The sequence below is a fragment of the Helicobacter pylori SA213A genome, from assembly GCF_000476275.1.
Taxonomy (GTDB): domain Bacteria; phylum Campylobacterota; class Campylobacteria; order Campylobacterales; family Helicobacteraceae; genus Helicobacter; species Helicobacter pylori_CL.
Genome location: NZ_CBOM010000006.1, coordinates 1 through 57671 on the forward strand (window position 1 = coordinate 1; position 57671 = coordinate 57671).

At 39.2% G+C, this 57671-nt stretch carries 50 protein-coding genes, 2 tRNA genes and 5 pseudogenes (2 of these 57 only partly in view); 30 read left to right on the forward strand and 27 right to left on the reverse strand.

What is annotated here, in order from left to right:
• Together QT74_RS03270 and QT74_RS03275 are read left to right on the forward strand one after the other, a co-directional pair.
• Positions 1-632 (forward strand): HNH endonuclease (locus QT74_RS03270; RefSeq protein ID WP_033764610.1); only part of this gene is annotated, 632 nt, incomplete at its 5' end.
• Between the two features lie 120 nt (positions 633-752).
• Positions 753-1535: a glycosyltransferase family 2 protein gene (locus QT74_RS03275; protein ID WP_033764613.1), complete on the forward strand. Its 783-nt coding sequence runs from the start codon at positions 753-755 to the stop codon at positions 1533-1535.
• On the opposite strand, the gene QT74_RS03280 is transcribed toward QT74_RS03275, so the two are convergent.
• The 3 genes from QT74_RS03280 to QT74_RS03290 all read right to left on the reverse strand — a co-directional run bounded on the left by QT74_RS03280 (position 1518) and on the right by QT74_RS03290 (position 5619).
• The gene (locus tag QT74_RS03280; RefSeq protein WP_033764615.1) at positions 1518-2279 is read right to left on the reverse strand and encodes an outer membrane beta-barrel protein; all 762 of its coding nucleotides are present in this window, start codon (positions 2277-2279) and stop codon (positions 1518-1520) included. The two genes, QT74_RS03275 and QT74_RS03280, sit on opposite strands and share 18 nt — an antisense overlap.
• Before the next feature lie 206 nt (positions 2280-2485).
• Complete coding sequence (locus tag QT74_RS03285; RefSeq protein ID WP_033764617.1) at positions 2486-3592, reverse strand: epoxyqueuosine reductase QueH; 1107 nt, start codon at positions 3590-3592, stop codon at positions 2486-2488.
• Positions 3592-5619 (reverse strand): methyl-accepting chemotaxis protein, encoded by a 2028-nt coding sequence (locus QT74_RS03290; protein ID WP_033764619.1) that lies wholly within the window; start codon positions 5617-5619, stop codon positions 3592-3594. Before QT74_RS03290 ends, QT74_RS03285 begins: the two co-directional genes overlap by 1 nt.
• 201 nt (positions 5620-5820) lie before the next feature.
• Between QT74_RS03290 and thrC the strand changes: the two genes are divergently transcribed.
• A complete protein-coding gene (gene thrC / locus QT74_RS03295) occupies positions 5821-7275 on the forward strand; it encodes a threonine synthase (RefSeq protein WP_033764620.1) in 1455 nt (484 codons plus the stop codon).
• A gap of 104 nt (positions 7276-7379) precedes the next feature.
• Positions 7380-8093: a hypothetical protein gene (locus tag QT74_RS03300; protein WP_001227144.1), complete on the forward strand. Its 714-nt coding sequence runs from the start codon at positions 7380-7382 to the stop codon at positions 8091-8093.
• A gap of 61 nt (positions 8094-8154) precedes the next feature.
• On the opposite strand, the gene QT74_RS08415 is transcribed toward QT74_RS03300, so the two are convergent.
• The gene (locus QT74_RS08415; RefSeq protein WP_154189617.1) at positions 8155-8319 is read right to left on the reverse strand and encodes a hypothetical protein; all 165 of its coding nucleotides are present in this window, start codon (positions 8317-8319) and stop codon (positions 8155-8157) included.
• Positions 8320-8328: 9 nt separating this feature from the next.
• A complete protein-coding gene (locus QT74_RS03305) occupies positions 8329-9273 on the reverse strand; it encodes a D-2-hydroxyacid dehydrogenase (RefSeq protein ID WP_033764622.1) in 945 nt (314 codons plus the stop codon).
• A 71-nt stretch (positions 9274-9344) separates the two neighbouring features.
• Between QT74_RS03305 and QT74_RS03310 the strand changes: the two genes are divergently transcribed.
• Both QT74_RS03310 and QT74_RS08130 read left to right on the forward strand, forming a co-directional pair.
• Positions 9345-9875, forward strand: a complete 531-nt coding sequence (locus QT74_RS03310) for a hypothetical protein (RefSeq protein WP_021436706.1) — start codon at positions 9345-9347, stop codon at positions 9873-9875.
• 97 nt (positions 9876-9972) lie between these two features.
• A complete protein-coding gene (locus QT74_RS08130; protein ID WP_080247159.1) occupies positions 9973-10884 on the forward strand; it encodes an alpha-1,2-fucosyltransferase in 912 nt (303 codons plus the stop codon).
• Positions 10885-10890: 6 nt separating this feature from the next.
• Here QT74_RS08130 and QT74_RS03325 read toward each other — a convergent pair whose 3' ends face one another.
• The 3 genes from QT74_RS03325 to QT74_RS03335 all read right to left on the reverse strand — a co-directional run bounded on the left by QT74_RS03325 (position 10891) and on the right by QT74_RS03335 (position 13030).
• On the reverse strand, positions 10891-11727 hold the full coding sequence (locus tag QT74_RS03325; protein WP_033764625.1) for a DNA-methyltransferase: 837 nt from the start codon (positions 11725-11727) through the stop codon (positions 10891-10893).
• 17 nt (positions 11728-11744) lie between these two features.
• Positions 11745-12716 carry a membrane protein gene (locus tag QT74_RS03330; RefSeq protein ID WP_033764626.1) on the reverse strand — a complete coding sequence of 324 codons (972 nt, stop codon included), beginning with the start codon at positions 12714-12716 and terminating at the stop codon, positions 11745-11747.
• A gap of 222 nt (positions 12717-12938) precedes the next feature.
• A tRNA-Ser gene (locus tag QT74_RS03335) sits at positions 12939-13030 on the reverse strand.
• A gap of 131 nt (positions 13031-13161) precedes the next feature.
• Between QT74_RS03335 and fabD the strand changes: the two genes are divergently transcribed.
• The 9 genes and pseudogenes from fabD to tlpC all read left to right on the forward strand — a co-directional run bounded on the left by fabD (position 13162) and on the right by tlpC (position 23336).
• Complete coding sequence (gene fabD, locus QT74_RS03340) at positions 13162-14091, forward strand: ACP S-malonyltransferase (RefSeq protein WP_033764629.1); 930 nt, start codon at positions 13162-13164, stop codon at positions 14089-14091.
• Between the two features lie 10 nt (positions 14092-14101).
• Positions 14102-14797, forward strand: coding sequence for a 5'-methylthioadenosine/adenosylhomocysteine nucleosidase (locus tag QT74_RS03345; RefSeq protein ID WP_033764631.1), 696 nt, complete (start codon positions 14102-14104; stop codon positions 14795-14797).
• 164 nt (positions 14798-14961) lie between these two features.
• A complete protein-coding gene (rpoD, locus tag QT74_RS03350; RefSeq protein ID WP_195742336.1) occupies positions 14962-17019 on the forward strand; it encodes an RNA polymerase sigma factor RpoD in 2058 nt (685 codons plus the stop codon).
• A gap of 19 nt (positions 17020-17038) precedes the next feature.
• Positions 17039-18412, forward strand: a complete 1374-nt coding sequence (locus QT74_RS03355; protein ID WP_033764635.1) for an SH3 domain-containing C40 family peptidase — start codon at positions 17039-17041, stop codon at positions 18410-18412.
• Between the two features lie 53 nt (positions 18413-18465).
• On the forward strand, positions 18466-19818 hold the full coding sequence (locus QT74_RS03360; protein WP_033764637.1) for an FAD-dependent oxidoreductase: 1353 nt from the start codon (positions 18466-18468) through the stop codon (positions 19816-19818).
• A 6-nt stretch (positions 19819-19824) separates the two neighbouring features.
• Positions 19825-20014: pseudogene (locus QT74_RS03365) on the forward strand (DUF5408 family protein).
• 351 nt (positions 20015-20365) lie between these two features.
• Positions 20366-20791, forward strand: a complete 426-nt coding sequence (rplM, locus tag QT74_RS03370; protein WP_000167675.1) for a 50S ribosomal protein L13 — start codon at positions 20366-20368, stop codon at positions 20789-20791.
• On the forward strand, positions 20788-21177 hold the full coding sequence (gene rpsI, locus QT74_RS03375; RefSeq protein ID WP_001227274.1) for a 30S ribosomal protein S9: 390 nt from the start codon (positions 20788-20790) through the stop codon (positions 21175-21177). The genes rplM and rpsI overlap by 4 nt, the downstream gene beginning before the upstream one ends.
• Positions 21178-21314: 137 nt before the next feature.
• On the forward strand, positions 21315-23336 hold the full coding sequence (tlpC, locus tag QT74_RS03380) for a methyl-accepting chemotaxis protein TlpC (RefSeq protein ID WP_033764639.1): 2022 nt from the start codon (positions 21315-21317) through the stop codon (positions 23334-23336).
• Between the two features lie 378 nt (positions 23337-23714).
• Here the strand turns inward: tlpC and QT74_RS03385 are convergent, their stop codons facing one another.
• The 5 genes from QT74_RS03385 to rpsT form a co-directional block, all read right to left on the reverse strand.
• A complete protein-coding gene (locus QT74_RS03385; protein WP_033764641.1) occupies positions 23715-25466 on the reverse strand; it encodes a dentin sialophosphopreproprotein in 1752 nt (583 codons plus the stop codon).
• A 244-nt stretch (positions 25467-25710) separates the two neighbouring features.
• On the reverse strand, positions 25711-27510 hold the full coding sequence (locus tag QT74_RS03390; protein ID WP_033764642.1) for an outer membrane protein: 1800 nt from the start codon (positions 27508-27510) through the stop codon (positions 25711-25713).
• A gap of 10 nt (positions 27511-27520) precedes the next feature.
• Positions 27521-27778 carry a hypothetical protein gene (locus tag QT74_RS03395; protein ID WP_033764644.1) on the reverse strand — a complete coding sequence of 86 codons (258 nt, stop codon included), beginning with the start codon at positions 27776-27778 and terminating at the stop codon, positions 27521-27523.
• 399 nt (positions 27779-28177) lie between these two features.
• Positions 28178-29236: a peptide chain release factor 1 gene (gene prfA / locus QT74_RS03400; protein ID WP_000025111.1), complete on the reverse strand. Its 1059-nt coding sequence runs from the start codon at positions 29234-29236 to the stop codon at positions 28178-28180.
• Positions 29237-29359: 123 nt separating this feature from the next.
• Entirely contained in the window at positions 29360-29629 is a 270-nt protein-coding gene (rpsT, locus tag QT74_RS03405; RefSeq protein ID WP_001273627.1) for a 30S ribosomal protein S20, read from the reverse strand.
• A gap of 89 nt (positions 29630-29718) precedes the next feature.
• On the opposite strand from rpsT, the gene glmM reads away from it, so the two are divergent.
• From glmM to QT74_RS03455, 10 genes are all read left to right on the forward strand, one after another.
• On the forward strand, positions 29719-31056 hold the full coding sequence (glmM, locus tag QT74_RS03410; protein WP_033764646.1) for a phosphoglucosamine mutase: 1338 nt from the start codon (positions 29719-29721) through the stop codon (positions 31054-31056).
• Positions 31050-31523 carry a signal peptidase II gene (lspA, locus tag QT74_RS03415; protein ID WP_033764648.1) on the forward strand — a complete coding sequence of 158 codons (474 nt, stop codon included), beginning with the start codon at positions 31050-31052 and terminating at the stop codon, positions 31521-31523. Before glmM ends, lspA begins: the two co-directional genes overlap by 7 nt.
• A 17-nt stretch (positions 31524-31540) precedes the next feature.
• Positions 31541-31616: transfer RNA gene (locus QT74_RS03420), tRNA-Val, on the forward strand.
• Between the two features lie 249 nt (positions 31617-31865).
• Positions 31866-32582: an urease subunit alpha gene (ureA, locus tag QT74_RS03425; protein WP_000779233.1), complete on the forward strand. Its 717-nt coding sequence runs from the start codon at positions 31866-31868 to the stop codon at positions 32580-32582.
• 3 nt (positions 32583-32585) lie between these two features.
• Positions 32586-34295, forward strand: coding sequence for an urease subunit beta (gene ureB / locus QT74_RS03430; RefSeq protein ID WP_000724295.1), 1710 nt, complete (start codon positions 32586-32588; stop codon positions 34293-34295).
• Between the two features lie 206 nt (positions 34296-34501).
• Positions 34502-35089 carry an acid-activated urea channel protein UreI gene (gene ureI / locus QT74_RS03435; protein ID WP_000901267.1) on the forward strand — a complete coding sequence of 196 codons (588 nt, stop codon included), beginning with the start codon at positions 34502-34504 and terminating at the stop codon, positions 35087-35089.
• A 1-nt stretch (position 35090) separates the two neighbouring features.
• The gene (ureE, locus tag QT74_RS03440) at positions 35091-35603 is read left to right on the forward strand and encodes an urease accessory protein UreE (RefSeq protein WP_000583069.1); all 513 of its coding nucleotides are present in this window, start codon (positions 35091-35093) and stop codon (positions 35601-35603) included.
• Between the two features lie 50 nt (positions 35604-35653).
• Positions 35654-36373, forward strand: a complete 720-nt coding sequence (locus QT74_RS03445; protein ID WP_080247164.1) for an urease accessory protein UreF — start codon at positions 35654-35656, stop codon at positions 36371-36373.
• Between the two features lie 28 nt (positions 36374-36401).
• Positions 36402-37001, forward strand: coding sequence for an urease accessory protein UreG (ureG, locus tag QT74_RS03450; protein ID WP_000238762.1), 600 nt, complete (start codon positions 36402-36404; stop codon positions 36999-37001).
• Complete coding sequence (locus tag QT74_RS03455; protein WP_033764652.1) at positions 37001-37798, forward strand: urease accessory protein UreD; 798 nt, start codon at positions 37001-37003, stop codon at positions 37796-37798. The genes ureG and QT74_RS03455 overlap by 1 nt, the downstream gene beginning before the upstream one ends.
• A 157-nt stretch (positions 37799-37955) precedes the next feature.
• On the opposite strand, the gene QT74_RS03460 is transcribed toward QT74_RS03455, so the two are convergent.
• The 10 genes from QT74_RS03460 to QT74_RS03505 form a co-directional block, all read right to left on the reverse strand.
• Positions 37956-40391, reverse strand: coding sequence for a DNA translocase FtsK (locus QT74_RS03460; protein ID WP_033764654.1), 2436 nt, complete (start codon positions 40389-40391; stop codon positions 37956-37958).
• Positions 40384-40731: a hypothetical protein gene (locus tag QT74_RS03465; protein WP_033764656.1), complete on the reverse strand. Its 348-nt coding sequence runs from the start codon at positions 40729-40731 to the stop codon at positions 40384-40386. The genes QT74_RS03460 and QT74_RS03465 overlap by 8 nt, the downstream gene beginning before the upstream one ends.
• A gap of 1 nt (position 40732) precedes the next feature.
• Complete coding sequence (locus QT74_RS03470) at positions 40733-41152, reverse strand: SMI1/KNR4 family protein (protein ID WP_033764658.1); 420 nt, start codon at positions 41150-41152, stop codon at positions 40733-40735.
• The gene (locus QT74_RS03475) at positions 41122-42612 is read right to left on the reverse strand and encodes an HNH endonuclease (RefSeq protein WP_033764661.1); all 1491 of its coding nucleotides are present in this window, start codon (positions 42610-42612) and stop codon (positions 41122-41124) included. The genes QT74_RS03470 and QT74_RS03475 overlap by 31 nt, the downstream gene beginning before the upstream one ends.
• 9 nt (positions 42613-42621) lie before the next feature.
• Entirely contained in the window at positions 42622-42882 is a 261-nt protein-coding gene (locus tag QT74_RS03480) for a WXG100 family type VII secretion target (RefSeq protein WP_033764662.1), read from the reverse strand.
• Positions 42883-42897: 15 nt separating this feature from the next.
• Entirely contained in the window at positions 42898-43467 is a 570-nt protein-coding gene (locus QT74_RS03485; protein WP_033764663.1) for a hypothetical protein, read from the reverse strand.
• Entirely contained in the window at positions 43464-45905 is a 2442-nt protein-coding gene (locus QT74_RS03490) for a hypothetical protein (RefSeq protein ID WP_033764666.1), read from the reverse strand. The genes QT74_RS03485 and QT74_RS03490 overlap by 4 nt, the downstream gene beginning before the upstream one ends.
• Positions 45906-45940: 35 nt before the next feature.
• Positions 45941-46624, reverse strand: coding sequence for a coiled-coil domain-containing protein (locus tag QT74_RS03495; RefSeq protein WP_033764668.1), 684 nt, complete (start codon positions 46622-46624; stop codon positions 45941-45943).
• Between the two features lies 1 nt (position 46625).
• Entirely contained in the window at positions 46626-47348 is a 723-nt protein-coding gene (locus QT74_RS03500) for a hypothetical protein (protein ID WP_033764670.1), read from the reverse strand.
• A 597-nt stretch (positions 47349-47945) separates the two neighbouring features.
• Complete coding sequence (locus QT74_RS03505; protein ID WP_000849019.1) at positions 47946-48155, reverse strand: hypothetical protein; 210 nt, start codon at positions 48153-48155, stop codon at positions 47946-47948.
• Positions 48156-48482: 327 nt separating this feature from the next.
• Between QT74_RS03505 and QT74_RS03510 the strand changes: the two are divergent.
• From QT74_RS03510 to QT74_RS03535, 5 genes and pseudogenes are all read left to right on the forward strand, one after another.
• Positions 48483-52039: pseudogene (locus QT74_RS03510) on the forward strand (bifunctional proline dehydrogenase/L-glutamate gamma-semialdehyde dehydrogenase).
• Positions 52040-52065: 26 nt separating this feature from the next.
• Positions 52066-53556, forward strand: coding sequence for a sodium/proline symporter PutP (putP, locus tag QT74_RS03515; protein ID WP_033764672.1), 1491 nt, complete (start codon positions 52066-52068; stop codon positions 53554-53556).
• A 40-nt stretch (positions 53557-53596) separates the two neighbouring features.
• Positions 53597-55040 (forward strand): annotated as a pseudogene (locus tag QT74_RS07995) (DNA cytosine methyltransferase).
• A complete protein-coding gene (locus QT74_RS03530; protein ID WP_033764674.1) occupies positions 55037-55735 on the forward strand; it encodes a DNA-methyltransferase in 699 nt (232 codons plus the stop codon). The pseudogene QT74_RS07995 and the gene QT74_RS03530 overlap by 4 nt, the downstream one beginning before the upstream one ends.
• A 51-nt stretch (positions 55736-55786) precedes the next feature.
• A pseudogene (locus tag QT74_RS03535) lies at positions 55787-56251 on the forward strand (agmatine deiminase family protein); the annotation flags it as partial.
• Here QT74_RS03535 and QT74_RS08680 read toward each other — a convergent pair.
• Positions 56241-56474, reverse strand: a pseudogene (locus QT74_RS08680) (DNA methyltransferase); the annotation flags it as partial. The pseudogenes QT74_RS03535 and QT74_RS08680 sit on opposite strands and share 11 nt — an antisense overlap.
• A gap of 119 nt (positions 56475-56593) precedes the next feature.
• The gene (locus QT74_RS08510) at positions 56594-56731 is read right to left on the reverse strand and encodes a DNA methyltransferase (protein ID WP_195742337.1); all 138 of its coding nucleotides are present in this window, start codon (positions 56729-56731) and stop codon (positions 56594-56596) included.
• Positions 56724-57671: the 3' portion of a type ISP restriction/modification enzyme gene (locus QT74_RS08685; protein ID WP_229261581.1), read on the reverse strand. 102 nt of this gene lie beyond the right edge of the window; only the last 948 of its 1050 coding nucleotides appear in the window; its start codon lies beyond the right edge, outside the window; its stop codon occupies positions 56724-56726. Before QT74_RS08685 ends, QT74_RS08510 begins: the two co-directional genes overlap by 8 nt.
• A protein-coding gene (locus tag QT74_RS03545) for a type ISP restriction/modification enzyme (protein ID WP_050579212.1) crosses the window boundary here: on the reverse strand, positions 57659-57671 show its 3' portion. It continues 2534 nt past the right edge of the window; 13 of the gene's 2547 nt are visible here — the last part of the coding sequence; its start codon lies off the right edge, out of view — the gene reads right to left on this strand; it ends in the stop codon at positions 57659-57661. The genes QT74_RS08685 and QT74_RS03545 overlap by 115 nt, the downstream gene beginning before the upstream one ends.

The following is a 57671-nucleotide window of genomic DNA, read 5'->3' on the forward strand; positions in this document are numbered from 1 at the left end:
TAGCTCATACAAAAGAAGATATTTTGCTTATGCGATACAATCAAGATGCTTTTAGAGATCTTAATTTGGAAACGCAAGAAGAATTAAATAAACCCATTTCATATATCTATAATTTCCTTATAACAGCTTTAGTGCTAGATAGTCATCATAAAGTGATCGTTGATTTCAATTTTGTGGATATATTAAATGCTAGCATGAATAATATTTTATATTATTATCCTGCTAAAAATAGTTTTAGACCAGCAGGGAAGCAACAACTATTTAGAGAAAGTGTCTTAAGAGCTTATGATAATAAATGTGCCATAACCGGCAAATCATTATTTATTAATGGTAGATGTTTGTTAGAAGCAGCACATATTATCCCATATAGAGATGGTGGATCTTTTGCCGTGAATAATGGCATAGCTTTAAGTTATGAGATGCACAAAATGTTTGATAATGGGTTATTTAGTTTTGAATATAAAAATGATAATGAGATAGTTGTTATTACTTCATCATCAAATCTTATAATTGATAGACAATGCATTCTATCTAGTTTTAATCATAAATCTATATTCTTGCCAGAACAATTAGATTTGCGTCCAGACCCTCTAGCTTTGCAGTATAATAAGGATAAATTCTTGTTGCGGTGATGTTTTGGTGAATCACAATCCCACCTTATTTTAATGTCAAAGATTATGTAAAATAACTATCAAGATTCTGTATATTCTTACTCTAAAAATCAGGGGGGAGTCTATCAAAAAAGGGTTGGATTGCTAAAAGTTTCTGTGATCACGGCGTGTTTTAATAGCGAAAAAACCATTGAAGACACCATTCTTTCCGTGCTTAATCAAACTTATAAAAACATTGAATACATCATTATAGACGGATCTAGCGCGGATCGCACTTTAGAAATCATTCAAAAATATAGAGATCAAATCGCTTGCGTGGTGAGTGAAAAAGATGAAGGCATTTATGACGCTATGAATAAGGGCATAAGGCGTTCTAGTGGGGATATTATCGCTTTATTGAATAGCGATGATTTTTACAAAGATGAGTTTGTAATAGAAAAAGTGGTGCATGAGTTTGAAAACAAAAATTGCGATAGCGTGTATGCGGATCTGGTTTTTGTCAAACCGGATTGTTTAGAAAAAGTGGTCCGTTATTATGAAAGCGGGGAGTTTAGCCCTAAAACCTTGCTTTATGGCGTGGTGCCAGCCCACCCCACGCTCTTTGTCAAAAAAGCCATTTATGAACGCTACGGCTTATACAAAACCGATTATAAGATTTCAGCGGATTTTGAGATGATCATCCGCTTGTTTGTGGTGCAAAAAATAAGCTTTTCTTATTTGAAAGAAGTGTTAGTGGTGATGCGCACCGGTGGGGTTAGCACGAATGGGTTTAAAAGCCTTTTATTAAGGAATAAAGAAAACATAAGAGCATACCAAGAAAACGGCATTCAAGCGAATGTTTTTTCCATGCTTTTAAAATACCCTAGAAAGATCATGGGCTTATTTAAAAAGGGATCTAAAGGGGGATTAAAACGAAACGATTAAAGAAAGATTAGCGTTAAATCGTGGTTTGAATCTTTCTTGATGGTTGTTGTAGGTGTAAAAAACATTCCTCACTAAGGGTATTTCAATCCCTAATTGCAGGGACAAATAGCCGATAAAATCCACGATAAAACCAAAACGCAAAGGGGCTTGGAAAAAGGTTTTTTTGGTTCTTGGGATAATCGTTGTGATAGCACCTGGTTTAATCGTATCCACCAATAGCACCCCTTGTTCTAAAGCGATCCCTAAATAACTCCTAAAACGATAAATATTTTTATCTACAAAAATCCAAGAAAAATCTAACGCACCCCCATAATTTTGCACCATTAAGGTTTGAGGCTGAGAGAGGGAAACAGAATGGAAATAGTTATAGACGCTAAAGATTCTAAAACCGACTTTAGGGTGGTTTCTTAAAAAATGCTCTAAACCGGTAGCGGTGTTAAACCCTATGCTATTGGCTACAAAAGTCAAGCTTTGGTTAGAAGTTGAAAAAGTGGCTTGCGAATAGTTGTATCCAAAAATGAAAAAGAATTTAAGGCTTTTTTCTAAAGCCCTTTTTAAGATTTGCTGGTTTTTATCTAGGGTTTTCTGTTTTTCATTGTTTTTCTCAACAATTAGGGGTTTAGGTTTGTCGTCTTCATTCTTGTTTTTAAAATTTTCTAAGAATTTAGACCAAGTGATTTCATTAGCTTCTAAAAAGAGTGGGTTCAACGATAAAAAGAGATAAATACTAAATAGAGTTTTCAAATACAGCCTTAAACTTTTTATGGCTATTGTGCCTAATTATCTTAAATTAACTTTAAATTACTTGCATGTTTTTACTATAACCCCTACTTACACGCAACACTATATTTTAAAATACAATTTGTTGAGGTTTTGTTCCCATCAAGCATGGATAAGCCAACTTTAATCATTTTTCATTACAAGAATTTATCGCCTAATTAAAGTTTAGCTTACAGCAAATAAAACACTTTTTCTTCTTGAAAAACGCTTTTAATTTCTACAAAAAGGGTTTTTTCTGTGCGTTCTTCTAGCACGATAATAGGATTAACGCTCTCGCTCCCGCTCACTAACGCCCTTAAAGACAACTCTTCTTCATAACTTAAGGGGTTAAGGTTGAGATCTTTTAAATTATCATAGTTTTTTGCCATAAGAGTATTAAGGCCTTCTAAAGTTAAAAACAAGGTTTCATCTCTTTGGCTATAACCCACTAGCGTGCTTAAACGCTGAGAAAAAACCCACCTTAAATCGTTGATCCTAACTCTAGCCTTACTTTTAGAGCGCGCCAGAATGCAGCAATTCAAAGGGTTTGAATTTTTAGAAAGCCACACGCCCCCATTCAATAAGCGGTAAGTTGCGATCGTTTTTTGGGCTAAAAAAGGCTTATTGCCATTCTTTTTAGCCGCTTCTAATCCTCTAAAAACTTGCGTTCTTTCTTCAACGCTTGCGGGTAAAATCTGGCGCTTTAAAGGCGAGTAAAGCTCAAAGGGGCTTCTGTTTTGGGATTCTTTTTGGATTTTTAAAGCGAATTGGCATCCGCAATAATTTTGCCGATAAAGCTCGTTTTCTCTCGCTAAAGCTTGCAAATTTAAATCCAACTCGCTTTTGAAATGTTCAAAATTATCATTTCTGAACACAACAAATTCCAAATTGTGCCTTTGCGCGATATTTTGCCCCTTAGCGATGAGCTGGTTAGGGTCTTTTTTAGGGCTTGTGAGTAAGGTGGTGGTGAATTTTTCTTCCCCTAATTCAAAGGCTTTCAACGCGCTCGCTTCTAAGCGTAAGTCAAAGCACTCAAAACAGCGTTCGCTTTTTTCCCCTAACAATTCCTTACCCTTAGCTTTGTCTAAAAATTTTTCTAATTCATAATCGCCCTCAAGCAATTCAATTCCTAGCATCTCGCAAGTGCGTTTCACATCTTCTAAACGCAACAAATATTCGCTATAAGGGTGGATATTGGGGTTATAAAAAAACCCTATAATTTTTTCACCCGCAAAAGCCTCTTTGGCTTTTTTTAAAAAATAAAGGTTATCCACCGAGCAGCAAATATGAATGAGCATTAAAACTGCTTTTTATTCACATCTTCTAAAATATCGTTAGAGACTTTGTCAATTTCTTGACTGATTTCTAAAGAATCGCTAGCGATTTTTAGATTGCCCTCAATAACTGATCTTAAGGCTTCAATAGAAGCGTTGATCTCTTCTACTTCTTTAACCTGGTTTTTAATGCTTTCGCTCGTGTCTGAAATGCTTTGAACTAAAATATTAATGTTGGCTTCAATTTCGCTGAGCGATTTTTGCGTCCTTTCAGCGAGCTTTCTCACCTCATCAGCCACCACCGCAAAGCCTCTGCCATGCTCGCCGGCCCTTGCGGCTTCAATAGCAGCGTTTAGGGCTAAAAGATTGGTTTGATCAGCGATGTCTCTGATGATTTCTACAATGCTTTTAATGTCTTGCCCTTGTTCAATCATGGCTTCACTTTGAGAGCTCACGCCTTGAATGGAAGTGGTGATATTTTCTATCGTTTTGGAAGTTTCCATCAAGCTTTTGTGTTGGGAATTTGAAGCCTTTTCTAAATTCTGCACGCATTCTTTCAAATTCGCGCTGTCGTTCGCTAAATCTTTTGCAAAATTAGACGAAGTTTCTAGCATTTTTTGGATTTCTTGCCCTAAAGCGTTAGTAACCAATTCCACCCTACCCGAAGCATTTTGGATCCGCCCTCTAAAATCCAAACCAGAATAACTTTCAAAGATTTTAAAAATGCTTGGCATGTGAGTGCCTACGCTTTCTTGCAAATAATCCATGATCCCATTTAAAGCGTCCCTTAATTCTTTTAAATCAGGGCTTGCGGGTTCAGCGTTGATGCACACTGCAAAATTCCCTGCTTTCACATCTGAAACCACTTTAATGGTGTCTTGGACGGCTTGCCTGTCTTCTTGCATGATTTTTTGGGTTTGCAAGATATTTTTATTGATTGCTGTTTGCATGCGTCCTAGTTCATCATTAGACTTGGCTTCAACCAATTTAATATCGCTAGAATGGGCTTGATTGTTCAACAATTTAAAGAAATGAGACAAGGTGCTAGAAACGATTTCTAAACGATTGCTCACGATCGCTCGCATTAAGAGGGTGATCGCTACGATTAAAGCTAACACCATGATCGCGCTCGCTACCACCACCACAAAACGCACCGATCCCACTTGCTCATAGACCTTATCTTTTTCAATGATTAAAGCGATCATCCAATTCAAATTATCCCCGGTTGTATTTTTGCCTAGCATTTTAAAGGTTTCAACGGCTAAAAAATTTTCCTTATGGCTGAAGGGATCTAAGTATTCTAAAGTCGCTTTAGAGCCATTTTCTAAAATCGCCATCACTTCATTAGTGGCTTTAGGCACGCTTTTATAAATTTCGGTGATAGACTTGTCTTGCAAACTCTTATTCGCGCTCAAAAGCACTTTACCCTTGATGCCAATTAAAAACAAATCGCTCCTGTTTTTAGTGATTTCATTACTGAAGCTGTCAATGGAAAGGAAAATATTCAAAGCCCCCACCACTTCTTGAGTGTTTTCATTCAATAAAGGTGAAAGAATATCAACCCCATAAACTTCCTTGCCATCAGGCATTTTCCTATAATAAGGCAAGCTTTTAGCGGTTTCTTTAGTTTTCATCACTTTTTGCACTAAAGGGTTATTCCCTAATGTTTGATTTTCCATTAGCTTGATCGCATCATTATCCCTTAAAAGCGTTAACTTCAAATCTTCTCTGTCTTTAAAAAACATGCCCGCCCCAGCGACATGCGAATTAGCCAAAATGAAGTTTTTTAACAAGTGGATTTTGATTTCTTTCTTGGTGTCTTTAGGGAGCATTTTTTTGACAATATCCATGCTCGTATAAGTGTTTTCCAAAACCCCTTGGACTTCCTTAACCTTAAAATACAAGCTATCTTGCATGGAATGCAAAGCGTTTTCTTTTAAAATCTCTTTCACCCTGCTATTCAAGGACACCCCTAAAATGCTCACGCACACGATCACAATCAACGCCACCCACACTATGATTTTATTACCGATACTCAAACCTTTAGACAAAACACAACCCCATTATGATGAAATATCTCTTTGCCAATATCTTTTTGACAAAAATTTAGGCTCAATTATAGTCTTATAATAATAAATTAAAAATTAAACCGATCAAAGAAATCACCAATCATTCCCCTTAAAAAACCATTTTAAGCTTGCATTCGTTCTTTTAGGGTATGCTATGGCTAAAAATTATGGTAAGGAAGAATGATGCCTTTTGTCCCTACGCGCTCTTTGAAAGAAAGAAAGATTGATTTTATTGAAGCGGTACTAAACCCTAACGCTCCCAAAGGCGGGCTTTACACTTTAGAGCGTTTTGAAACATTAGAATGGCAAGATTGTTTGAATCTGAGCTATAACGAGCTAGTAGAATGCGTGTTTGAACGATTGGGTTTAGAAGTTTCTAAAGGTTTATTGGCAGACGCTTTAAAACGCTATGAAAATTTTGATAACCCTAAAAATCCAGCCCCTATTTTTGCACTCAATGAAAGGCTTTTTGTCCAAGAGCTCTACCATGGGCCTAGCCTGGCGTTTAAAGACATGGCATTGCAACCTTTAGCGAGCTTGTTTTCTAACCTAGCGGTAGGAAAAAATGAAAAGTATTTGATGCTCGTTTCTACAAGCGGGGATACCGGTCCTGCGACTTTAGAAAGTTTGGCGAACATGCCTAATGTTTTTGTGGTGTGTTTATACCCCAAAGACGGCACAAGTTTAGTCCAAAAACTCCAAATGGTTACCCAAAACGCTAGCAATTTAAAAGTGTTTGGGATCAGTGGGGATTTTGATGATGCGCAAAACTCGCTCAAAAACCTTTTAAAAGACGATGATTTTAACGAAGCCCTAAAAACGCACCAATTAAAATTGAGCGTGGCTAATTCCGTGAATTTTGGGCGCATCGCTTTTCAAGTTGTCTATCACATTTGGGGCTTTTTAGAATTGTATAAAAAAGGCGCGATCAATTCTAAAGAAAAAATCACCCTAGCCATACCGAGCGGTAATTTTGGGAATGCATTAGGGGCGTTTTATGCTAAAAAAATGGGTTTAAATATCGCTAAAATCAAGGTGGTAACCAATAGCAATGATGTTTTAAGGGAGTTTATAGAAACAGGCCGTTACGATTTAACCAAGCGCTCATTGAAACAAACTTTCTCCCCGGCTATGGATATTTTAAAAAGCTCCAATGTGGAAAGGGTGCTTTTTGATCTTTTTGGGTTTGAACGCACGCTGGAATTGATGCAAGCTTTAGAAGAAGAGAAATTTTATGAATTAAAACCTAAAGAATTAGCCCTTTTACAGGAGCATTTTTCTTGCGCGAGCTGTTTAGATGGAGATTGCTTGAAAACGATTCAAGAAGTTTATGCAGAGCACCAATACTTGATTGACCCCCACACCGCCACCGCCTTAAACGCCAGCTTAAAAACCAACGAAAAAACCCTTGTTTCTTCCACCGCTTCTTATGAAAAATTCCCTAGTACCACCCTTTTAGCCCTAAACGAGCAAAAAAAAGACGATAAAACCGCCCTAGAAGCGCTAAAAAACAACTACAACACTCCGGATAGCAAACGCCTTGATGATTTGTTTGAAAGAGAGATCAAACACCAAGAAGTTTTAAAGCTCAATGAGATCAAATCCTCTATCCTTTTGTGGTTAGAAAGCATTCATTAATCTTTTTTAAGCCCTTATGCCTAATAAAGTGTCAATTTTAAGTCAAACTACACTATAATAAGAAAATTCTAAACGGAGATTAAACTTTAATGAAAGGGATTTTAATGAGAAAAATCGTTTTAGTAGCGGTAGCCTTACTGATGAGCGCTTGCGCGAGCTATAAGATCACGCCTGAACATGTTACATCCTATAATAATGGGATTCAAGTGATGACTTCCACGCAAGCCAAATCTAAAGTCCAACTAGAAATCGCTCAAAGCAAGTTAAAAGGCTTGAGCGAGTCCCCTTTGGTGCTGTATGTAGCGGCGCAAGTTTTAGAGGGAAATCCTGTGGTGTTTAGTCGTAAAGCCATTTCAGTGTCTATCAACCAAACGAATTTACCGGTCTTAAGCCTAAGACAGGTGATGAAATCCAGTTTTGATTTTGAGGGCATTTTGCAAAGCTTCAATATTGCCGTGCCGACCACCCCTATTGATAATGTTAACATGATCACCCCGCCCATGTTTTATTACGGGCAAGGGGGATTTTTAGCGTATAACGGCATGATGTATGGGGGAATGGGCATGTATGGGCCAGGCTTTGGCATGATGATGATGGACGATGTGGAAGAACAAGAAGTCATGCAAGAAAGCCGCCAAGCTTTGAAAATCCTAGCGATCAACTACCTTAAAAACAATACCCTTAATGTTGAAAATAAGGCTAAAGGAGGTTTTGTGGTAGTGGATACCAAGAATCTTAAAACCCCGGGCGTGGTGGTGATTAAAGTCTTTTTAGAAGATGAAATCCACACCTTTAAAATTGATATTTCTAAGGCTTGATCGTTCTTTTTTAAGCGTTTGGGTAGCTTTCCCAAAGGCTTTTTACTAGCATTAACGATATTTAGTAGTTTTTAGACTCGCTTGATTGTTGCATAACCACACCCCCAAAACCCCACCAAAAAAACCCAAAAAAAATCGCTTTATAAAAATTACCGCTCGCTTTTAAAAACACCCAAAAAACATTAAGCACTAATAAAAGAAAATCCCAACGCTCAAACCCCCCCATTTTTTGCGTTTATTTTTGCGAAGTTAAAAAATCCTGGATATTTTCTTTGGTTTTTTCTATCAAGGTTTTCAAACTATCGCTATACGCCCATGCAATATGGGGGGTTAAAAGCAATTTACTTTGGATCTTTGGGTTTAAAAAAACATGATCTTTTTCAAAAGGTTCTTTAACAAACACATCGCTTGCGTAATACAAATCTGTGGTTTCTAGCATCACAGCTAAATCCTTTTCATTCACAATGCCCCCACGCCCCACATTGATTAAAATCGCCCCTTCTTTTAGGCTTTGCAATTCTTTTAGAGCGATCAAATCGCGCGTGCTTTCATTTAAAGGGGCATGAATGCTCACAATATCGCTTGTTTGGAGTAAATTTTCCAAACTCAAGCGTTCATACTCTTCTTTTTTGTCTTTAGGGGAATAATACACCACCTTTGCCCCAAAAGCTTGAGCGAGCTTAGCGACCCTTTTACCGATTGCGCCTAAACCAATAACCCCCCATTGACCCCCCTTAACAAGCCCCATTTTAATATTGCTAATGTGCGTAAAAATATCGCTTTGGCTGTATTCCCCGCTTTTGCAATAACGATCGTAATCATTGATCCTCCCCAATAACGACAGAGCGCACGCTAAAGTGTGCTGGGCTACGGACTCGGTAGAATAAGCGCTCACGTTTTTGACCTCTATGCCTAAAGCTTTCGCGCTTTTCACATCCACATTATCCATGCCTGTGGCGGTGATGCAAATGAGCTTGAGTTTAGGCAATTGGCTTAAAACCTCTTCAGTAATCACGACTTTATTCAATACCATAATTTCAGCTTCAATAGCACGTTCAACGATTTGACTAGGCGAAGTAACCTCATAAAAATCAAAATCCGCCACTTCCTTTAAAACCTCTAACGCTTTTAACCCCACGCTTTTAGCGTCTAAGATTACGCCTTTTTTGAATGTTTTCATCTCTTTACTCCCAGATTTAATTTTAAAATTATATAATTAAACCACAAAATCCTTTTTTAAAGAAACTAAACATGCCAAAACCTAAGAAAAACACCCTCCCCTGTAGCCTTTCTGTCAAAATGTCCTATTTCATGCGGCTCCTCATTAAATGGCGCACGCGCTCTTTAAGCCATAAAATGATGACGCTGGTTCAGATTTTAAGCATTTTAGCTTTAGCGAGTAAGGCCAGTGAAGATTTAGAAGAGCAGCTCAAAAAAATCAAAGATTACATTTATAGAACCCTAAACGCTAAAATCGCATCAGATGTGTATAACCGGGTGCTTATTTTGGTGAATGAATATTGCGCTAATGAAGAATTGTTTGACAAAGAGAGCGTTAAAATTTCAGATTTACTCATTCAAGACATTCAGCTTTACGCTTTAGTCGATGAAATGCTTAAAGAAGATAAATACCAAGTCCAACACACCATTTTAAAAGGCATCATCAAGCGCAAATACGATGAAGCCTATTCGCTCAATAGCGAAGATAAAATCCTTTTAGAATATCAAGAGCGCTTGCTAGAACCTGTGCGCGCATCTTTTTCCAATAAAAAATTCAAATGATTTGGAAGCGTCGCTTACCCTTTTTTAGGCTTTTATTGAAAAGGGCTTTAAAATAAGTTAGAATAAGCGTTTTATTTTGAGAAAACAAAGGGATTGAATGGCTTTTAAGGTGGTGCAAATTTGTGGGGGGCTTGGGAATCAAATGTTCCAATACGCTTTTGCAAAAAGTTTGCAAAAACACCTTAAAATCCCTGTGTTGTTAGATGTTACTTCTTTTGATTCTAGCAACCGCAAACTGCAATTAGAGCTTTTTCCTATTGATTTGCCCTATGCGAGCGCTAAAGAAATCGCTATGGCTAAAATGCAACACCTCCCCAAACTAGTGAGAGATGCACTCAAATGCATGGGGTTTGATAGGGTAAGCCAAGAAATCGTGTTTGAATACGAGCCTAAATTGCTAAAGCCAAACCGCTTGACTTATATCCATGGCTATTTCCAAGATCCACGATATTTTAATGATATATCCTCTTTAATCAAACAAACCTTCACTCTACCCCCCCCCCCCCCAGAAAATGGAAATGATAAAAATGATAAAAAAAAAGAGGAAGAACACCAACGCAAGCTTTCTTTGATTTTAGCCGCTAAAAATAGCGTGTTTGTGCATATAAGGAGAGGGGATTATGTGGGGATTGGCTGTCAGCTTGGTATTGATTATCAAAAAAAGGCTGTTGAGTATATGGCAAAGCGCGTGCCGAACATGGAGCTTTTTGTGTTTTGTGAAGACTTGGAATTTACGCAAAACCTTGATCTTGGCTACCCTTTTATGGACATGACCACTAGAGATAAAGAAGAAGAGGCGTATTGGGATATGGTGCTTATGCAATCATGCAAGCATGGCATCATCGCTAATAGCACTTATAGCTGGTGGGCGGCTTATTTGATAAACAATCCAGAAAAAATCATCATTGGCCCCAAACACTGGCTTTTTGGGCATGAAAATATCCTTTGTGAGGATTGGGTGAAAATAGAATTCCATTTTGAGATAAAATCCGAAAAATATAACGCTTAATCCCACTCAAAAAGAGCCTATTAGATTCAAATCTTTGATTTTAGATCGGATTTCTTTATAGCGAGCGTCTAATTCTAATTTTCTGTTCATGGATATTTTGACAAACTCGCTTTCTTTTTCTATACCGATAAATTTTCTCTTCAAAAGATTAGCCGCAATGCCTGTGGTGGAGCTCCCGCTAAAAGGATCGCCAATAAGGGAATTTCCATCGCTCGCCATTAAAAGCAAGCGCACCAACAGCGCGAGGGGTTTTTGAGTGGGGTGCTTGCCGTTTATTTTTTCCCAAGGCGCGATCGCTGGGAAGCTCCACACATCACACATTTGTTTGCCGTTATTGATCTTTTTTAAAACTTCATAGTTAAAAACATGCTTGTGTTTGTAGCTTTTCCTCGCCCAAATGATTTGCTCGGTTGAATGCGTCAAATAACGGCAGCTAAAATTAGGGGGAGGGTTGGTTTTTTGCCAAGTGATGAGGTTTAAAATCTTAAAATCCAGTTTTTGCAAAATGCACCCCAAAGAAAAAAGATTGTGATAAGTCCCGCTAATCAAAAGGCTTCCTGTATTTTTTAAAGCCTTTTTGGCGTTGTTTATCCATTGGTAATTGAACTCATCCATACCATTAACGCCCTCTTCTTTATCCCAATCGCCTTTATTGACGCTCACAATTTTACCGCTCTGTATGCTCAAGCCATCATTAGAAAGGAAATAAGGCGGATCGGCAAAAATCAAATCAAAAGCGTTTTCAAATAAAGGCAAAACCTCATTGCAATCTTCTTGATAAAGGGTGAAAAGCTCGTCTATGCTTTCAAAAATGGGGCGTGGAGGTTGATTAGAATAAGACAAATGGCTTTTTACTCTTCCTACTCTGTTTTAATGCCTTTGTCTTTAATGTGTTTTTGCATTGCTTCATCATCTAGCACTATATCTAAACAATCTATCTCGATTGGCGTATCAAGTCCTTTTTCAATTTGTTCGTTAATTTTTCTCATAAAAGGCCTAAAATTCTCCGGACTTTGTTCTACAAGCATGTTAAGTGTGGGTATATCAATCTCTCTTTCTTTAGCTGGCAACAAGATTTTGGAGTTTGAAACCTTAGATTCTAGCTTGATAACCCCTATACCAAAGCTTTGGTTGAGCCGCCTTAATTCGCCCAAAACTTTATCTTCAATCTCTTCAAAAACCACCAAATACCCCTCATTAGCCCAACTGGAATTGCTCACCGCTTGGAAATAGCTCTCTTTTAGATTGGAAAAACTAATCTTAGTTTTAAGCTCAAAGGAAAAAAGCTTGTGTCTTTTTTGACCGGTATGGTGTAAAAATTTCAAAGTTTCTTCTTCATATCTATTGTAGGGAAAATATTTATTGTAGGGAAAATACACGCCCACGATGTCAGGATAATTCCACTTGAATTTGCCCCTTTTACCTTTATCTTTTTTGCATTTTTTATCGTAGATGGTTTTGCACAGGAGTTTGAAATCTGGATTTTCAGAGAGGAATTTCACAAGCAATTCGTGCAAATCGCTTTCGTCAAAAGAGGTTTTTTGTTTTTCGGCTGTGTCTGAACACTCGCTCTGTCCATCATCATCTTCTTCTTTAGCATCTGGGGTTTCTTGTGGTGGAAATTCTCTTTCACGAGATTTGAGCCAATAACGAAAGGGTCTTTTTTTATTATTTGTAACATAAAATTGCTTCTTGTCTTCACGAATTGCTATTTCAAAACTACCCTTAGGTATTTTTCCTGCCATTTCACAAGCTCTCTCCCAAATTTCTCTAACGCTCAAAGGCTCCTCTGCTTGTTCTAAAACTTTTTTACCTAATTCTTTGTAAGTCATGTTCTTTCTCTTTTATGATTATAGCTATAAGTAGAAACGATTATACTCAAAATGTTTGAAAATACCGCAGTGGATTATAGGGTTTAGGCTGGGTGTCTCTCTTCACCCAACCTAATTTTGTATTTGTAAAATCTGTAAAAGGAGTGTCGTAAAAGGAATGCTTAGAAACTATAATGTTTCATCAATACATTCTAAACAAAAAGTTTTTAAAGGCAAAAAGGCTGGCGGACAGGGAGGGATTCGAACCCTCGGTAACCTTGACGGCTACGCATCCTTAGCAGGGATGTGGTTTCAGCCAACTCACCCACCTGTCCTTGTAAAAAGTAGAATTATAGTAAAAATAAGTTAAAATAAACCTTAAACTTTAATGGTTTCTAAACAAAACTAAGGGCTTTTATATTACAATCTTAATCTACAAACTAAAATAAACTTTTTAAGGATACGCATGCAATACGCGCTATTATTTCCAGGGCAAGGCTCGCAATGTATAGGAATGGGGAAATCATTCTATGACAGCTACACTCTGGCTAAAGAATTGTTTGAAAGGGCTTCTAATGCGCTTAAAGTGGATATGAAAAAAACGCTTTTTGAAGAAAATAATCTTTTAAAAGAGAGCGCTTACACCCAGCCTGCCATTTATTTAGTGAGCTATATCGCTTATCAATTGCTTAACAAACAAGTAAATGGAGGGTTAAAACCCGTTTTTGCTTTAGGGCATTCGCTCGGTGAAGTGAGCGCGGTGTCTTTAAGCGGGGCGTTAGATTTTGAAAAAGCCCTTAAGCTCACGCACCAAAGAGGCAAAATGATGCAAGAAGCGTGCGCGAACAAAGATGCATCCATGATGGTCGTTTTAGGCGTTTCTGAAGAAAGCCTTTTGAGTCTGTGCCAAAAAACTAAAAATGTGTGGTGCGCGAATTTCAATGGCGGCATGCAAGTGGTTTTAGCCGGGATTAAAGACGATTTGAAGGCCCTAGAGCCGACTTTAAAGGAAATGGGGGCTAAAAGAGTGGTCTTTTTAGAAATGAGCGTGGCGAGCCATTGCCCCTTTTTAGAGCCTATGGTTTTTAAATTCCAGGAATTGCTAGAAAAAAGCTTGAAAGATAAATTTAATTTTGAAATCATCTCCAATGCGATTAACGAAGCGTATTATAATAAAGCAAAAGCCGTTGAATTGTTGGGCTTGCAACTCACTCAGCCCGTGCGTTATCAAGACTGCGTGAAATCCAACAATGACCGAGTGGATGTCTTTTTTGAATTAGGCTGTGGGAGTGTGTTAAAAGGGCTTAACAAGCGATTGAGCAACAAGCCCACCATAAGCGTGGGGGATAATAAAGGGCTTGATGAAGCCATTGAGTTTTTAGAAGAATACGTGTGATGGGGAGAAAATGGTGCAAAAAATTGGCATTTTAGGGGCGATGAGAGAAGAAATAACCCCTATACTAGAATTGTTTGGCGTGGATTTTGAAGAGATCCCTTTAGGGGGGAATGTTTTCCATAAAGGCGTTTATAATAATAAAGAAATCATTGTCGCTTATAGCAAAATTGGCAAGGTGCATTCCACTTTAACCACAACGAGCATGATTTTAGCGTTTGGCGTTCAAAAGGTGCTTTTTAGCGGGGTGGCTGGAAGCTTAGTTAAAGATTTAAAAATCAATGATTTGTTAGTGGCCAATCAATTAGTCCAGCATGACGTGGATTTGAGCGCGTTTGATCACCCTTTAGGGTTTATCCCCGAAAGTGCAATTTTTATTGAAACGAGCGGAAGTTTAAACGCTTTAGCTAAAAAAGTCGCTAATGAGCAACATATCGCGCTCAAAGAAGGCGTCATCGCATCAGGCGATCAGTTTGTGCATAGCAAAGAAAGGAAAGAATTTTTAGTTAGCGAGTTTAAAGCGAGCGCGGTGGAAATGGAGGGGGCGAGCGTGGCGTTTGTGTGCCAAAAATTTGGCGTGCCATGCTGTGTGTTAAGGAGCATTAGCGATAACGCTGATGAGGAAGCTAACATGAGCTTTGATGCGTTTTTAGAAAAAAGCGCTCAAACTTCAGCGAAATTCTTAAAAAGCATGGTGGATAAGCTTTAGGTTTGTTTTTATTAAACGCAAACGATTAAAACCCTTTTTTAAAAAATGGGGGGTTTAAATTTTATTTTAAACTCATTTTATAATTAGAATTTAAGCTATTTTTTAGTAAAATAACAAAGGATTAGGTGTATCTTATCTTATGGATCTAGCTTTTGATTGAAAGCATGGGTTCTTACTTTATGGAGTGTCCAATGAAAAAGAAAGCTAACGAAGAAAAAGCCCCCAAAAGAGCTAAACAGGAAGCTAAAACAGAAGCCACACAAGAAAATAAAACTAAAGAAAACAATAAAGCCAAAGAGAGCAAAATTAAAGAAAATAAAACTAAAGAAAGCAAGATCAAAGAAGCTAAAGCGAAAGAACTTGTTCCTGTTAAAAAGCTTAGTTTTAATGAAGCGTTAGAAGAATTGTTCGCTAATTCCTTGAGCGATTGCGTTTCTTATGAGTCTATCATTCAAATCAGCGCGAAAGTCCCCACTCTAGCCCAAATCAAAAAAATCAAAGAGTTGTGCCAAAAATACCAAAAGAAATTGGTCAGCTCTTCAGAATACGCTAAAAAACTCAATGCGATTGACAAGATTAAAAAAACTGAAGAAAAGCAAAAAGTTTTAGATGAAGAATTAGAAGATGGCTATGACTTTTTGAAAGAAAAGGATTTTTTAGAGTGGAGCAGAAGCGATAGCCCGGTGCGCATGTATTTGCGCGAGATGGGGGATATAAAACTTTTAAGCAAAGATGAAGAGATTGAATTGAGCAAGCAAATCCGCTTGGGCGAAGACATTATTTTAGACGCGATTTGCTCGGTGCCGTATTTGATTGATTTTATCTATGCGTATAAAGACGCTTTAATCAATCGTGAAAGAAGGGTTAAGGAGCTTTTCAGGAGCTTTGATGATGACGATGAAAATAGCGTGAGCGATTCTAAAAAGGATGATGACAGCGAAGAAGATGAAGAAAACGAAGAAAGGAAAAAAGTCGTTTCTGAAAAAGACAAGAAGCGTGTAGAAAAGGTTCAAGAAAGCTTTAAAGCCCTAGACAAGGCTAAAAAAGAATGGCTTAAAGCCCTTGAAGCCCCCATAGATGAAAAAGAAGACGAATTGGTGCGTTTATTGACTCTAGCCTACAAACGCCAAACGCTCAAAGACAGACTCTATGATTTAGAGCCTACCAGCAAACTGATTAATGAATTAGTCAAAACAATGGAAACCACTTTAAAAAGTGGCGATGGGTTTGAAAAAGAGTTGAAACGCTTGGAATACAAATTGCCCTTATTCAATGACACTCTCATCGCTAACCATAAAAAAATCCTTGCTAATATCACTAACATGACTAAAGAAGATATTATCGCTCAAGTGCCAGAAGCGACTATGGTGAGCGTGTATATGGATCTTAAAAAACTTTTTTTGACTAAAGAAGCGAGCGAAGAAGGCTTTGATTTAGCCCCCAACAAACTAAAAGAAATTTTAGAGCAAATCAAAAGAGGGAAATTGATTTCCGATCGCGCTAAAAACAAAATGGCTAAATCCAATTTAAGGTTGGTAGTGAGCATCGCTAAACGATTCACGAGCAGAGGCTTACCCTTCTTGGATTTGATTCAAGAGGGTAATATCGGCTTGATGAAAGCGGTGGATAAGTTTGAGCATGAAAAGGGCTTCAAGTTTTCTACCTATGCGACCTGGTGGATCAAGCAAGCTATCAGCAGAGCCATAGCCGATCAAGCCCGCACTATCCGCATCCCCATTCACATGATTGACACGATTAATCGCATCAATAAAGTCATGCGCAAACACATTCAAGAAACCGGCAAAGAGCCTGATTTAGAAGTGGTGGCTGAAGAAGTGGGGCTTTCGTTAGATAAAGTGAAGAATGTGATTAAGGTGACTAAAGAGCCTATCAGTTTGGAAACCCCAGTCGGCAATGATGATGATGGCAAATTTGGGGATTTCGTGGAAGATAAAAATATCGTTAGCTCTATCGATCACATCATGCGAGAAGATTTAAAAGCCCAAATTGAAAGCGTTTTGGATCAGTTGAATGAGCGAGAAAAAGCGGTGATCCGCATGCGTTTTGGGCTTTTAGACGATGAAAGCGATCGAACTTTAGAAGAAATTGGCAAGGAATTGAATGTTACTAGAGAAAGGGTGCGCCAGATTGAAAGCTCTGCGATCAAAAAATTGAGAAGCCCGCAATACGGGCGCATTTTAAGAAACTATTTGCGCATTTGATGTTAAGGTTCTCTAAAGCATGCGTTATTTTCTTGTAGTTTTCTTGTTTTTGTTTGTGGGTTGCATGAAAAAGGATTTCACGCTCAAAGATTTATCCTTGCCCCAAGAGGCTTCAAGCTATCTTGCAAGCTCTCAAAATGGCAGTAACAACAACCAAAGCATTGACCCCCAAGCGTTAAGAGAAAATCTGAAAGAGAGCTATCTCAAAGCGTGGTATTCCCCATGGCTAGATATGAAAGTCAAAAGCAATAAAAAAGAAGTGTTTTGGATCCTTAAGGAGATGAATAAATCCACCGGTTATGGCGAAGATCTAAAACCCAACGCAAAAGCTTTCAATGATGAGCTTATTAAAAGCATGGATATTGAGCGTTACCCGAGTGCTAAGATTAGGGCTGTTGTAGCGCGAGATAGCGATGTTAGGGCTGTGCCTACTAACAAGCCTTTTTATCTTTCTCCAAAAGGTTATCCTTTTGACAGGTATCAAAATTCGCTGATTTTTCAAGGCACACCGGTTTTAGTCACGCATTTCAACACGGATAAAACTTACGCCCACATTCAGAGCAGTTTTGTTTATGGCTGGATTAAAGTTAGCGATTTAGCCTACATGCACGATAAAGACATAGAGCTTTTAACCAAGCTTAAAAACTATGTCATGCCTATAAAAGATAAAATCCCCCTTTATACAGACTATGGGGGTTTTTACACCAATGCTAGGGTGGGCGAATTGTTCGCTCTCATCCCCCAAGGTCAAAACGCATCTCAAAAACCCCAAAAAAAAGAATTGAAAGCCTATGGTTTTTTGAGAGACGCTAAGGGTTATGCAGATTTACAAAGCGTGATCTTAGATGAAAAGGATTTTTTTGTTTTCCCTAAGGCTTTTAACAGCGAGAACATGGCGTATTTTATAGACACCATGCTAGGGCAAAAATACGGTTGGGGGGGGCTATTAGGTAATAGGGATTGCTCGGCTTTCACTAGGGATAGTTTCGCTAATTTTGGTATTTTGCTCCCCAGAAATTCCTACGCGCAAAGCCGTTATGCGAACAATTATGTGGATTTAAGCTCCATGAAAGCTAAAGAAAAAGAAGACTATATCCTTAAAAACGCCACGCCTTTTGGAACGCTCATCTATTTAAAAGGGCATATCATGCTCTATTTAGGCGCACACAACCATCAAGCGATAGTCGCTCACAGCATCTGGTCGGTGCAAACCCAAAAGCATTTTAAAACCTTGAGCCATAAAATAGGGGGCGTGGTGATCACTTCATTATGGTTAGCGGAAGAGCATAATGGGGCGTTTTCTAAAAAGAAATTATTGATTGACAGGGTGCTTGGAATGAGCGATTTGAAAGATTTTGTCAATAAAACTTCAAGTCCTTTGAATGCGAATTGATTTTCTTATACTATGATTACGATTTATCAATTTAAAACATTTGGAGAAAGACAATGAGTATGGAATTTGATGCCGTTATTATTGGAGGTGGGGTTTCAGGGTGCGCGACCTTTTATACTTTGAGCGAATACAGCTCTTTAAAACGCGTGGCTATCGTGGAAAAATGCTCTAAATTAGCTCAAATCAGCTCTAGCGCTAAGGCTAATTCACAAACCATTCATGATGGCTCTATTGAAACGAATTACACTCCTGAAAAAGCTAAAAAAGTGCGTTTGAGCGCTTATAAAACCAGACAATACGCGCTCAATAAAGGCTTGCAAAATGAAGTGATTTTTGAAACCCAGAAAATGGCTATAGGCGTGGGCGATGAAGAATGCGAGTTCATGAAAAAACGCTACGAATCCTTTAAAGAAATCTTTGTGGGGTTAGAAGAATTTGACAAGCAAAAGATTAAAGAATTAGAGCCTAATGTGATTTTAGGGGCTAATGGCATAGACAGGCATGAAAACATTATCGGGCATGGGTATAGGAAGGATTGGAGCACCATGAATTTTGCGAAGTTGAGTGAAAACTTCGTTGAAGAAGCCCTGAAATTAAAGCCTAACAACCAGGTGTTTTTGAATTTCAAAGTGAAAAAGATTGAAAAACGCAGCGACACTTACGCCGTAATTTCAGAAGACGCTGAAGAAGTGTATGCTAAATTCGTGCTAGTCAATGCCGGCTCTTACGCTTTGCCTTTGGCTCAGAGCATGGGCTATGGCCTAGATTTAGGGTGCTTGCCTGTGGCGGGTAGCTTTTATTTTGTGCCGGATTTATTAAGGGGTAAGGTTTATACCGTTCAAAACCCCAAACTCCCTTTTGCAGCCGTACATGGCGACCCTGATGCGGTCATTAAAGGAAAAACACGAATCGGGCCTACGGCTTTAACGATGCCTAAATTAGAGCGCAACAAATGCTGGCTCAAGGGTATTAGCTTGGAATTGTTGAAAATGGATTTGAATAAAGATGTGTTTAAAATCGCATTTGATTTGATGAGCGATAAAGAAATCCGTAATTATGTGTTTAAAAACATGGTTTTTGAATTGCCCATTATCGGTAAAAGGAAATTTTTAAAAGACGCTCAAAAAATCATCCCCTCTCTTAGCCTAGAAGATTTAGAATACGCTCATGGTTTTGGCGAAGTGCGCCCGCAAGTTTTAGACAGAACCAAGCGAAAGCTGGAATTAGGCGAAAAAAAGATTTGCACCCATAAAGGCATCACTTTTAACATGACCCCTTCTCCAGGCGCGACGAGTTGCTTGCAAAACGCCCTTGTAGATTCCCAAGAAATCGCTGCGTATTTGGGCGAGAGCTTTGAACTGGAACGCTTTTATAAAGATTTATCTCCAGAAGAATTGGAAAATTAAAAACGCATGCCAAACGAACAAGAAGCCCGAGAAATCGCTAAAAAAGCCGTTCAAATCGTGTTTTTTTTAGGGATTGTGGTGGTGCTTTTGATGATGATAAACCTTTACATGCTCATCAATCAAATCAATGCGAGCGCTAAAATGAGCCAACAAATCAAAAAAAATAGAAGAAAGACTCAATCAAGGGCAAAAATAAAGGCTTTGGCTTATTAAGCATGAGTAACAAAATTAAAAAATGCTTAAAGGTATTTTTTAAAATAAATACAATAAAAGAGCTTGCACAAGCAAGTGATAGCCTCTTTAAAAGCAGTCTTTTGAGGTTAGGGGGTTTTTAGTTGGGGGTTGTAGGGGAGGGTTATTGTAAAATACCCCCCTATTCTTTTAAGAAAATGCGTTTTACTTAAAAAATGAGTTTGACCATAAAATTAAAAGCAATCAAACAAATTTTTAAAAAATCCCCTTTTCAAACTTTAAACTTTCCTTAAATTCAGCAATATTTAAGCTTATTTCCTTATAATGAGTGCTTTAATTTTATCAAAGGATTCTCATGACAAAGACTGCTAAAGTCAATGACATCGTTCGTGATTGGGTCGTTTTAGACGCTAAAGACAAAGTTTTTGGCCGCTTGATCACTGAAATCGCTGTGCTTTTAAGAGGCAAACACCGCCCTTTTTACACCCCTAATGTGGATTGTGGGGATTTTGTGGTGGTTATCAACGCTAATAAGGTTAAATTTTCAGGCATGAAATTAGAGGATAAAGAGTATTTTACCCATTCAGGCTATTTTGGCAGCACCAAGAGCAAGACTCTCCAAGAAATGCTAGAAAAAACCCCCGAAAAGCTCTACCACTTAGCCGTTAGGGGCATGCTCCCTAAAACGAAATTAGGGAAAGCGATGATTAAAAAACTCAAAGTTTATCGTGATGATAAGCACCCTCACACCGCACAAACTAGCAAAAAGGACGCTAAATGAGAAAAATCTATGCTACCGGTAAAAGAAAAACCGCTATCGCTAAAGTGTGGCTCACTCCGGGTAAAGGCGGATTGAGTATCAATGAGCAGAGCTTGAATCAATGGTTGGGCGGGCATGAAGCCATTAAAATGAAGGTCATGCAACCCCTACTTTTAACCAAACAAGAGCAATCTGTGGATATTAAAGCGGTGGTTTTTGGTGGGGGCTACTCAGCGCAAGCGGAAGCCTTAAGGCATGGCATTTCTAAAGCTTTGAACGCTTATGATATTGCTTTTAGAGCCATTTTAAAACCTAAAGGCTTGCTCACTAGGGATTCAAGGGTGGTTGAACGCAAAAAATATGGTAAAAGAAAGGCCAGAAGAAGCCCGCAATTCTCTAAAAGGTAATTTTTATTTCTTCAGCTCTTCTTTGGGGGGCTTTGGCTCTCTTTTATTCTACTTTTTGTTCTCTCTTGTTTTATTAAAATTTCAAAATAATGTATAATAATCGTTCTCTATCAATTCGTTTTAAAAGGGCAAAGGGAATGAAATCTACAAGAATTGGTTCTAAAATCGTCATGATGGTGTGTGCGGTCGTTATTGTCATTAGCGCTGTTATGGGCGTTATTATCAGCTACAAGGTTGAAAGCGTGTTGCAAAGCCAAGCCACAGAATTGCTGCAAAAAAAAGCTCAGTTAGTCAGTTTTAAAATTCAAGGCATTATGAAGCGCATTTTTATGGGTGCTAACACCCTTGAAAAATTTTTAAGCGATGAAAATAATGCTATCAACAACACCCTAAAAAGGCGCATGCTCTCTGAGTTTTTGTTGGCAAACCCCCATGTGTTATTGGTTAGCGCGATTTATACGAATAATAATGAACGAATTATCACTGCAATGAACATGGATTCAAAAATCGCCTACCCTAATACCACGCTCAATGAAAACATGATTAATCAAATCCATTCGCTCAAAAGTATAACCCGTTCAGATCCCTATTATAAGGAGGTTAATGGCGATAAAATCTATGGCATGGATATTACCCTCCCCCTAATGGGTAAAAATCAAAATGTTATGGGTGCGCTGAACCTCTTTTTAAACATTGACGCTTTTTATACCGATGTAATAGGCCAAAATAAGAGCAACACCTTTTTAATGGGGAAAGACGGCAGGCTTTTAATCAACCCTAATCGTGAGATTCAAGATAAAATTTTAAGTGCTATCAATCCGGATAGAAGAGTCGCTAAAGCTGTGGAGTATTACAATCAAAACGAAGCGGGCACTTTGAGCTACCATTCATTGAGCGGGAATACAGAAACCTTTTTAGCCATACAGCCCTTTGATTTTTTTGAAGAAAAAGGGAATAACGGCAATCATTGGCGTTGGGCAATTGGGAAATATGTCAATAAATCTTTAGTCTTTAAAGAAGCGACAAACACCAAATTCATTATTATCACCACTTTGATTTTAGGCGTGCTGGTGTTAGCCTTTTTAGTCTTCATCATCGTTTCCAATCTCATAACCAAACGCATCAGTAGGGTCAATAACACCCTAAATGATTTTTTCAACTTGCTTAATAACCCCAAAAATAACCATGCCATAAGCCTAACGCCCCCAAGCGCTTATGATGAAATCGGGCAGATGCAAGCTTCTATCAATGAAAACATTCTCAAAACCCAAGAAAGCATTCAAGCCGATAACAAAGCCATTCAAAACAGCATTGAAGTAACAAATTATGTGGAAAATGGGGATTTCACGCAAGAAATCGCATGCGTGCCTAAAAATAAAGATTTGCAAGCTTTAAGAAATACGATTAATAGCATTATCCAGTATTTCCGTAACCAAATTGGCGCCAATATTGAATCCCTAAATAACGCCCTAGAGCATTATAAAAACCTGGATTTCACCCACCACATCCAAAATCCTAAAGCCAACATGGAAAAAGCGCTCAACACTTTAGGGCAAGAAATTTCTAGCATGCTTAAAGCTTCTTTAGGGTTTGCGAACGCGCTCAATCATGAATCCAAAGATTTAAAAACTTGCGTGGATAACTTGACTAAAACCGCCCACAAGCAAGAAAGAAGCCTGAAAAACACCACCCAATCCTTAGAAGAAATCACTAATATTATTACAACAATTGATTCTAAAAGCCAAGAGATGATCTCTCAAGGCGAAGACATTAAAAGCGTGGTGGATATGATTAGAGATATTGCCGATCAAACGAATCTATTAGCCCTAAACGCTGCTATTGAAGCCGCAAGAGCCGGCGAGCATGGCAGAGGCTTTGCGGTGGTGGCTGATGAGGTGAGGAAGCTCGCTGAAAGGACGCAAAAATCGCTCAGCGAAATTGAAGCCAATATTAATATTTTAGTTCAAAGCATTGCCGATAACGCTGAGTCTATCAAAATGCAAAATAAGGGCGTAGAAAACATCCACAACTCCATTAACGCTTTGCAACAAGATGTGCAGGATAATTTGACTATCGCTAACCATTCCTTACAAGTCAGCGCTAAAATTGATGGGATCTCCCAAGATATTTTAGAAGATGTGGGTAAGAAGAAATTTTAATTTCTGCTTTTAATTTTGAGCGTCTAAAATATGGAACCGCCCCCTTTTTCTCAAGCAAGGGGTTTTTTAACTAAAGCACCCTAACGAACGCTAATGCGAAAGACTCTTTAAGGTCTGCATGGGCATTTCTTACCCTAAAAAGACTAGAGGTATTTTGTTAGCTTGAATATAGCCTAAGCGCTTACATCTTGCACCCTAAAGGACGGAGTTTTTTGCGCTAGTTTGATGATAAAAAGCTTTGGTTGGATTTTAAAAAGCGTTCTTAGGGGAGTTAGTTGGGGGTTAAAGGGGTATTCATCGCCAAAGTATCCCCCTTAAAAGAATTATAAATAAAAATATTAAGTTTTGGCTATCACTCTTTGATGTTGGGGTTTAATCTCAATTCCCCATATCACCACCCATATCCCCCATGTCTCCCATATCGCCACCCATATCGTCGTTCATATCCCCCATATCGCCCATGTCATCGTTGCTATTACCCATGTCATCGTTCATGTCGTTCGCATTGTTCAAATCATCGCCCATGTCGTTGCCGTTGCTCATGTCGTCATTAGCGTTACCCGTATCATCGTTGCCATTGTTCATGTTGCTCATATCATCAGTGTTACCGGTATCGGTGTTACCAGTGTCCGTATTGCCGGTATCGGTGTTGTTCATATCGCCGGTATTATTCATGCCGCTAGCATCTTTATCATCAGTGGGGGTGTCGTTTGCGTTGCCGGTGTCAGTGGTGTTAGTGTCCATGTGATCATCGTTGTGATCATCGTTGGTGGCGTTGTTAGGGTTTATGAGCGCGTTACCCCCTTGATCTTTGCTGTCATTTGCATGGGTGTTGTCCATGTTGTTAATAGGCGTTTGTTGCGCAGGTTGTTGCATAGGGTTATTGATTGCATCATTCAAATCGTCTCTGTCATCGCCATCAATTTTCAAACTCCCGTCTAAATAATTCCCCACCACATCGCTGCTATGGCTTAATTGTTGCACGCTGTCTAGGGCTTTATCCACTTGAGCTTGTTGCTCGCTTGAAAGCCCTTTTTGATCTTTTAAGTCATTGTCTAGTTGGTTGAGGTTGTTGTCTAATTTGTCTCTCACTTCCATAGCTTTATTGACCACTGAATCAATCTTACTAGGACTCGCCCCATCTTGCTTCATTTCTTTGATTTGCCCCACTAAATGGTTAAGCTCTTTGGCTTGAGAAGTTATCGCATCCACGCTTTTAGTGGGCATGGCTTTGGTGTGGAAAAGCGAATTGTCTTTGAGCATGCGGCTGTTGTCTAAATTGACTAAAGCGCTATTCAAGCGGTTGGTTTGAATGCCTTTGCTGAATTTGGGATCACGATAAAAGCTCATGAGATTTGCCTGTTGTAAGGATTTATCGTCCTTATCGTCCCTGTCATCATCAGTAGGCGTATCAAGTTGGTTAATGGAAGCGTCATGGTCTAAAATCTCTTCTTGATCGAGCGCATACATGTAATTTTCTAACATCAAGTAATCTTGAACTTGCATCATGAAAAACATGTTAGGGTAGAACCCATACATGCCATCATAAAAGTCATAAAAATCATACACGCCCATGCCATACATGCCATACATGCCATAATAAGGGCTATAGTAAGAGTTGTAATAGTTGTTGCTCCTGTAATAAGGGCTTTGAGCCTTTTCATTCTCTTGCTGTTTTTTAAGATACGCCCCTACCACACTCAAATCAGCGAGCATTTTTTGAGCCGTTTTTTGATCTTTTAAAGAAATGCCTAAGGGGATATAAATACCGGTGCGGTAGCTATAAAAAGAATCCCTAGCGATGATTTTAAGGCAATATTTCAAATTCTTTTGCAATTTTAGAGCTTGCTTTAAACGCGCATGCACTCTAAAATTCCCCAAGATGCCAGAGTTAAAACGCATTTTTTCCACTAGAGTGCTGAATTTTTTCGCATCGCCATTAGCCGCATTGATATAGTTTAAAGCAGTAGCCCCCCACTCACTGGTGCTGCTTTTATAACCCCCAAAATTCACTATTTTTGGCGTTAATTCCCCTTTTAATTGCGAATCTTTTAAATCAAACAACGCCCTATTCACGCTGATAGCGTTTAAACTGAGTGTCATTATAAAAAGTATTTTTATAGCTTTCATTGATAACCTTAAAAAATATCTCTTGCGAGCATTATAGACTATTTTTAGAAATCAAAATGACTTTTGAAAACAAGCCAAAGTAAAAAATCAAATCCCAAAACAAAAGGTTCTGTTTTAAACGCTTCTTTAGTTTTTAAAAAACTTTCTTAAACAAAAACCTAACCCCCAACAAAACAAATATCGCAAAAAAAGAAAAAAGAAACCAACAGAGAGAAAACCCTCTATTGTAAAAGAAGAAAAAGGCTTAGAAGTTGATCATGTAGTTAAAATAGATAGAGAAGTTCCTTTTATAGAACACATCTACTGATCCATCTACGCCCCTTTCTTTATAGAATTGGTTGGTAAATAAAGGCAATTTAAAGCCCACTTCAATCCCGCTGTGTTTAGAAAAATTGCTCCTAAAACCAAATTCCACAGGCATTTGGAAATAGCTCGTGTTCATGCTCGCTGAACAGCCTGCCGTGTTGTTGCAAATGTGCATTTGAGATTTCAAGTAGCTCTCTCCTTGAACGATAAACGAATCCCCTCCTAACCCAAAGCCCACGAACAACCCTGCTGTGTTATAGCCCTCTTTACTTTCATAGAAGTTATAGAGCGCATCAAAGCCCACGCCATAAGTGAAGTTATTCACTTGAGACGCGCCCTCCATGATTCCAAGCTGGCTCCCCACAAAGCTTAAATTCGCATGGTTATAGCTGTAGTATCCATAAGACCTAAAGCCAAAGCGTTTGGTTTTACCAAAGAACCACTTATACCCTGCCATCGCATCTACCCCATACATTTGCCCGTAATTATTGGTGTTGATCACGCTTGGCGTGTAGGTTGCTTGGGCTTGAGCGACAGCGGTTTGAATGTTTTTATGCACATTCATGAAAGCGTCTTTTTGAGCCATTAGATTGCTTTTTAGCGCGTTTAAGAAATTGATGGCATCTGTCGTTGTCGTTGCACTATCACTAGCAGTCGCAAGCGTAACGGCTTGCGTTTTTTGCGTATCAGTTGCACTAAGATCGGCCAAAGCCATATCCACTTGATTGATAGCTTTATCTAGCGCGCCCACAACCGCATTAGATCCGTTTGTCAATTGCCCAATCGTCGCGCTAGAAGAATTTAAATAGCCTTTTAGAGTGTTTTGAGCGCTTTCTAATGCGCTAAACGCACTGTTTAGCCCTTGAGCGTTAGGAATCACACTGCCTAAACTAGGATTACCGCTTAAAAGAGTGCTGATCGTTGCGGTTTGTTGAGACATGGTTTCTACCCCACTTAAAGTGGTGTTCATGCCGCTCACGCTCACGCTCTTAAGATTATTAACCATAGTGGTGTCTTTGGTTAACTGGCTTGCCACGGTGTTCCCGCTAGTGCCACCACTTGTTTCATCTTTTTTAGCTGGTGGGGTTTCTGGAGCTGGTGTGCCGCTTGAAGCGGTGTGTTGGTCTTTATCGCTACCACTACCACTTGTGTCATCTTTTTTAGTTGGTGGGGTTGGTGTTTTCGTCTGATCTTGTAAATCTGTGTTTAAAGCGTTTTGATCGTTAGTGAGCTGATTTTCATCATTTTTTAAAGTTGTTTCAGCGGTTTGTTCTGTTGCTTGATCGGCTTTAAAAGTGGTTTCATCAAAATCTTTAGCGCTAGCATCAGCTTGAACTTTAGCTACATCTGTTTTTAAAGTTTTTTCATCGTTTTGAACGGCTGTGTTATCGGTTTCTACTTGTTTAGCCGCATCAGCTACAGTAGTGTCAGTGCTTGTTGTATAAGCTTCATCAGTTGTGGCGGTTGTGTTGTCAGTAGAAGCGGTGTTTTCAAGCGTTGTCGCTTCTTTGCTGTCGCTTGAAGCGGTGTTTTGGGCTTGAGTTTGGGCTTGTTGTTGCGTTGGTGAATCGCTTGTTGATTTACTATCTTCCTTATCCTTTTCAGCATAATTACCAAAAACATGCGATGATTTTTGCAGTGCTGCATAGATTTCTAAATCGGTAGCGTTCATGCTCCCTAAAAGCACGCCACTAGCCGCCAAAGAGACAAAGCCTAATTTTTTGAATGACTTTTTCATAACTTCTTTCTTATTTTTTCATCCAGCTTGCGCTTGGATTGACTTTAGTGTCCGGTTTAGAAGCGCTTTGCGTTTCTTGGGCTGGAGCTACTTGATTGCTGCCAAACATTGAAGTGTCTATCGGGGTGTTATTGTTAGCACCTGGGGTGCGGGTGGTGTTTTGGTTTTCTAAATTAGAATATTGAAACCCCCCTCCTAAAAACGCGCCGCTTTTTTCTGCCATAGACACACTAAAGGCTAATGCCATACCTAAAAAAACTTTTTTCATTTAAAACTCCTTAATGTGAGAAATCCTAAGGATTTCTTTTTTTATTGCATTCATGCTATGGCGCAAAAATATAGGGAGCTATCAAAATTTGAGAGTTGTCCTCATACATTCGCTTCCACAGAATACAATCCGCTCTTATAGTAAGCTTTGGAGTTATATCACAAAAAAGTGAATTTTTCGTTAAGAATAGGTTAAATAAATCGTTTTATTTTTTAGAAATGTATTTATATATAAAAATATATATAAAGAATTTAAAATTATATTTAACTATATTTTATTGAAGCTCTTGCGCTGTTTTTGTGTAGGGCGAAAATTTAGAGCTTTTAGGGTTTTTGGTCGTAGCGGGTGGCTATCTTAAAAAACGCTGTTTTATCGCTTTTGTCGTATCGTGTAAAAATCTTATTCAAACTGGCTTTGGGCGTGGGCGATTAAAGGGTTGATCACTTCATCTAAATTCCCTGAAAGCATGATTTCTTCTAAACTATACAGAGTTAAATTGATTCTATGTTCGCTCAAGCGGTTTTGTGGGTAATTATAGGTGCGGATCCTTTCGCTCCTGTCCCCACTACCCACCTGCTCCTTTCGGTCTTTAGCGTTAGCGAGTTGCTGTTCTTCAATTTGTTTTTCATAAAGGCGCGCTTTTAGGATTTTTAGGGCTTTATCCTTGTTTTTATGCTGGGATTTTTCATCTTGCATGCTCACGCTGATATTGGTGGGGAGGTGCGTGATGCGAACCGCGGAGTCTGTGGTATTAACGCATTGCCCCCCATGCCCGCCAGCGCGAAACACTTCAATCTTTAAATCGCTAGGGTTGATAGAAACTTCCACATCATCCACTTCAGGCATGATCGCCACTGTGATAGCGGAAGTGTGGATTCGCCCTTGAGATTCTGTCTCGGGAACTCTTTGGACTCGATGCGTGCCTGCTTCAAATTTGAGCCTTGAATACACGCCCTTGCCCTTAATCAAAGCGATGATTTCTTTATAGCCCCCTACGCTGTTTTCGCTAGAGCTCACTATCTCTACTTTCCATTTTTTCAAATCCGCATAACGGCAATACGCTTTAAACAAATCCCCTACAAAAATGCCCGCTTCATCGCCCCCTGTGCCGGCTCTTAACTCTAAATAAATGTTTTTATCATCGTTAGGGTCTTTAGGGATAAGGAGTTGCTTAATGGCAGTTTCTAGATCGCTTTTTTGGATTTCTAAAATTTTTAACTCTTCTTTAGCCAGTTCGCTCAATTCCTTGTCTTCTAAAAGCTCCTTATTTTCTTTAATGTTCTCTAAAACGCTCAAATACTCTTTACTCGCTATGGAGATTTCTTCAATGGAGCTTTGCTCTTTGCTCAATTCGGTGAGTTTTTTAATATCGCTAATCACTTCAGCGCTAGAAAGCAACGCTGTGAGTTCGTCGTATCGCTTGAGAATGGAAGAAAGCTTTTCAGCTAGAATGGACATGCAAGACTACCTATAAAAAGATGTGAATAAAAGATTCAACAATCTAAAAAACACAAAACTTAAAAAGAAGCCCAATAACAAAAACCCATTACTGAGCTTAAAGAAGTTAAAAACGCCCTAAAACTAAGCGAGAGCGATTTTTTTCACTGAAGCGTTAAGCCTTGAGACTTTCCTAGAAGCGGTGTTTTTCTTTAAAATCCCTTTGCTGACAAATTTATGCAACTCTTTATTAGCGATTTTCAAACGCTCTTGAGCTTTTGCTACATCATTGATGGCGACCGCTTCACGCACGGCCTTAATGATATTTTTAACTTTAGTTTTATAGAACCTGTTGCGTTCGGTTCTTTTAATGGTCTGTCTGATTCGCTTTTCTGCGGACTTATGATTTGCCATAGCCTTGTTTTAATCCCTTTGTAATGTAAAATTTGGCATAATTCTATCTAAAAATTGATTAAAAATAGTTTAAAAGGTATTTTATAACGATGAAAATTTTTGGGACTGATGGCGTGAGGGGTAAAGCAGGGGTGAAACTCACCCCCATGTTTGTGATGCGTTTAGGCATTGCTGCCGGGTTGTATTTTAAAAAACATTCTCAAACGAATAAAATTCTAATCGGTAAAGACACCAGAAAAAGCGGCTATATGGTAGAAAACGCTTTAGTGAGCGCTCTCACTTCCATAGGCTATAATGTGATCCAAATAGGGCCTATGCCTACCCCTGCGATTGCGTTTTTAACCGAAGACATGCGCTGCGATGCGGGCATTATGATAAGCGCGAGCCACAACCCTTTTGAAGATAATGGTATTAAGTTTTTCAATTCTTATGGCTATAAGCTTAAAGAAGAAGAAGAAAGAGCGATTGAAGAAATCTTTCATGATGAAGAATTACTGCATTCTAGCTATAAAGTGGGCGAGAGCGTCGGTAGCGCTAAAAGGATAGACGATGTGATAGGGCGCTATATCGTGCATTTGAAGCACTCTTTCCCCAAACATTTGAATTTGCAAAATTTAAGGATCGTGCTAGATACGGCTAATGGCGCGGCTTATAAAGTGGCTCCGGTCGTTTTTAGCGAGCTTGGGGCTGATGTTTTAGTGATCAATGATGAGCCTAATGGGTGTAACATTAATGAGCAATGCGGGGCTTTACACCCCAACCAGTTGAGCCAGGAAGTGAAAAAATACCGCGCGGATCTGGGCTTTGCTTTTGATGGCGATGCGGATAGGCTAGTGGTGGTGGATAATTTAGGGAATATCGTGCATGGGGATAAGCTTTTAGGGGTGTTAGGGGTTTATCAAAAATCTAAAAACGCCCTTTCTTCTCAAGCGATTGTCGCTACAAACATGAGCAATTTAGCCCTTAAAGAATACTTAAAATCCCAAGATTTAGAATTGAAGCATTGCGCGATTGGGGATAAGTTTGTGAGCGAATGCATGCGATTGAATAAAGCCAATTTTGGAGGCGAGCAAAGCGGACATATCATTTTTAGCGATTACGCTAAAACCGGCGATGGTTTGGTGTGCGCGTTGCAAGTGAGCGCGTTAGTGTTAGAAAGTAAGCAAGTAAGCTCTGTTGCGTTAAACCCCTTTGAATTATACCCTCAAAACCTAGTGAATTTGAATGTCCAAAAAAAGCCCCCTTTAGAAAGCCTGAAAGGTTATAGCGCTCTTTTAAAAGAATTAGACAAGCTAGAAATCCGCCATTTGATCCGTTATAGCGGCACTGAAAACAAATTACGAATCCTTTTAGAAGCTAAAGACGAAAAACTTTTAGAATCCAAAATGCAAGAATTAAAAGAATTTTTTGAAGGGCATTTGTGCTAAAAACCACCCAACAAAGCCTGTTGGTTTTTATAGGGGTTTTTTTTCTTATTTTTGGCATAGATCAAGCGATCAAATACGCTATTTTAGAGGGGTTTCGCTATGAAAGTTTGGTTATAGATATTGTTTTAGTATTCAATAAAGGCGTGGCGTTTTCCTTGCTCAGTTTTTTAGAGGGGGGTTTGAAATACTTGCAAATCCTTTTGATTTTAGGGCTTTTTATCTTTTTAATGCGCCAAAAGGAGCTTTTTAAAAGCCATGCCATAGAGTTTGGCATGGTGTTTGGCGCTGGGGTTTCTAATGTTTTAGACCGGTTTGTGCATGGGGGCGTGGTGGATTATGTGTATTATCATTATGGCTTTGATTTTGCCATTTTTAATTTCGCTGATGTCATGATAGATGTGGGCGTGGGCGTTTTATTGTTAAGACAATTCTTTTTTAAGCAAAAACAAAACAAAATTAAGGCATAATTGCCCTTTTTAATAAAGGTCGCGTAGCTCAGTTGGTAGAGCACTACCTTGACATGGTAGTGGCCGCTGGTTCAAGTCCAGTCGTGGCCACCATTATCACTCCAATTTTAATTCTCATTTTTTTTGCGAGTTTTTGATCTTTATAAATTCTAAAGGGGTATTAAACGCGCTTCTAATAACGCTTTTATAGCGCTTCAAAACTATAACACTAATTCATTTTAAATAATAATTAGTTAATGAACGCTTCTGTTAATCTTAGTAAATCAAAAAATTGCTACAATCACTCCAACCTTGATTGCGTTATGTCTTCAAGGAAAAACACTTTAAGAATAGGAGAATGAGATGAAACTCACCCCAAAAGAGTTAGATAAGTTGATGCTCCACTACGCTGGAGAATTAGCTAGGAAACGCAAAGAAAAAGGCATTAAGCTTAACTATGTGGAAGCAGTAGCTTTGATTAGTGCCCATATTATGGAAGAAGCGAGAGCTGGTAAAAAGACTGCGGCTGAATTGATGCAAGAAGGGCGTACTCTTTTAAAACCAGATGATGTGATGGATGGTGTGGCAAGCATGATCCATGAAGTGGGTATTGAAGCGATGTTTCCTGATGGGACCAAACTCGTAACCGTGCATACCCCTATTGAGGCCAATGGTAAATTAGTTCCTGGTGAGTTGTTCTTAAAAAATGAAGACATCACTATCAACGAAGGCAAAAAAGCCGTTAGCGTGAAAGTTAAAAATGTTGGCGACAGACCGGTTCAAATCGGCTCACACTTCCATTTCTTTGAAGTGAATAGATGCTTAGACTTTGACAGAGAAAAAACTTTCGGTAAACGCTTAGACATTGCGAGCGGGACAGCGGTAAGGTTTGAACCTGGCGAAGAAAAATCCGTGGAATTGATTGACATTGGCGGTAACAGAAGAATCTTTGGATTTAACGCATTGGTTGATAGGCAAGCAGACAACGAAAGCAAAAAAATTGCTTTACACAGAGCTAAAGAGCGTGGTTTTCATGGCGCTAAAAGCGATGACAACTATGTAAAAACAATTAAGGAGTAAGAAATGAAAAAGATTAGCAGAAAAGAATATGTTTCTATGTATGGCCCTACTACAGGCGATAAAGTGAGATTGGGCGATACAGACTTGATCGCTGAAGTAGAACATGACTACACCATTTATGGCGAAGAGCTTAAATTCGGTGGCGGTAAAACCCTAAGAGAAGGCATGAGCCAATCTAACAACCCTAGCAAAGAAGAACTGGATTTGATTATCACTAACGCTTTAATCGTGGATTACACCGGTATTTATAAAGCGGATATTGGTATTAAAGACGGCAAAATCGCTGGCATTGGTAAAGGCGGTAACAAAGACATGCAAGATGGCGTTAAAAACAATCTTAGCGTGGGTCCTGCTACTGAAGCCTTAGCCGGTGAAGGTTTGATCGTAACTGCTGGTGGTATTGACACACACATCCACTTCATTTCACCCCAACAAATCCCTACAGCTTTTGCAAGCGGTGTAACAACCATGATTGGTGGCGGAACTGGCCCTGCTGATGGCACTAACGCAACTACTATCACTCCAGGCAGAAGAAATTTAAAATGGATGCTCAGAGCGGCTGAAGAATATTCTATGAACTTAGGTTTCTTGGCTAAAGGTAATGCTTCTAACGATGCAAGCTTAGCCGATCAAATTGAAGCCGGTGCGATTGGCTTTAAAATCCACGAAGACTGGGGCACCACTCCTTCTGCAATCAATCATGCGTTAGATGTTGCGGACAAATACGATGTGCAAGTCGCTATCCACACAGACACTTTGAATGAAGCCGGTTGTGTAGAAGACACTATGGCAGCTATTGCCGGACGCACTATGCACACTTTCCACACTGAAGGCGCTGGCGGCGGACACGCTCCTGATATTATTAAAGTAGCCGGTGAACACAACATTCTACCCGCTTCCACTAACCCCACTATCCCTTTCACCGTGAATACAGAAGCCGAACACATGGACATGCTTATGGTGTGCCACCACTTGGATAAAAGCATTAAAGAAGATGTTCAGTTCGCTGATTCAAGGATCCGCCCTCAAACCATTGCGGCTGAAGACACTTTGCATGACATGGGGATTTTCTCCATCACTAGTTCTGACTCTCAAGCGATGGGCCGTGTGGGTGAAGTTATCACCAGAACTTGGCAAACAGCTGACAAAAACAAAAAAGAATTTGGTCGCTTGAAAGAAGAAAAAGGCGATAACGACAACTTCAGGATCAAACGCTATTTGTCTAAATACACCATTAACCCAGCGATCGCTCATGGGATTAGCGAGTATGTAGGTTCTGTAGAAGTGGGCAAAGTGGCTGACTTGGTATTGTGGAGTCCAGCATTCTTTGGCGTGAAACCCAACATGATCATCAAAGGCGGATTCATTGCGTTAAGTCAAATGGGCGATGCGAACGCTTCTATCCCTACCCCACAACCGGTTTATTACAGAGAAATGTTCGCTCACCATGGTAAAGCTAAATACGATGCAAACATCACTTTTGTGTCTCAAGCAGCTTATGACAAAGGCATTAAAGAAGAATTAGGGCTTGAAAGACAAGTGTTGCCGGTAAAAAATTGCAGAAACATCACCAAAAAAGACATGCAATTCAACGACACTACCGCTCACATTGAAGTCAATCCTGAAACTTACCATGTGTTCGTGGATGGCAAAGAAGTAACTTCTAAACCAGCCAATAAAGTGAGCTTGGCACAACTCTTTAGCATTTTCTAGGATTTTTTAATTTTCTAAGGTTTTAGGAGCGTTCCTCCTTAAATCTTAGGTTGTAGGCTCTCTAACTTTTTTATTAAAAGTTAAGAGCTTATTTTTTTGTTTTATTTTTTGTCAATTTACTATTTTTCTTTATGATTAGCTCAAGCAACAAAAGTTATTCGTAAGGTGCGTTTGTTGTAAAAATTTTTGTTTGGAAGGAAAAGGCAATGCTAGGACTTGTATTGTTATATGTTGGGATTGTTTTAATCAGCAACGGGATTTGCGGATTAACCAAAGTCGATCCTAAAAGCACTGCGGTGATGAACTTTTTTGTGGGCGGACTTTCCATTGTTTGTAATGTGGTGGTCATCACTTATTCTGCGCTCCACCCTACAGCCCCTGTAGAAGGTGCCGAAGATATTGCTCAAGTATCGCACCATTTGACTAGTTTCTATGGGCCAGCGACTGGGTTATTGTTTGGTTTTACCTACTTGTATGCGGCTATCAACCACACTTTTGGTTTGGATTGGAGGCCGTATTCTTGGTATAGCTTATTCGTAGCGATCAACACTGTTCCTGCTGCGATTTTATCCCACTATAGCGATATGCTTGATGACCACAAAGTGTTAGGCATCACTGAAGGCGATTGGTGGGCAATCATATGGTTGGCTTGGGGTGTTTTGTGGCTTACCGCTTTCATTGAAAACATCTTGAAAATCCCTTTAGGGAAATTCACTCCATGGCTTGCTATCATTGAGGGTATTTTAACCGCTTGGATCCCTGCTTGGTTGCTCTTTATCCAACACTGGGTGTGAGATGATCATAGAGCGTTTGATGGGCAATCTAAGGGATTTAAACCCCTTGGATTTCAGCGTGGATTATGTGGATTTGGAATGGTTTGAAACGAGGAAAAAAATCGCTCGTTTTAAAACCAGACAAGGCAAAGACATAGCCATACGCCTTAAAGACGCTCCCAAGTTGGGTCTCTCTCAAGGGGATATTTTATTTAAAGAAGAGAAGGAAATTATCGCCGTTAATATCTTGGATTCTGAAGTCATTCACATCCAAGCTAAGAGCGTGGCAGAAGTAGCGAAGATATGCTATGAAATAGGAAACCGCCATGCGGCTTTATACTATGGCGAGTCTCAATTTGAATTTAAAACACCATTTGAAAAGCCCACACTAGCGTTACTAGAAAAGCTAGGGGTTCAAAATCGTGTTTTAAGTTCAAAATTGGATTCCAAAGAGCGCTTAACCGTGAGCATGCCCCATAGTGAGCCTAATTTTAAGGTCTCACTAGCGAGCGATTTTAAAGTGGTCATGAAATAAATATAGAGGATAGAGGAAAAAGCGTGAAAAGCACTAAAAAAAGCGTGGGTATGCCCCCAAAAACCCCAAAGACAGACAACAATGCTCATGTGGATAATGAATTTCTGATCTTGCAAGTCAATGATGCGGTGTTCCCTATTGGCTCTTACACGCATTCTTTTGGGCTAGAAACTTACATCCAGCAAAAAAAGGTTACCGATAAAGAAAGCGCTTTAAAATATTTAAAAGCCAATCTCTCTAGCCAGTTCCTTTATACGGAAATGCTGAGCTTGAAACTCACCTATGAAAGTACTCTCCAACAAGATTTAAAAAAAATCTTAGGGGTTGAAGAAATGATTAGGCTATCCACAAGCCCCATGGAATTACGATTAGCCAATCAAAAGCTAGGCAATCGTTTCATTAAAACCTTACAAGCCATGAACGAATTAGACATGGGTGCATTTTTTAACGCTTACGCTCAACAAACCAAAGATCCCACCCATGCCACTAGTTATGGCGTTTTTGCGGCGAGTTTGAACATTGAATTGAAAAAGGCTTTAAGGCATTATCTTTATGCGCAAACTTCTAACATGGTGATCAACTGCGTTAAAAGCGTCCCTTTATCCCAAAATGATGGGCAAAAAATCTTATTGAGCTTGCAAAGCCCTTTTAACCAGCTCATAGAAAAAACCCTAGAATTAGACGAAAGCCACCTGTGCGCGGCAAGCGTTCAAAACGACATTAAGGCGATGCAGCATGAGAGTTTATACTCGCGCCTTTATATGTCTTGAATTTTAATCTCAAATTGAAAGGAATTTTATGGTAAAAATTGGAGTTTGTGGTCCTGTAGGAAGCGGTAAAACCGCCTTGATTGAAGCTTTAACGCGCCACATGTCAAAAGATTATGACATGGCGGTCATCACTAATGATATTTACACGAAAGAAGACGCGGAGTTTATGTGTAAAAATTCGGTGATGCCGCGAGAGAGGATTATTGGCGTAGAAACAGGAGGCTGTCCGCACACGGCTATTAGAGAAGACGCTTCTATGAATTTAGAGGCCGTAGAAGAAATGCATGGCCGTTTCCCTAATTTGGAATTGCTTTTGATTGAAAGCGGAGGCGATAACCTCTCAGCGACTTTTAATCCGGAGTTGGCGGATTTTACGATTTTTGTGATTGATGTGGCTGAGGGCGATAAAATCCCCAGGAAAGGCGGGCCAGGAATCACGCGTTCAGACTTGCTTGTCATCAATAAGATTGATTTAGCCCCCTATGTGGGAGCGGACTTGAAAGTCATGGAAAGGGATTCTAAAAAAATGCGCGGCGAAAAGCCCTTTATTTTTACGAATATCCGCGCTAAAGAAGGTTTAGACGATGTGATCGCTTGGATCAAGCGCAACGCTTTATTGGAAGATTGATGAACACTTACGCTCAAGAATCCAAGCTCAGGTTAAAAACCAAAATAGGGGCTGACGGGCGGTGCGTGATTGAAGACAATTTTTTCACGCCCCCCTTTAAGCTCATGGCGCCCTTTTACCCTAAAGACGATTTAGCTGAAATCATGCTTTTAGCGGTAAGCCCTGGCTTAATGAAAGGCGATGCGCAAGATGTGCAATTAAGCATCGGTCCAAATTGCAAGCTAAGGATCACCTCGCAATCCTTTGAAAAAATCCATAACACTGAAGATGGGTTTGCTAGCAGGGACATGCGCATTGTTGTGGGGGAAAACGCTTTTTTAGACTTCGCGCCCTTCCCTTTAATCCCCTTTGAAAACGCGCATTTTAAGGGCAATACCACGATTTCTCTGCACTCTGGCTCTCAATTGCTCTATAGTGAAATCATTGTCGCAGGGCGAGTAGCGCGCAATGAGTTGTTTAAATTCAACCGCTTGCACACCAAAATCTCTATCTTACAAGATAAAAAGCCTATCTACTATGATAATACGATTTTAGATCCCAAAACCACCGACATGAGTAACATGTGCATGTTTGATGGCTACACGCATTATTTGAATTTGGTGCTTGTCAATTGCCCCATAGAGCTCTCTGGTGTGCGAGAATTGATTGAAGAGAGCAAAGGAGTGGATGGAGCCGTGAGCGAGATTGCTAGTTCTCATCTATGCCTAAAGGCTTTAGCGAAAGGCTCAGAACCCTTGTTGCATTTAAGAGAAAAAATCACTCGCCTCATCACGCAAACGATTACGCCAAAGGTTTGAAAGCGCTTTAAAAAGATTAAATCCCTTTAGTCTTTTTAACCCCCCCTTTTTTAACTCTCTTTTTTAACTCTCTTTTTTAACTCTCTTTTTTAACTCTCTTTTTTAACTCTCTTTTTTAACTCTCTTTTTTTAACTCTCTTTTTTTAACTCTCTTTTTTTAATCTTGTAAGCTGAAAGGCCTGAATTCAGTGCGACTGTCTTTGGAAAGCTCTACAAATAGCGCGTTGAGTTTGCTTGTCAATGAAGGCAAATCTTTTTTGATAGCGTCTAAGTTTTCCCTATTACACTTAAAGGCCAGGCATTGCTTGAAGTGGTTGTTTAACAATTCTCTTAACTTGTCAAAATGGTAATTAGTTTTAATTTGTTTGTAGTCATGTGCAAAAATGACGCAATACTGCTCGTTGTCTGTGGCTTTTTCTAAAAACGATTTTAACTTTTCCGCCCCTACTTTGTCGTGCAACTCTTTGGCTTCATTCAAATTGTCTATCATCAGCACGCTATTAGGGTTTATGGCGGTGTCTAAAACGCTTCCTAGAGGGCTTTGCATGGGCGTGATGTGGTGTTTTTTCAACGCATCAAGTTCTCTCACAAGGCGTTTTTCGGCGTTATAAAAGAGCAACTCTTTGTTGGCCGTCTTGAAATTTTGAGCAAAAAGTTTCATTAAAGCGATGCGAGCGTTTAAATCTTGGCTCACTACTAACAAATGCGATTCGTTGTTTTCAAACTCCACTATCAGATCCTTTTGCTCATAATCCACTTTTTTGCCCAGATGCAAACGCATTTCATCAGTCTTAAGGGTGTTGGGCATTTTTAAAGGTGTCTCGCCATTATAGATTTTACGATCTATGGGCGCTAGGTTTCTTTGGTTAAATTCAGCGTGTATTTTTGTGAGAAAAGATTTGAAATCATCAGGGGCTTTAGGGATACTCATCTTGGTGTGGTATTTTTGATGCCCTCCGTTGTTGTTGAAAATGCCTTCTGGCCTGACAAGCTCACAAGCCGCATCATCGCCCAAAACACTACTGCTGTCTTCTGCATCCATAGGCAAAGCGATGCGGTTAGCGATTTGAGCCTTAAAGCTTGGATTAATGTCAGTGCCGCGCATGGTTTGAGTGGCTAAAACCAAATGCACCCCATAGCTGCGGCCCTTTTTAAGCAGAGTGTTTAAAGATCGTTCCACACTCCCTTTCACTTGAGTGGATTTATCGCTAAAAAGCACCTGAAATTCATCAATCACTACGATCAATCTGGGCATTTTTTCATGCTTTCGGTAATCGTTTAAATCTTTCACATTGAATTGCTTGAACCGATCGGCTCTTTTTTGTATTTCATCGCAAAGCCAGCTTAAAAAATTCATGCCAAAACCCACCGAACTCGCCACGCTCACCAACCTCGCATGCTCTAAAATCGGATCTGTGTATGCGTTAAATTCCACCCCCTCTTTATAGTCTAATAAAAAGAGTTGGACTTCATCGGGATCGTAGTAGAAAGCTAGATTTTGAATCAGCACATGCAAGAAATTGGATTTCCCGCTCCCGCTGCGCCCGCAAATGAGCGTGTGGTTTTGTGCGTTACCGATTTCAAAACACACTTCCTTATGGTTAATATCCCACCCCACCGGCACGCTCACTTCATACTGAGAGCTTTTAGTCCAAAATTCTTTGTCTCTTTGTAAGTCTTTCAACTCCCTTTTAACTGCTTTCTTTTTCTCGTAATACGCTTTAATTTTAGTAGCGAAGTCTTGCATGTGCTGGGATTGGATACCATGATCATTGATCACTTCCACATTAAGGTATTTTAAGCGCTCAAAACCTGTCCTGTCTTTAAAAAACTCCGCATAGCGTTTCAAATCTTCTGCGGATTTATTGTTTTTTTCGCTCTCCAAATTGACAAAGCTCAAAACCCCATTTTTAGAGCCAAAACGCATGATCTTTTCCAGATAATAAAGCGCGTTTTGACTTAAAGCATCCACCCCGCTTAAAAAAAGCGCTTTTAAAGGCAAGCGGTCTTTGGCTTTTTCATTATAATGCGCAAAATCTCTAAAACCGGCCAATTTTTCTTGCAAATTAACCTTTAAATATTCATACAAATGCTTTAGGGCTTCTTCTATTTCCTTGCTTTCGGTTAAAATCCTTTGCTGGTAAATAAAGTCATTGTTTTTATGTAAAAGCCTTCTGGCCAGATTGAAAATGCCCCCCAAGCTCAACGCATCAATCAAAATCACTTCCAGTTGCACTAAAGGCGTGCTAGAGAGTAAGCGCATGAGCATTTCTCTCAAAAACTGCCCGTCTTTTTCATGCTCTATATACAAGCTTTTAGGGGGGAAAGGATAAACTTTAGGCAATAAAAATTCCATGTTAGCGCCATTTTTGCCCCTAACTTGCAATAAACCACAGCTCAAAAATTGAGGGTAAGCACTCGTTTCATTGAATTGCGGCGCGTCTGTGAATTGCGCTTGAATTTGCCTGATACTCTTTTGGTAGTCCTCTATTTGTGAGACGATCGGCTTGAGAAAGCTCTCTGGCTCTTTTTTAGCAACAACCTTATCTAAGGCATCGTCCAGTTCTTTTAATAAATTACCCGCATCAATCATTTCTATCCTTAAGATATTCATCATAGCGCCTCTTAGCTTCTCTTTCATGCTCTTTGGCTTCACGCATAAGCTTATCAATTTCGCTTGATGGATGGAAATTCATATCAATTCGCCCCTCCAAAGACTTGGCTTCTTCAATTTGCTCGTCGATTTTTCTTCTTTGGTATTGAGTGTCCTGCTCTAAATTTTCTAAATCATGCGCGATTTTTAGCATCTCCTCTAGCGCCTCACTTTTAAGTTTCTGCCCCAAATCATCTTGCATGGCGTTTTCTACAAATTCATCGCAAATCCTTCTTAACTCATTGGTGCAACCCTCCAAAAAAACTTTATGAGAAAACATTTTAACCCCTTGATTCTAGTTTTTTTAAAAACATTTTAAGATTTAATAGCGCTTTTTTTGAGCCATCATCAGTGTCTAAAAACAGCACCACATCAGTAGTCGTATTCAAAAGATAATACCCCCCATACCCGTCATTAGCAAAGACGATTTCTTCAGGTTCTAACCATTCTTTCAAGCTCTGCATGAAATCAATAAACAAGCTCTCTAAGTTGAAGTTCAAAACATGCTTGAATGTGTAGGATTCATTGCCCACCATGAAAGAACGCCATTGGCTAAAACCATAATTTGATCGTTTGATAAAGTCCTTAAACGCATCGCTCAAGCCTATTTTCAACCGCTCTTCTAACCCGTTCAACGCATTCTCATTGAGCGGCTCTACAAATTCCCAATTCAATTCTGTTTCTGTAGAAATTCTGTCCATAGTGAATATCCTTTCGTGTGTTTCACGCCTAATAATAATTCTTCCCTAACCAACGCCACATTCCCTAAAACATTCGCGTCAAAATGCCATAAATAGCCCCTAGGGATGAATCCTTTTGCGATCTGTTCCAACTCTGTCGCATCAAAGCCCAAATCGTTGTCTTTAAGCGCGGCTTGTAAAGCCTTTAGGGCATGATGAGCGCATGCGATTTTATTCAAATCTTCTAAAGGCACAATGGCGCTAAAAACGCTATCAAACTCCGCTAAACGCCACTCATTAAAGCGGACTTCTTCCGGATAGGGGTTTTTTTCATCTACAATAAAGCCCTCTTTACGGCTTTCTAAAAACTCCCTATACTCCAACGCTTTTTGCACATAATTTTCATTGCGTTCTAAAACGGGATCGATTTTTTGACTCAAATTTTCCGTAGCTATTTCTAACTCTCTTTCTAAGTTATCAAAAGCTTCGTTTATAGCGTTCAAATCGTTGGGGGATTCTTTGATTTTTTCTGTAAAACCTTCTAAAGCTTTCTTGCAATTTTTAACGCAATGCTTTTTGGCTAACGAAAAGCTTTCGTTATAAGAAGGCACGCTTAAAACGCTTGGCATCAAATCCTCTAAACTCTTTTCAAATTCTTGTTCTTTAGAGCTTGCCATGCGATCCAGTTCATCGTTAGATAAAGCGTTAGTTTTATCTCTAAAGCTTGGCGTTAAATCCTCTAAACTCTTTTCAAATTCTCGCTCTTTAGAGGATTTAGCGCGATCTGATTTAGAAGAAGCGTTAAATCTGTTTTTCAAATCGGTGTATAAAGAAAAGCTAAAATCTTCCCTCAAATCTTTCAAGCGCTCATCAAAAACGCTTTTTTTAGGGTTATAAGAGAAAGTAGGCCGTTCAAAATCGTATTCCATTAAAACGCCTGGGGTTGGAAAGTTGTATTCGTTATCTATCGCATCGCTCGCTTGTTTCAAACGCCTGATAAATTCCTGGTGCTTATCAGTATAAAAATGCAACCTCTTTTTAACGCCCTCCCAAGCTTGATTCACAAGTTCCATGCTCGCTTTGGCTTGAGTGGAGTAGATTTCAAGTGCTTGTTCTAGTAATCTTACATTCCTTTCCCATTTTTCTATATTGTCTTCCATAAGGTTTAAGCCCTTTTCACAAGCTTCAGCGCCTAATTTAGCAAAAGGGAAAATAGTCGAGACTGCATCACAAACACCTCCACAAAAATCTAAAACAGATCCCCAAAAGCCCTTTCGCTTCTTTCTGGCTGCGTTTAATTTTCCTATGGCTTTTTCCAATTGCATTTCAATTTTTCTGCACTCCACTATGATTTTTAGCGCGTAACTATCAAGGTCTTTGATAAAACCACCACACTTGTCTTTTTGCAGGGTTTGTTTAAATTCCCTGCATCTTCCAACAACCTCTTTGACTTCTTCTGTGTCCGTTTTCCATTCAGCCATAAATCATCCTTAATAATCCTCTTCTAAAACCCTAATCCTCTCTTTAAGCCATGCGATTTGCTCTTGCGCGGCTTCATCAAACTCGTTGAAGGTGCTTTTCAAGTTGTCTAACACCTCGCTAAATCTGTCTCTCCTAGCGTCTTGCCATGAATCCAAATTATGGAAATGGCTATTCAAGCCATTCACTTCATCATTCAATAACTCTTTAAAGCGTTCTAAATGCTCCACAAATTCCCTAACCTCTTCGGTATCCATTTGCACTTTGCTCATCGGTTGTCCTTTCTTTTAAAAATTTTCTTCATTAGAATCAGGCTTTTTATCGCCGCTGATTCTAATGCTCCCACCCCCATAGCTAGGGGGTGTTGTGGGGCGAATCTCTATCGTTTCGCCTCTTTCTCTTTTGTATTTTTCTTGCTGGCTTTGGTGGTATGTTTTCATGCTGTCTATCACGATCGTTTTGTGGGTGCTCCCTAAATCAGCGTTGGTGAGCAATTTTTTGGCGCCATTACCCAAGCTGTTAGAACGCTTGTCTTCTATTTGGAGCGACAAATTCAAACCCTTAAACCCCTCTAAAGCCTCCACTAACGCTACCACAAGCTTCCTGTCCCAGACAGAATTTTTCAGCTCCTTGCACAAGGAAAAAATCTCGTGCGCGGATGGCTTGTCATACAAAAACAAAAGGTCTAAGCTTTCTAAAAATTCCAAATTGCAACGCTCTTTAAAATTTTTCAAAAAGCCCTCTTTTAAAGGCACAAAGCCTTCAAAGATAGGGATTAGCCCCTTATCTTTGGCGTGTTTAAACGCCATAACTTTTTCTTCAATCACAACAAACGCATACGCGTTCTTAGTCATCATAATTTTTCTACCTCGCTTTCATAGATTAATTGGTCGTCTTTAAACAGCCCCACTTTAATGCTTTGTGAATCCACGCAACACACCTTCACATCCACTTCTTCATGCTCTTCTAACGCTATAAAAATACGCTGTGTGTCGTGAATGTTTAAAGTGTTGGTGTTGGCTAGAGCTTTATCGCTGTAGCGTATCTCTAACCCATCAAAGCCTCCCCATTCCTCTTTAGTTTGGAAAATCTGGTATTCGTTAGGCTTTAAAGAATCCCGACTGATTTTAATGTGAAAATTCCCTTCTTTTTCAACGCCCAAATCGTATTTAAACACAGGGTTGGCGTCTATAGAGGGCATTTCAATCCCGTTAGGCTTGTTCCTGCTTTCTAAAAGCCCAAAAGCCACCCCGGTTTTGCAAGTGGGCTTCAAATAAGCGGGCGTGTTAGAAACGTCTTCTCCTGTAAGCTCTAAAATCTGTTTGTCTGATTCTTCTGTGCCTAGCGGCTCATAAAGAATGAATGTGAAATCATCTTTAGAAGCCATTTGCTTGTAAGCTTTGAGCTCCTTTTCTTTGGCGTTTTCAAACGCTTGTTTGACCAGCATCGATTTGCTCGCATTCCCTCCTAAGAAAATATGAAACGCCCGACACTCATCGTCAATATTTTCAGCCATCACTTTAGAAAACCCTGCAAAGAAGTTTTTAACGCCATCATCTATCTTGCTTTTTAAAAGGTTTAAAAGCTCTTTATAATCAATTTTGAGTTCGATTTCTGGTATATCTTTCCCATTCCTATCAAACAGCGTGATTTTAGAACCCTTTTCAAAGCCTTCTATCTCAAACTCTTCATTTTCTTCTATCGCTTCTATAATATCAGCGTCTAAATTTTCTAAAAAAGGGCGTAAGTTAGAAGCAATCGTTTGCAAGTTCAAGCGCGCTTCTCTGGATTTTTGTATAAAAGATCCAAAGCGTTGCTCATCGATCCCATCATAGTTAGGCTTAGCGATGACAATGCCTTTTTCTTTCAGCGTTTGAAAATTTTGACCATACGCTTCAAAAGCCAACAATTCCAATAAATTTTCACCGCCTAAATACTTATCCCCTCCACTGCTAAAATGCGTCATTTTGTAAGCGAATTTAGGGTTAGCGCTTTTTTCCCATTTGCCAAAGTCAAAATCCGTCGTCCCACCCCCAAAATCAAACACCCCGTAATAAACCGGCTTGTCTAATTTTGCTGATTTATCAAACCCATAGCTTTTTAAAGCGCTAATGGCATACGCGCAAGGCTCGCTCGCTCTTAATTCCACTTTGAAATTTTTAGCCGTTTTTTCATCGTCAAAAACATGCCTGGGTAAGGATTTTTTTAAGCCTTTTTCAAAACTCTCTCTGATTTTTTCAGCTTGATGCTTTTCATACTTGATGGGATAGGATAAAAAGTATTTCAAAAACACGCCATTATGCATGTTGTTGATGCAGCGGCCAATATAGTAAGCATAGATTTCTATGGGGTTAAAATCCGTGCAATGAGCGAAGCTTTCTAAAGAAAAATCTTCAAATAAATCCCTAAAATTCTGTTTTTCATCCGCTCCAGCCCATTGCTTCAATTTAGAAAAAAACCGATACAAATCATTACCTTGAGCGCTTGTAAAATACTTTTGGGCTTCATACGCCACTTCCATATCTTGCTTTTCTGTGAAAGGGCGGTGGCTTAAAGCGTTATAATCTTTAAGAAACTTTTCTTTGTTTCTGAACTCTACTATCGTGGGGTTTTCATACTTTTTTAGGTCCTCTGCATCTACATCCCCGCCAATAGAGAGCAAGCAGTATCTTCCGCCCTCACCTATAAAGCTTGCAGTCGTGCTTTTAGTCCCAAAGTCAATAGCGACAAAACCATCCCTTTTTAAATCTTTCAAACTTGAACGGACATAGAAATTCCTTTCTACCTCTTCTTCGCCGATTTTTTCTTTGGGTAAATTATCAAACCTAAAGGTTACGCTTTCTTTAGGCGAGCTAGGCACCGCTAAATCCCAATGCCCTCCATCTAAATCAAGCAGTTGGCTTTGACTATAACTCTTAAGGCCTACCGCTGTCTTATCCACCTCGAGCATCACATTACTAAACGCTTCAAAATCCACATCCACATCGCTATAAGAAACGATTTCTAAGGTTTTTTCTACAAGCTCATTAGTGATCTTTTCAGCTTGCGCTAAACCCTCTATGAATCTTTGATTGTCATCAGAAAGATACCTTGAATAAGCCTCATTACTGACAATCGCATGAAGCACCCGCAGCGCTTGCTTGAACTTGATTTTATCTTCTTCTGACACTTCTTTTTTGAAATTAATCGGAGCTTCTTCATTGAATACGGCTTTATCTTTTAAAGACAGCTCGCACAAAATCTCTACTAACGGGTGGCCAATAGGCAGTTTTAAACTTTTTAAGGGTGTTACCATGATATTTCTCCTTTAATTATGGTTTTGGTTGTTTTTTAGGGTTGCTCTTTCAAGCCCCTCTCTTTGAGCGCGATGTTCTCTTCTTCTAATTTTCTGTTTTGGCGTTTGAGATCCTCTATCGCGCTTTTAAAACGCCAATTTTGCAAGTCCAGCTCGCTTTTGTCTGTGGCTTCTAAACTCTTCAGGCGCGCCATTTCTCGCTCCAATTCTGTTTTTTCTTCGGCTATTTTTTCTTTAGCCTGCAATAGCTGATCGTTAGAGTTTTCTAAATTTTTTTGAGCGCTTTCTAACTTTTTGAGTTTGTCGGTTAGGTGTTGGTTGTCTTTTTCTAAATCAGCGCATAATTTTTCTAAAAACCCATGCGCATCTTGCAATTGCGCTCGCTCTTGTTTGAGACTATCCTGCTCTTTAGTGAGCGCGATAACTTGGTGGTTGAGTTTGTCATTTTCGGTTTTCAGATCGACGGTTTTTTCAGTCAGCGCGGCGTTTTTACTAGCTAAATCGGTGTTTTCTTTGGTTAGCTTGTCTTTAGCTTGCCATAATTGATCGTTAGAGTTTTCTAACCCACTGATTTTTACAGCTAAGTTTTCGTTTTCTGTTTTTAACTCTGTGTTTTCATTAGTTAGATTTTCGTTTTCATCTTCTAACTCACTGATGCGAGCTTCTAATTCTTCTCTGATTTGATAGAAACCAAAGCATTTTTCAATGAATGTTCCCATTTTATGATCCCATATCCACGATAGTGTAATATGTCGTTTTTTTGTCGTATGTGTAGCCTATTAAGACCACTCTTTGCATCTTTCCGAAAGTGTTTTGCTCTGGGTATAGCTTTTTGCATGTAGAGTCATAAGCGCTTGGCTCTTTCAAACGCTCAAATTTATTATCCTTAACATATTCAAAAAGCAAATCAAACAATTCAGCTAATTTTTCGCCTTTATCGCTTCTCTTATCGCTTAATTCTTGGCTCGCTTTGTTATAAAGGCTTTCTAAATAGTATTTGCTATCGCTAAGAACTGATGCGATCAAATCCATTGCGCTATGGGTTTTTTCCACAAACCCAAAATTCAAGCACCCTTTGACTTCCAAAAAGACTTCATAGAGTCTTTCTAATTTTTTGTATGGAGCGTGTTTTTGCTCTAACTTGTCTTTTTCTTGGTTCGCTTGGATCACTTGGTTTTTTAATTCGGTGTTTTTTTCAGTGAGTTCTGTTTTTTCTTTAGTTAGATTTTCTTTTTCTTTGGTTAGATTTTCTTTTTCTTTTGATAAACCGGTGATCTTGTTATCTAGATCGGTGTTTTCATTTTTTAAAACTTGCTGAGATTGTTCTAATTCTCTCACTTGCTTTTGTAATTCGGTTTTTTCTTTAGTTAGATTTTCTTTTTCTGTGGATAACTCGGCTTTTTCATTTTCTAAAACTTGCTGAAAGTTTTTTAACTCATTCACTTGCTTTTGTGATGAATTAAGCTGATCGGTTAGATTGTCTTTATCTGCTTTCAGATTGGTGTTTTCTTTAGTTAGATTTTCTTTTTCTGCTTTCAGATCGGCGTTTGCTTTAGTTAGATTGTCTTTATCTGTTTTCAGCTCGGTGTTTCGGCTAGTCAGCTTATCTATTTCTCTAGCTAGTTTATTTCTTTCTCCATTTAGTTTGGTGTTTTCTTCTTTAAGCGCTTCCTCTTTTTCTTGAGAGTCTTTTGAGTTTTCTTGGGTGTCGTTAGAGGATTCTCTAAAAAAGGAGCCTATGCAACGAGAAATTTTTATAAGGGGTTCAAGGTCTTCTAATTGGACTTCTAATTTTTTAAAGCGATCTTTTAGATCTTCAACAGATTTTAAAAGCTCTTCATTATTGGGGGGGGATAGAAGCAGTCGTTCTTGAAATACTCGTATTTCCTATATTCATGTTTTCTACAATATGATCACCACTCATAAGAATATCTCCTTTTTTATATTTTATATCAATGTTAAAAAGATTGTTATTGTAATTTGAGAAAACTTAAAATGAGCTTTATTTTCCCCCCCTTTTTCGCCCCCTCTAACAAACCCCTAGAATGTAGAATCCCAGTGGTTTAAGTTAGAAGAATAAGGGTCAAAAAAGCCCTTAGGCGTGTATTGCGCTTCTTTTTTGGTAGAAGCGTCTTTTGAAGAATGGTCTTTAGGAAGACAAGCGAAACGCTGAGTATCAAAGCTAGAACAACCGCTCAATAACAACGCACCGAGTGTGCCGATCATAATACCATTTTTAATTGTTTTCATTTTATATCCTTTGTTTTGTAAAATTCTTTGTAAATCCGTTTAATTTAAAATCGTTTAATTGAATAAGCTAAACTTTAAATTACACGATGCGAATGGTATAATTTATTTTTAAACGAAAAGTAAATGAAGCTAAAAACAATACAAATTATCACTCAAATTTTTATCATTGTGTAAAAATGCGTGATAAACTCAAACAGATTGGAATGAGAATTAATTACCGCTAGAACAAAATTTAAAATTAAAAAACATTACCAACCCATAAGACTTAAAGCCACCCGCTTAAAACATGCTACAATCAAGCCAAATTCTTAAATAAAAGGTAAGCTCATGCAAAAAATCATTGACGATTCACTAGAATTAGCTAAAAAACTGCAAGATAGTATCAGTAACCATTTGAGCGAGCAAGAAAAAGCGTTCCACTCTAAAATGCAAAAGCTTTTAAATAACCCCGAAAACAAAGTCATGCTCATAGAGCTTATGGATCGGAGTTTTAGATGCTTGGACAATAAAGCCCGCTTTGAAATGATTGAGCATGTTTTAGACAAATACAAAAGCCGTGAGATTTTTTCTTCGTTTGAAAAATTGCTTTTAATGGGGTTTTTGAGCTTTGGGAAAATGCTCCCTGATATGAGCGTGCCTTTCTTTGTCAATAAAATCAGAAGCGACACGAAAGCGATGGTCTTGGATCAAGAAGAGAGCCAATTGAAAGAGCGGATTTTAAAAAGAAAAAATGAAAAAATCATTTTGAATGTGAATTTTATCGGCGAGGAAGTTTTAGGCGAAGAAGAAGCTAATGCGCGTTTTGAAAAATACTCTCAAGCCCTAAAATCCAACTACATCCAATACATTTCCATTAAAATCACGACGATTTTTTCTCAAATCAATATCCTTGATTTTGAATACTCTAAAAAAGAGATTGTCAAACGCTTAGACGCTCTTTACGCCCTAGCTTTAGAAGAAGAAAAAAACAAGGCATGCCTAAATTCATTAATTTGGATATGGAGGAATTTAGGGATTTGGAGCTCACGGTGGAGTCTTTTATGGAGTCTATCGCTAAATTTGATTTGAACGCTGGTATTGTGCTGCAAGCCTATATCCCTGATTCTTATGAATATTTGAAAAAACTGCACGCTTTTTCTAAAGAAAGGGTTTTAAAAGGGTTAAAGCCCATTAAAATCCGCTTCGTTAAGGGAGCGAACATGGAGAGTGAAGAGACTATTGCTTCCATGAAAGACTGGGCGTTACCCACATTTTCCAATAAGCAAGACACCGATTCTAATTACAATAAAATGTTAGATTTTGTTTTAGAGGGCGATAATTATAAATACATTCATATTGGCGCAGCGAGCCATAATATTTTTGAAATCGCTTATGTTTATACGCGCATCCATGCCATTAATGACCCTATTGTGTTAGAGCATTTTAGCTTTGAAATGCTAGAGGGCATGAGCTTGCAAGCGAGCCAGGAATTAAAAGAGATGCACAAACTCATTCTTTATGCGCCGGTGTGCGATGAAGTGCATTTTAACAATGCGATCGCTTACTTGGTGAGGAGGTTAGACGAAAACACCTCAAGCGATAATTTCATGAAAGCTTTCTTCAACCTCAAAGTAGGCACGAGCGAATGGAAAGACCAAGAGCAACGCTTTTTAAACAGCCTTAAAGGAATCGCCACTTTAGACAATGCCACCCACAGGACCCAAGATAGAAACGCCAAACAAACCGGGCATACCACCTACCCAAACCACTCCTTTAAAAACGAAAGCGATACCGATTTTATTTTAAAAGCCAACCGAGAGTGGGCTAAAAAAGTGCGCGAAAAAATGCATAACGCCCCTATTTTAGAGCTTTACCCAGAGATTGATGGGAGGTTTGAAGACCCTAATTTAACCCCTTTAGAAGTCTTTGATAAAATCCATCATAAAAAAATCGCCAGCGTGCATTTAGCGGATAAAGAAGCGATTTTAAAAGCCCTAGAAGTCGCTAAGAGCGATAAAAGCCGTTTCAGTCAAAAAAGTTTTGCAGAAATCCATGCCTTAATGAGCCAAACCGCCCAGCTTTTTAGAGAAAGAAGAGGCGATTTAATAGGGATTTCGGCTTTAGAAGTGGGTAAGACTTTCGCTGAAACGGACGCTGAAGTAAGCGAAGCCATTGACTTTTTAGAGTTTTACCCTTATAGCTTAAGGGTGTTGCAAGAGCAAAACCAAAAAACGCAATTCACCCCTAAAGGCGTGGGTGTGGTCATTGCTCCGTGGAATTTCCCTGTGGGCATTTCCGTAGGCACTATCGCTGCCCCCCTAGCCGCTGGCAATCGGGTGATTTACAAGCCCTCAAGTTTGTCTAGCGTAACGGGTTATAAACTTTGTGAGTGTTTTTGGGATGCCGGCGTGCCTAGAGATGCGCTCATTTACTTGCCCTCTAAAGGGAGCGATATTAGCGAACACCTTTTAAAAGATGAAAGCATCCAGTTTGCCATTTTAACCGGGGGCGAAGACACCGCTTATAAAATGCTAGAAGCTAACCCCACTTTAGCCTTGAGCGCTGAAACGGGCGGTAAAAACGCCACCATTGTGAGCAAAATGGCAGACAGAGATCAGGCGATCAAGAATGTTATCCATTCAGCTTTTAGCAATTCGGGGCAAAAATGCTCTGCCACTTCGCTTTTAGTGTTAGAAAAAGAAGTCTATGAAGATGAGAACTTCAAAAAGACTCTAATAGATGCGACTCTAAGCCTTAGCGTGGGCGATCCTTTTGATTTCAAAAACAAAATCGGCACTCTAGCGGACAAGCCTAATGAAAAGGTCATCAAAGCCATAGATGAATTGAAAAGCTATGAAAATTACGAAATCCCAGCAAGTTTTGTTGATGATAACCCCTATTTGATGAAGCCAAGCATCAAATACGGCACTAAAAAAGGCGATTTCACGCACCAAACTGAGCTTTTTACTCCCATTTTATCCGTGATGAAAGCGCAAGATTTAAACGAGGCGATAGAAATAGTCAATTCTACCGGTTACGGGCTGACTAGCGCGTTAGAGTCGTTAGACGAAAGGGAGTGGGAATATTATTTAGAACGCATTGAAGCCGGTAATATCTATATCAACAAGCCCACCACAGGAGCGATCGTTTTGCGCCAGCCTTTTGGGGGGATTAAAAAATCCGCTGTGGGGTTTGGGAGGAAAGTAGGCATTTTTAACTATATCACGCAATTTGTGAATATCCATCAAGGTGAAGAAGATGAACACGCCCTAAAAAACCCCTTGAGCGAAACTTTAGAGAGCTTGACTCAAAAAGGCTATGACGAACACACGCATGAGTTGAAGCGCGCGATTTTTATGGCAAAGAGCTACGCTTATCATTACAAGCATGAATTTAGCCAAGCTAAAGACTATGTCAAAATCAGAGGCGAAGACAACCTCTTTTCCTACACTAAGGTTAAAAGCGTGGGCTATCGCATCACCGAAAAGGACACCTTAAGCGATATGTTAGGCGTGGCTTTAGCATGTCTCATTTCTCAAATCCCTTTAACAATCAGCATAGAAAACGAACGAACGAACAAGGATTTAACCTTTTTTTTAGAATGCTTAAAAACGCTCCAAATAAACGCTCCTATCGTTTATGAAAGTTTGCAAGCTTTTAGCGAAAAATTGCATGCTTTCAATCGTGTCCGTTATCTAAAAAGCGATTTGGATTTATTGCACGAACAAGCGAGCGCTTTAGGGATGGTTTTAGCCACGGCTAAACCATGCCTAAACGGGCGTTTTGAATTACTGTATTACCACTTAGAGCGATCGGTTAGCATCTCTTATCATCGTTACGGGAATTTAGGCTCAAGGGTTTTAAGGCGACCAACTTGCCACAAATCATGTTGTGCTGAAAAATAAATATTGTATTAAATAAGGAGATCAAAATGGGACATGTTGTTTTAAGCACCCCTATTGTTACGATGTTTATCGCTTATTCGCTGTTAATGCTCTATATTGGTTTTTATTTTTACAAACAAAATGAAACGACTGAAGATTATTTCTTAGGCGATCGTTCCATGGGCCCTATCATTAGCGCTTTGAGCGCAGGGGCGAGCGATATGAGTGGGTGGCTTCTAATGGGATTACCTGGAGCTTTATATGTGGGGGGGCTTATCAACTCACACATCGCCATAGGGTTGAGTTTGGGCGCGCTCATTAACTGGGTTTTTGTGGCTAAACGCTTACGCATCTATACGAGCGTGATCGCTAATTCCATCACCATTTCAGATTATTTTGAAACGCGCTTTAGCGATGATAAACACATCTTGCGCTTGATTTCAGCTTTTGTGATTTTAATCTTTTTTATTTTTTACATTTCTTCAGGGCTGGTGAGCGGGGCTAAACTCTTTGAAGCGACCTTTGGCATTCAATACACCTACGCTTTAAGCATTGGCACGCTGATTATTGTCTCTTACACCTTTTTAGGGGGGTATAAGGCGGTGTGCTGGACGGATTTGATTCAAGGGCTTTTGATGATGAGCGCTTTAATCGTGGTGCCGATCGTTATGATAATCCATCTTGGAGGGATTGGAGAGGGGATTAAAATCATTAGAGAAATCAAGCCTGAAAACCTTTCTTTCTTGCAAGGCTCTAGTATAGTCGCCATTATTTCAAGCCTTGCTTGGGGGTTAGGCTATTTTGGGCAACCCCATATTTTAGTGCGTTTCATGTCTATCCGCTCCATTAAAGATGTCCCCAAAGCGACCACTATTGGGATTTCTTGGATGGTTATTTCTTTGATTGGGGCATGCGTTATGGGGCTTTTAGGCGTTGCGTATGCGCATAAATTTGATTTGAGTTTACAAGACCCTGAAAAGATTTTCATTGTGATGAGTCAATTGCTCTTTAACCCTTGGATCACAGGCATTTTATTGAGCGCGATTTTAGCGGCGGTGATGAGCACGGCCAGTTCGCAACTGCTTGTAAGCTCTTCTACCATTGCTGAAGATTTCTATGCGACGATTTTCAATAAAAACGCCCCCCAAAAATTAGTGATGGTTATTTCTAGGCTTTCGGTTTTAGGGGTGGCTTGCATCGCTTTTTTCATTTCAACGGATAGAAACGCTAGCATTCTTAGCATCGTGAGTTACGCATGGGCTGGCTTTGGTGCGAGTTTTGGCTCTGTGATTTTATTCTCGCTTTTTTGGTCAAGAATGACGCGCATTGGTGCAATTGCTGGCATGCTCTCTGGGGCTAGCACGGTGATTTTATACGATAAATTTGGCAAAAGCTTTTTGGATATTTATGAAATCGTTCCGGGCTTTATTGTAGCAAGCATCGCTATTGTGGTGTTTAGTTTGTTTTCTAGCGTGCGAGCAGGCACTAAAGAGGCTTTTGAAACCATGCTTAAAGAAATTGAGAGCTTGAGGCATTAAAACGCTTCAAATGAGCTTGGTCTAATCCCTAAAACCCCCTATGCTCTTTAATCAAACCTTAACCTATGTTTCTTTATTTTCTGGGGCAGGAGTGGGGTGCTATGGGCTTTTAGAAGAGGGGTTTGAATGCGTTGCTACCAATGAAATTTTAGAAAAACGCTTGAATATCCAAAGGATTAATCGCAAATGCAAATTTGATGAAAGCTACATTAGTGGGGATATTAAAAAGTCAGAAACAAAAGAAAAAATTTTAAAGCAAATTGAATTTTATTCTAAAAAATTTGGTAATGATAGGGTTGATTTAGTGGTAGCAACCCCACCTTGTCAAGGCATGAGCGTAGCCAATCATAAAAAGAAAAACGATGAAATCAAACGGAATTCTTTAGTGGTTGAAAGCATTGATTTGATCAAACAAATCAAACCCAGATTTTTTATTTTAGAAAATGTCCCTAGTTTTTATAAAACAGGTTGTATAGACAAAAATGACAATTTGCTAGATAGGATCTATGATAGAGCAAAATTTGAGTGGCGATTATATGCTCTATGATGAGGTAATCAATTTTAAAAATTTTGGAGCTAATTCAAGCCGAACAAGAACTTTAGTGATAGGGGTTTGTAAAGAGTTTAAAGATTTTATAAGCGCGTTAGAATTTTTTCCTGATTTCAAACAAGAAAAAACCTTAAAAGAAGTGATAGGCTCATTAAAACCACTTGCTTGGGGCGAGTATGATAGCACGGATTTTTATCATAGTTTTAGAACTTATCCAAAGCATATGCAAGAATGGATTAAGGATTTAAAAGAAGGACAAAGCGCGTTTGAGAATACAGAATTAAACAAAAAGCCTCATAGAATTGTCGGTAATAAGATTGTCTTAAATGTTTCAGATTATGGTGTGCCTCAAAACAGAGAGAGAGCGTTTATTGTAGGGGCTAGTCATTTCAGTTTTGATTTCAATCTTTTAGAGCCTTCTCAAAGCGTGAATGTTCAAGATGCGATAAGCGATTTAGCCTATCTTTGTTCTAATGAGGGGGCGTTTGAGAGCGATTATTTAAACCCTATCCAATCAAGCTATCAAGCCTTGATGCGAAAAGATAGCCCCAAATTATACAACCACCAAGCCACCAACCACTCCCAAGCCGCTTTAGAGAAATTAAAGCTCATCAATAAAGAGCAGGGCAAAGAATGCTTGCCTAAAAACTTGCATGGCAAACAGCAATTTAAAAGCACATGGGGGCGTTTGAGCTGGAATAAAATCAGCCCTACCATAGACACACGCTTTGACACTCCAAGCAATGGCACCAACTCCCACCCTGAATTGCACCGCTCTATCACGCCCAGAGAAGCCGCTAGGATACAAAGTTTTAGCGATGATTATATTTTTTATGGCAATAAAACAAGCGTTTGCAAGCAAATCGGTAACGCTGTGCCTCCTCTTTTAGCCCTAGCTTTAGGCAAAGCGATCTTAAAAAGCTTAAGAAAATGATACAAATTTATCATGTTAACGCTTTTGAAATCATCAAGGATTTCTACCAACAAAATTTAAAAGTGGATGCGATCATCACTGACCCTCCTTACAATATTTCGGTTAAAAATAATTTTTCTACCCTAAAGAGCGCTAAAAGACAGGGTATAGATTTTGGAGAATGGGATAAAAATTTCAAGCTTTTAGAATGGATCGCACTCTACGCCCCATTAGTCAATCCAAACGGCTGCATGATTATTTTTTGCTCTTACAGGTTTATAAGCTATATCGCTGATTTTTTAGAAGAAAACGGCTTTGTGGTCAAAGACTTTATCCAATGGGTTAAAACTAATCCCATGCCAAGAAACATCCACCGGCGCTATGTCCAGGACACGGAATTTGCCCTGTGGGCGGTTAAAAAGAAAGCCAAATGGGTGTTTAACAAACCCAAAAATGAAAAATATTTACGGCCCTTGATTTTAAAAAGCCCTGTGGTGAGCGGGCTTGAAAAGACCAAACACCCCACGCAAAAAAGCCTAGCCTTAATGGAAAAAATCATTTCCATCCACACAAACCCTAATGACATCGTGCTAGATCCTTTCATGGGGAGCGGCACCACCGGTTTAGCGTGCAAAAATTTAGAACGAAAATTTATCGGTATAGAATCAGAAAAAGAATATTTTCAAACCGCTAAAAAGCGTTTGAATCTGTTTTAAAAACGCTATTTGAATGAGATTGTGTTATAGTTATTTAAAAGGATATTTTGAATGAAAAGAATGTTAGCGGAGTTTGAAAAAATCCAAGCGATTCTAATGGCGTTCCCCCATGAGTTTGGCGACTGGGCGTATTGCATCAAAGAAGCTAGGGAAAGTTTTTTAAACATCATTCAAACCATAGCCAAACACGCTAAAGTGCTAGTGTGCGTCCATACTAGCGATACTATCGGCTATGAGATGCTTAAAAACTTATCTGGTGTAGAGATCGCAAGGATTGACACTAACGACACATGGGCTAGGGATTTTGGAGCGATCAGCATTGAAAATCAGGGCGTTTTAGAGTGCTTGGATTTTGGTTTTAACGGCTGGGGGCTAAAATACCCATCCAATTTAGACAATCAAGTGAATTTCAAGCTCAAAAATTTAGGGTTTTTAAAACACCCTTTAAAAACGATGCCCTATATTTTAGAGGGCGGGAGCATAGAAAGCGATGGGGCTGGGAGCATTTTAACCAACCCAAACAAAAGGCATCGTATTCTTCAAAAGAGTCAAACTTATCCCAATGATCCTCAACGCCTTGAAATTTTGTGCCTTCAAAACGCTTCAATTCCCCCTCTGTTTGCATAAAATATGGGGGGTCAGCAAAAATAAAATCAACGCTTTTATTAGGAAAATCTTTTAATTTTTCTAAACAATCCCCCTCTATGATAGTATTTAAGTTTTCTTTTAAAAAATCCATGATTAACTAACCTTTTATATCTGCTACTCTAATTATTTTAACACAAGCATTTTAAGGCTATCTTAATGTTTGATCTCTAGATTTGTTCTCATCAAATGATAGAAGCTACCTATCCCCACCTATGTTAAACGATACAACAAAAACGCATAACTCCCCGATCCATTCACATGCAAATCGCAAAGCATGTTCGTTACAAAAACATTAGAAATAGGGCTTACTTTAGAGCCTCTATCGCAAACTAAAGCGAGATTAGGCAATACAGAATAAAGGGAAGACTGAACCCCCGCCTCTGCGGTAGATGTTGTTATCGCTTGCTTCTTTGCTGATGAATGCGGCATTAAAGTCAAAATCTCCGATGGCTTTGGCTTGGCGCGATAGGATAAGGGCGATATTGGTATTAAAGTGGGGGGGGGGGGGTGGATTTTGCAAGATTTCTTGCATTAACGCTTGGCTGTCATTCCCTTTTAAATGAGGCAAATCGCTCGTCAAAAATCCAAGCGTCTTTTGGATTTCAATCGTGCGTGCGATGACTTTAATGATATTACTTACATGATCAAATTTGCAAGACTCGTTTTTGTGGCTTTTTAAATACTTGTCTAAAACGCCATACCCCCCTATCATGTAATCATGAATTTCTTTACTCACCCCCCTAAAATAAGCGCTATGGTTGATATAAAGCCGTTGTTCTGGCTCGTTATGAATAGGTTTTTTGATAATGGGATTACGATCATGCGCTTCTTTATAGCAGGATTCGCCTATGGTAGCGTCTTTTAATTTTTCAAAGCTGTGATTCAAGCTTTCTTTATTTAAGACATGCAAGCCGATCAATTCAATCCCTAAAAGGCTTAAAGCCCTAAACAAATCTTTATTGTTTGTGAAAAGGATTTTAGGGTAATCGGCTTTGAGAAACTCTTCATAACGCTTGCGGTAGTTTGGGGAATACAATAACGCATAAATATAGCCTAAAACCTCTAGCGGCTCAAAAGAGTGGTTATAATGCTTGTCTATAAAACTTCTAAACTCTGGCGTAAAATTTTCGGTGTAGTTGGGGTGTTTGAATTGATAGAGGGGGTAATTAACCCCAGCTCCATTGCCCCCAGAGCTTAACCCTTGATCGTTAATATGAGAGCTTATAAAGCATTGCGTCCAACTTTTATCGTTGTTTTTTAGCTGTCGTGGGGTGTTTAGCGCGACATT

Excerpts from the sequence above, each read along its gene's own strand:
- QT74_RS03285 (WP_033764617.1), bottom strand. The coding sequence starts at position 3,592 with ATGCTCATTCATATTTGCTGCTCGGTGGATAACCTTTATTTTTTAAAA.
- thrC (WP_033764620.1), top strand. The coding sequence starts at position 5,821 with ATGCCTTTTGTCCCTACGCGCTCTTTGAAAGAAAGAAAGATTGATTTT.
- QT74_RS03300 (WP_001227144.1), top strand. The coding sequence starts at position 7,380 with ATGAGAAAAATCGTTTTAGTAGCGGTAGCCTTACTGATGAGCGCTTGC.
- QT74_RS08415 (WP_154189617.1), bottom strand. The coding sequence starts at position 8,319 with ATGGGGGGGTTTGAGCGTTGGGATTTTCTTTTATTAGTGCTTAATGTT.
- QT74_RS03305 (WP_033764622.1), bottom strand. The coding sequence starts at position 9,273 with ATGAAAACATTCAAAAAAGGCGTAATCTTAGACGCTAAAAGCGTGGGG.
- QT74_RS03310 (WP_021436706.1), top strand. The coding sequence starts at position 9,345 with ATGCCAAAACCTAAGAAAAACACCCTCCCCTGTAGCCTTTCTGTCAAA.
- QT74_RS08130 (WP_080247159.1), top strand. The coding sequence starts at position 9,973 with ATGGCTTTTAAGGTGGTGCAAATTTGTGGGGGGCTTGGGAATCAAATG.
- QT74_RS03330 (WP_033764626.1), bottom strand. The coding sequence starts at position 12,716 with ATGACTTACAAAGAATTAGGTAAAAAAGTTTTAGAACAAGCAGAGGAG.
- fabD (WP_033764629.1), top strand. The coding sequence starts at position 13,162 with ATGCAATACGCGCTATTATTTCCAGGGCAAGGCTCGCAATGTATAGGA.
- QT74_RS03345 (WP_033764631.1), top strand. The coding sequence starts at position 14,102 with ATGGTGCAAAAAATTGGCATTTTAGGGGCGATGAGAGAAGAAATAACC.
- rpoD (WP_195742336.1), top strand. The coding sequence starts at position 14,962 with ATGGGTTCTTACTTTATGGAGTGTCCAATGAAAAAGAAAGCTAACGAA.
- QT74_RS03355 (WP_033764635.1), top strand. The coding sequence starts at position 17,039 with ATGCGTTATTTTCTTGTAGTTTTCTTGTTTTTGTTTGTGGGTTGCATG.
- QT74_RS03360 (WP_033764637.1), top strand. The coding sequence starts at position 18,466 with ATGAGTATGGAATTTGATGCCGTTATTATTGGAGGTGGGGTTTCAGGG.
- rplM (WP_000167675.1), top strand. The coding sequence starts at position 20,366 with ATGACAAAGACTGCTAAAGTCAATGACATCGTTCGTGATTGGGTCGTT.
- rpsI (WP_001227274.1), top strand. The coding sequence starts at position 20,788 with ATGAGAAAAATCTATGCTACCGGTAAAAGAAAAACCGCTATCGCTAAA.
- tlpC (WP_033764639.1), top strand. The coding sequence starts at position 21,315 with ATGAAATCTACAAGAATTGGTTCTAAAATCGTCATGATGGTGTGTGCG.
- QT74_RS03385 (WP_033764641.1), bottom strand. The coding sequence starts at position 25,466 with ATGAAAGCTATAAAAATACTTTTTATAATGACACTCAGTTTAAACGCT.
- QT74_RS03390 (WP_033764642.1), bottom strand. The coding sequence starts at position 27,510 with ATGAAAAAGTCATTCAAAAAATTAGGCTTTGTCTCTTTGGCGGCTAGT.
- QT74_RS03395 (WP_033764644.1), bottom strand. The coding sequence starts at position 27,778 with ATGAAAAAAGTTTTTTTAGGTATGGCATTAGCCTTTAGTGTGTCTATG.
- prfA (WP_000025111.1), bottom strand. The coding sequence starts at position 29,236 with ATGTCCATTCTAGCTGAAAAGCTTTCTTCCATTCTCAAGCGATACGAC.
- rpsT (WP_001273627.1), bottom strand. The coding sequence starts at position 29,629 with ATGGCAAATCATAAGTCCGCAGAAAAGCGAATCAGACAGACCATTAAA.
- glmM (WP_033764646.1), top strand. The coding sequence starts at position 29,719 with ATGAAAATTTTTGGGACTGATGGCGTGAGGGGTAAAGCAGGGGTGAAA.
- ureA (WP_000779233.1), top strand. The coding sequence starts at position 31,866 with ATGAAACTCACCCCAAAAGAGTTAGATAAGTTGATGCTCCACTACGCT.
- ureB (WP_000724295.1), top strand. The coding sequence starts at position 32,586 with ATGAAAAAGATTAGCAGAAAAGAATATGTTTCTATGTATGGCCCTACT.
- ureI (WP_000901267.1), top strand. The coding sequence starts at position 34,502 with ATGCTAGGACTTGTATTGTTATATGTTGGGATTGTTTTAATCAGCAAC.
- ureE (WP_000583069.1), top strand. The coding sequence starts at position 35,091 with ATGATCATAGAGCGTTTGATGGGCAATCTAAGGGATTTAAACCCCTTG.
- QT74_RS03445 (WP_080247164.1), top strand. The coding sequence starts at position 35,654 with ATGCCCCCAAAAACCCCAAAGACAGACAACAATGCTCATGTGGATAAT.
- ureG (WP_000238762.1), top strand. The coding sequence starts at position 36,402 with ATGGTAAAAATTGGAGTTTGTGGTCCTGTAGGAAGCGGTAAAACCGCC.
- QT74_RS03455 (WP_033764652.1), top strand. The coding sequence starts at position 37,001 with ATGAACACTTACGCTCAAGAATCCAAGCTCAGGTTAAAAACCAAAATA.
- QT74_RS03460 (WP_033764654.1), bottom strand. The coding sequence starts at position 40,391 with ATGATTGATGCGGGTAATTTATTAAAAGAACTGGACGATGCCTTAGAT.
- QT74_RS03465 (WP_033764656.1), bottom strand. The coding sequence starts at position 40,731 with ATGTTTTCTCATAAAGTTTTTTTGGAGGGTTGCACCAATGAGTTAAGA.
- QT74_RS03470 (WP_033764658.1), bottom strand. The coding sequence starts at position 41,152 with ATGGACAGAATTTCTACAGAAACAGAATTGAATTGGGAATTTGTAGAG.
- QT74_RS03475 (WP_033764661.1), bottom strand. The coding sequence starts at position 42,612 with ATGGCTGAATGGAAAACGGACACAGAAGAAGTCAAAGAGGTTGTTGGA.
- QT74_RS03480 (WP_033764662.1), bottom strand. The coding sequence starts at position 42,882 with ATGAGCAAAGTGCAAATGGATACCGAAGAGGTTAGGGAATTTGTGGAG.
- QT74_RS03485 (WP_033764663.1), bottom strand. The coding sequence starts at position 43,467 with ATGATGACTAAGAACGCGTATGCGTTTGTTGTGATTGAAGAAAAAGTT.
- QT74_RS03490 (WP_033764666.1), bottom strand. The coding sequence starts at position 45,905 with ATGGTAACACCCTTAAAAAGTTTAAAACTGCCTATTGGCCACCCGTTA.
- QT74_RS03495 (WP_033764668.1), bottom strand. The coding sequence starts at position 46,624 with ATGGGAACATTCATTGAAAAATGCTTTGGTTTCTATCAAATCAGAGAA.
- QT74_RS03505 (WP_000849019.1), bottom strand. The coding sequence starts at position 48,155 with ATGAAAACAATTAAAAATGGTATTATGATCGGCACACTCGGTGCGTTG.
- putP (WP_033764672.1), top strand. The coding sequence starts at position 52,066 with ATGGGACATGTTGTTTTAAGCACCCCTATTGTTACGATGTTTATCGCT.
- QT74_RS03530 (WP_033764674.1), top strand. The coding sequence starts at position 55,037 with ATGATACAAATTTATCATGTTAACGCTTTTGAAATCATCAAGGATTTC.